This window comes from Alteromonas sp. KUL17 (assembly GCF_006538305.1).
GTDB lineage: Bacteria > Pseudomonadota > Gammaproteobacteria > Enterobacterales > Alteromonadaceae > Alteromonas > Alteromonas macleodii.
In genome coordinates, this window is record NZ_BJKJ01000006.1 from 1 (window position 1) to 57,671 (window position 57,671).

At 45.2% G+C, this 57,671-nt stretch carries 51 protein-coding genes and 2 pseudogenes (1 of these 53 running past the window's edge); 31 read left to right on the forward strand and 22 right to left on the reverse strand.

The window, feature by feature from the left end; genetic code table 11:
- Positions 1 to 313 precede the first annotated feature (313 nt).
- The 6 genes from accC to cutA form a co-directional block, all read right to left on the reverse strand.
- The gene (accC, locus tag KUL49_RS07195; RefSeq protein ID WP_039228980.1) at positions 314 to 1,657 is read right to left on the reverse strand and encodes an acetyl-CoA carboxylase biotin carboxylase subunit; all 1,344 of its coding nucleotides are present in this window, start codon (positions 1,655 to 1,657) and stop codon (positions 314 to 316) included.
- Positions 1,658 to 1,671: 14 nt separating this feature from the next.
- Positions 1,672 to 2,136, reverse strand: a complete 465-nt coding sequence (gene accB / locus KUL49_RS07200) for an acetyl-CoA carboxylase biotin carboxyl carrier protein (RefSeq protein ID WP_131136869.1) — start codon at positions 2,134 to 2,136, stop codon at positions 1,672 to 1,674.
- 14 nt (positions 2,137 to 2,150) lie between these two features.
- The gene (gene aroQ, locus KUL49_RS07205; RefSeq protein WP_014951275.1) at positions 2,151 to 2,591 is read right to left on the reverse strand and encodes a type II 3-dehydroquinate dehydratase; all 441 of its coding nucleotides are present in this window, start codon (positions 2,589 to 2,591) and stop codon (positions 2,151 to 2,153) included.
- Positions 2,592 to 2,894: 303 nt separating this feature from the next.
- On the reverse strand, positions 2,895 to 3,704 hold the full coding sequence (locus tag KUL49_RS07210; protein ID WP_131136870.1) for a M23 family metallopeptidase: 810 nt from the start codon (positions 3,702 to 3,704) through the stop codon (positions 2,895 to 2,897).
- Positions 3,705 to 3,819: 115 nt separating this feature from the next.
- Positions 3,820 to 5,706: a protein-disulfide reductase DsbD gene (locus tag KUL49_RS07215; RefSeq protein ID WP_131136871.1), complete on the reverse strand. Its 1,887-nt coding sequence runs from the start codon at positions 5,704 to 5,706 to the stop codon at positions 3,820 to 3,822.
- Between the two features lie 63 nt (positions 5,707 to 5,769).
- Entirely contained in the window at positions 5,770 to 6,084 is a 315-nt protein-coding gene (gene cutA, locus KUL49_RS07220; protein WP_131136872.1) for a divalent-cation tolerance protein CutA, read from the reverse strand.
- A gap of 214 nt (positions 6,085 to 6,298) precedes the next feature.
- Here cutA and KUL49_RS07225 point away from each other — a divergent pair, with 214 nt between their 5' ends.
- The 11 genes from KUL49_RS07225 (at position 6,299) to ppiC (ending at position 16,055) form a co-directional block, all read left to right on the forward strand.
- On the forward strand, positions 6,299 to 6,823 hold the full coding sequence (locus KUL49_RS07225; protein WP_014951271.1) for an FxsA family protein: 525 nt from the start codon (positions 6,299 to 6,301) through the stop codon (positions 6,821 to 6,823).
- A 276-nt stretch (positions 6,824 to 7,099) separates the two neighbouring features.
- On the forward strand, positions 7,100 to 7,390 hold the full coding sequence (locus KUL49_RS07230) for a co-chaperone GroES (protein WP_012520088.1): 291 nt from the start codon (positions 7,100 to 7,102) through the stop codon (positions 7,388 to 7,390).
- 40 nt (positions 7,391 to 7,430) lie between these two features.
- The gene (gene groL, locus KUL49_RS07235) at positions 7,431 to 9,068 is read left to right on the forward strand and encodes a chaperonin GroEL (protein ID WP_014980670.1); all 1,638 of its coding nucleotides are present in this window, start codon (positions 7,431 to 7,433) and stop codon (positions 9,066 to 9,068) included.
- Positions 9,069 to 9,321: 253 nt separating this feature from the next.
- Positions 9,322 to 9,687: a hypothetical protein gene (locus tag KUL49_RS07240; protein WP_131136873.1), complete on the forward strand. Its 366-nt coding sequence runs from the start codon at positions 9,322 to 9,324 to the stop codon at positions 9,685 to 9,687.
- 451 nt (positions 9,688 to 10,138) lie between these two features.
- Positions 10,139 to 10,546, forward strand: coding sequence for a hypothetical protein (locus tag KUL49_RS07245; protein ID WP_131136874.1), 408 nt, complete (start codon positions 10,139 to 10,141; stop codon positions 10,544 to 10,546).
- 147 nt (positions 10,547 to 10,693) lie between these two features.
- The gene (gene cyoA / locus KUL49_RS07250) at positions 10,694 to 11,635 is read left to right on the forward strand and encodes a ubiquinol oxidase subunit II (protein ID WP_131136875.1); all 942 of its coding nucleotides are present in this window, start codon (positions 10,694 to 10,696) and stop codon (positions 11,633 to 11,635) included.
- A gap of 2 nt (positions 11,636 to 11,637) precedes the next feature.
- The gene (cyoB, locus tag KUL49_RS07255; RefSeq protein WP_131136876.1) at positions 11,638 to 13,626 is read left to right on the forward strand and encodes a cytochrome o ubiquinol oxidase subunit I; all 1,989 of its coding nucleotides are present in this window, start codon (positions 11,638 to 11,640) and stop codon (positions 13,624 to 13,626) included.
- The gene (cyoC, locus tag KUL49_RS07260) at positions 13,623 to 14,240 is read left to right on the forward strand and encodes a cytochrome o ubiquinol oxidase subunit III (protein WP_131136877.1); all 618 of its coding nucleotides are present in this window, start codon (positions 13,623 to 13,625) and stop codon (positions 14,238 to 14,240) included. Before cyoB ends, cyoC begins: the two co-directional genes overlap by 4 nt.
- Positions 14,240 to 14,611, forward strand: a complete 372-nt coding sequence (gene cyoD, locus KUL49_RS07265; RefSeq protein WP_131136878.1) for a cytochrome o ubiquinol oxidase subunit IV — start codon at positions 14,240 to 14,242, stop codon at positions 14,609 to 14,611. Before cyoC ends, cyoD begins: the two co-directional genes overlap by 1 nt.
- Before the next feature lie 197 nt (positions 14,612 to 14,808).
- Positions 14,809 to 15,705, forward strand: coding sequence for a heme o synthase (gene cyoE / locus KUL49_RS07270; protein WP_131136879.1), 897 nt, complete (start codon positions 14,809 to 14,811; stop codon positions 15,703 to 15,705).
- A 68-nt stretch (positions 15,706 to 15,773) separates the two neighbouring features.
- Positions 15,774 to 16,055, forward strand: a complete 282-nt coding sequence (gene ppiC / locus KUL49_RS07275; protein WP_131136880.1) for a peptidylprolyl isomerase PpiC — start codon at positions 15,774 to 15,776, stop codon at positions 16,053 to 16,055.
- Between the two features lie 91 nt (positions 16,056 to 16,146).
- Here the strand turns inward: ppiC and KUL49_RS07280 are convergent, their stop codons facing one another.
- Entirely contained in the window at positions 16,147 to 16,893 is a 747-nt protein-coding gene (locus KUL49_RS07280) for a hypothetical protein (RefSeq protein WP_131136881.1), read from the reverse strand.
- Positions 16,894 to 16,990: 97 nt separating this feature from the next.
- The gene (locus KUL49_RS07285; protein ID WP_131136882.1) at positions 16,991 to 17,176 is read right to left on the reverse strand and encodes a DUF6435 family protein; all 186 of its coding nucleotides are present in this window, start codon (positions 17,174 to 17,176) and stop codon (positions 16,991 to 16,993) included.
- Positions 17,177 to 17,693: 517 nt separating this feature from the next.
- Between KUL49_RS07285 and KUL49_RS07290 the strand changes: the two are divergent.
- The 5 genes and pseudogenes from KUL49_RS07290 (at position 17,694) to speA (ending at position 23,214) form a co-directional block, all read left to right on the forward strand.
- Positions 17,694 to 18,852: pseudogene (locus tag KUL49_RS07290) on the forward strand (NAD(P) transhydrogenase subunit alpha).
- Between the two features lie 2 nt (positions 18,853 to 18,854).
- A complete protein-coding gene (locus KUL49_RS07295) occupies positions 18,855 to 19,136 on the forward strand; it encodes an NAD(P) transhydrogenase subunit alpha (protein ID WP_014951245.1) in 282 nt (93 codons plus the stop codon).
- Between the two features lie 11 nt (positions 19,137 to 19,147).
- Complete coding sequence (locus KUL49_RS07300) at positions 19,148 to 20,536, forward strand: NAD(P)(+) transhydrogenase (Re/Si-specific) subunit beta (protein ID WP_014951244.1); 1,389 nt, start codon at positions 19,148 to 19,150, stop codon at positions 20,534 to 20,536.
- A 185-nt stretch (positions 20,537 to 20,721) separates the two neighbouring features.
- Entirely contained in the window at positions 20,722 to 21,021 is a 300-nt protein-coding gene (locus KUL49_RS07305; RefSeq protein WP_242633766.1) for an arginine decarboxylase, read from the forward strand.
- Between the two features lie 282 nt (positions 21,022 to 21,303).
- Positions 21,304 to 23,214, forward strand: a complete 1,911-nt coding sequence (speA, locus tag KUL49_RS07310) for a biosynthetic arginine decarboxylase (RefSeq protein WP_014951242.1) — start codon at positions 21,304 to 21,306, stop codon at positions 23,212 to 23,214.
- Between the two features lie 43 nt (positions 23,215 to 23,257).
- On the opposite strand, the gene KUL49_RS07315 is transcribed toward speA, so the two are convergent.
- Positions 23,258 to 24,406 (reverse strand): serine hydrolase, encoded by a 1,149-nt coding sequence (locus KUL49_RS07315; RefSeq protein WP_039229068.1) that lies wholly within the window; start codon positions 24,404 to 24,406, stop codon positions 23,258 to 23,260.
- Between the two features lie 299 nt (positions 24,407 to 24,705).
- Between KUL49_RS07315 and KUL49_RS07320 the strand changes: the two genes are divergently transcribed.
- Genes KUL49_RS07320 through KUL49_RS07330 form a run of 3 tightly spaced genes read left to right on the forward strand, consistent with a single transcriptional unit; the run spans position 24,706 to position 27,629 of the window.
- Complete coding sequence (locus tag KUL49_RS07320; protein WP_131136883.1) at positions 24,706 to 26,148, forward strand: DNA-3-methyladenine glycosylase 2 family protein; 1,443 nt, start codon at positions 24,706 to 24,708, stop codon at positions 26,146 to 26,148.
- A 14-nt stretch (positions 26,149 to 26,162) separates the two neighbouring features.
- On the forward strand, positions 26,163 to 26,711 hold the full coding sequence (locus KUL49_RS07325; protein WP_131136884.1) for a methylated-DNA--[protein]-cysteine S-methyltransferase: 549 nt from the start codon (positions 26,163 to 26,165) through the stop codon (positions 26,709 to 26,711).
- 33 nt (positions 26,712 to 26,744) lie between these two features.
- On the forward strand, positions 26,745 to 27,629 hold the full coding sequence (locus tag KUL49_RS07330; RefSeq protein WP_131136885.1) for a DMT family transporter: 885 nt from the start codon (positions 26,745 to 26,747) through the stop codon (positions 27,627 to 27,629).
- Positions 27,630 to 27,646: 17 nt separating this feature from the next.
- Here the strand turns inward: KUL49_RS07330 and KUL49_RS07335 are convergent, their stop codons facing one another.
- The gene (locus tag KUL49_RS07335) at positions 27,647 to 29,068 is read right to left on the reverse strand and encodes a diguanylate cyclase domain-containing protein (protein WP_131136886.1); all 1,422 of its coding nucleotides are present in this window, start codon (positions 29,066 to 29,068) and stop codon (positions 27,647 to 27,649) included.
- Between the two features lie 237 nt (positions 29,069 to 29,305).
- Between KUL49_RS07335 and glmU the strand changes: the two genes are divergently transcribed.
- From glmU to glmS, 4 genes are all read left to right on the forward strand, one after another.
- A complete protein-coding gene (glmU, locus tag KUL49_RS07340; RefSeq protein ID WP_131136887.1) occupies positions 29,306 to 30,664 on the forward strand; it encodes a bifunctional UDP-N-acetylglucosamine diphosphorylase/glucosamine-1-phosphate N-acetyltransferase GlmU in 1,359 nt (452 codons plus the stop codon).
- Between the two features lie 289 nt (positions 30,665 to 30,953).
- Complete coding sequence (locus tag KUL49_RS07345; RefSeq protein WP_131136888.1) at positions 30,954 to 31,994, forward strand: Gfo/Idh/MocA family oxidoreductase; 1,041 nt, start codon at positions 30,954 to 30,956, stop codon at positions 31,992 to 31,994.
- 197 nt (positions 31,995 to 32,191) lie between these two features.
- Positions 32,192 to 33,004: a DeoR/GlpR family DNA-binding transcription regulator gene (locus KUL49_RS07350; protein ID WP_131136889.1), complete on the forward strand. Its 813-nt coding sequence runs from the start codon at positions 32,192 to 32,194 to the stop codon at positions 33,002 to 33,004.
- Positions 33,005 to 33,006: 2 nt separating this feature from the next.
- Positions 33,007 to 34,839: a glutamine--fructose-6-phosphate transaminase (isomerizing) gene (gene glmS / locus KUL49_RS07355; RefSeq protein ID WP_131136890.1), complete on the forward strand. Its 1,833-nt coding sequence runs from the start codon at positions 33,007 to 33,009 to the stop codon at positions 34,837 to 34,839.
- 343 nt (positions 34,840 to 35,182) lie between these two features.
- On the opposite strand, the gene KUL49_RS07360 is transcribed toward glmS, so the two are convergent.
- From KUL49_RS07360 to KUL49_RS20775, 8 genes are all read right to left on the reverse strand, one after another.
- On the reverse strand, positions 35,183 to 36,415 hold the full coding sequence (locus KUL49_RS07360; protein WP_131136891.1) for an ABC transporter permease: 1,233 nt from the start codon (positions 36,413 to 36,415) through the stop codon (positions 35,183 to 35,185).
- Positions 36,412 to 37,098 (reverse strand): ABC transporter ATP-binding protein, encoded by a 687-nt coding sequence (locus tag KUL49_RS07365; protein ID WP_131136892.1) that lies wholly within the window; start codon positions 37,096 to 37,098, stop codon positions 36,412 to 36,414. The genes KUL49_RS07360 and KUL49_RS07365 overlap by 4 nt, the downstream gene beginning before the upstream one ends.
- On the reverse strand, positions 37,082 to 38,320 hold the full coding sequence (locus KUL49_RS07370) for an efflux RND transporter periplasmic adaptor subunit (protein WP_131136893.1): 1,239 nt from the start codon (positions 38,318 to 38,320) through the stop codon (positions 37,082 to 37,084). The genes KUL49_RS07365 and KUL49_RS07370 overlap by 17 nt, the downstream gene beginning before the upstream one ends.
- Positions 38,321 to 38,332: 12 nt before the next feature.
- Positions 38,333 to 39,016, reverse strand: coding sequence for a YIP1 family protein (locus KUL49_RS07375; protein ID WP_131136894.1), 684 nt, complete (start codon positions 39,014 to 39,016; stop codon positions 38,333 to 38,335).
- 62 nt (positions 39,017 to 39,078) lie between these two features.
- Positions 39,079 to 40,512, reverse strand: coding sequence for a ThiF family adenylyltransferase (locus KUL49_RS07380; RefSeq protein ID WP_131136895.1), 1,434 nt, complete (start codon positions 40,510 to 40,512; stop codon positions 39,079 to 39,081).
- A complete protein-coding gene (locus KUL49_RS07385) occupies positions 40,509 to 41,576 on the reverse strand; it encodes a hypothetical protein (RefSeq protein ID WP_131136896.1) in 1,068 nt (355 codons plus the stop codon). The genes KUL49_RS07380 and KUL49_RS07385 overlap by 4 nt, the downstream gene beginning before the upstream one ends.
- A 237-nt stretch (positions 41,577 to 41,813) precedes the next feature.
- Positions 41,814 to 41,927 (reverse strand): daptide-type RiPP, encoded by a 114-nt coding sequence (locus KUL49_RS21450; protein WP_308805567.1) that lies wholly within the window; start codon positions 41,925 to 41,927, stop codon positions 41,814 to 41,816.
- 1,037 nt (positions 41,928 to 42,964) lie between these two features.
- Positions 42,965 to 43,195 carry a hypothetical protein gene (locus KUL49_RS20775; protein WP_165477891.1) on the reverse strand — a complete coding sequence of 77 codons (231 nt, stop codon included), beginning with the start codon at positions 43,193 to 43,195 and terminating at the stop codon, positions 42,965 to 42,967.
- Between the two features lie 137 nt (positions 43,196 to 43,332).
- Here KUL49_RS20775 and KUL49_RS07395 point away from each other — a divergent pair, with 137 nt between their 5' ends.
- The 4 genes from KUL49_RS07395 (at position 43,333) to KUL49_RS07410 (ending at position 47,821) form a co-directional block, all read left to right on the forward strand.
- Positions 43,333 to 43,548: a hypothetical protein gene (locus tag KUL49_RS07395; protein ID WP_242633767.1), complete on the forward strand. Its 216-nt coding sequence runs from the start codon at positions 43,333 to 43,335 to the stop codon at positions 43,546 to 43,548.
- Between the two features lie 124 nt (positions 43,549 to 43,672).
- Entirely contained in the window at positions 43,673 to 44,695 is a 1,023-nt protein-coding gene (locus tag KUL49_RS07400) for an ABC transporter substrate-binding protein (protein ID WP_131136897.1), read from the forward strand.
- Between the two features lie 19 nt (positions 44,696 to 44,714).
- Positions 44,715 to 46,640: an ATP-binding protein gene (locus KUL49_RS07405; protein WP_039229085.1), complete on the forward strand. Its 1,926-nt coding sequence runs from the start codon at positions 44,715 to 44,717 to the stop codon at positions 46,638 to 46,640.
- Between the two features lie 104 nt (positions 46,641 to 46,744).
- Complete coding sequence (locus KUL49_RS07410) at positions 46,745 to 47,821, forward strand: diguanylate cyclase (RefSeq protein ID WP_131136898.1); 1,077 nt, start codon at positions 46,745 to 46,747, stop codon at positions 47,819 to 47,821.
- 23 nt (positions 47,822 to 47,844) lie between these two features.
- Here KUL49_RS07410 and KUL49_RS07415 read toward each other — a convergent pair whose 3' ends face one another.
- Entirely contained in the window at positions 47,845 to 48,843 is a 999-nt protein-coding gene (locus tag KUL49_RS07415; RefSeq protein ID WP_039221630.1) for an NADP-dependent oxidoreductase, read from the reverse strand.
- A gap of 386 nt (positions 48,844 to 49,229) precedes the next feature.
- Between KUL49_RS07415 and KUL49_RS07420 the strand changes: the two genes are divergently transcribed.
- Positions 49,230 to 50,579, forward strand: a complete 1,350-nt coding sequence (locus tag KUL49_RS07420) for an OmpP1/FadL family transporter (RefSeq protein ID WP_131136899.1) — start codon at positions 49,230 to 49,232, stop codon at positions 50,577 to 50,579.
- Between the two features lie 127 nt (positions 50,580 to 50,706).
- On the opposite strand, the gene KUL49_RS07425 is transcribed toward KUL49_RS07420, so the two are convergent.
- Positions 50,707 to 51,591, reverse strand: a complete 885-nt coding sequence (locus KUL49_RS07425; RefSeq protein WP_131136900.1) for a LysR family transcriptional regulator — start codon at positions 51,589 to 51,591, stop codon at positions 50,707 to 50,709.
- 314 nt (positions 51,592 to 51,905) lie between these two features.
- Here KUL49_RS07425 and KUL49_RS07430 point away from each other — a divergent pair.
- Positions 51,906 to 52,916 (forward strand): annotated as a pseudogene (locus KUL49_RS07430) (purine phosphorylase).
- A gap of 194 nt (positions 52,917 to 53,110) precedes the next feature.
- Here the strand turns inward: KUL49_RS07430 and KUL49_RS07435 are convergent.
- Positions 53,111 to 53,554, reverse strand: coding sequence for a DUF2721 domain-containing protein (locus KUL49_RS07435; protein WP_014951195.1), 444 nt, complete (start codon positions 53,552 to 53,554; stop codon positions 53,111 to 53,113).
- A gap of 318 nt (positions 53,555 to 53,872) precedes the next feature.
- Here KUL49_RS07435 and KUL49_RS07440 point away from each other — a divergent pair, with 318 nt between their 5' ends.
- Both KUL49_RS07440 and KUL49_RS07445 read left to right on the forward strand, forming a co-directional pair.
- Entirely contained in the window at positions 53,873 to 55,942 is a 2,070-nt protein-coding gene (locus tag KUL49_RS07440; RefSeq protein WP_131136901.1) for a TonB-dependent receptor, read from the forward strand.
- Positions 55,943 to 56,127: 185 nt separating this feature from the next.
- Entirely contained in the window at positions 56,128 to 57,420 is a 1,293-nt protein-coding gene (locus KUL49_RS07445; RefSeq protein ID WP_131136902.1) for an NAD(P)/FAD-dependent oxidoreductase, read from the forward strand.
- 75 nt (positions 57,421 to 57,495) lie between these two features.
- On the opposite strand, the gene KUL49_RS07450 is transcribed toward KUL49_RS07445, so the two are convergent.
- Positions 57,496 to 57,671 carry the final stretch of a YceI family protein gene (locus tag KUL49_RS07450; protein ID WP_014951192.1) on the reverse strand. 391 nt of this gene lie beyond the right edge of the window, so the window shows 176 of its 567 coding nt (coding positions 392-567); the start codon falls outside the window, past its right edge; its stop codon occupies positions 57,496 to 57,498.

Here is a 57,671-nt window from a genome sequence, read left to right on the forward strand (position 1 = left end):
GCCGGCAGGGATGCCGGCAATAAGTGGAGTGGGACTCCAATGAGGGTAAAACACACAAAAGCATTAAAACTCAGGGAGATGTCTTAAAACTTGTATGCAGTATAGAACCAGTTTTTAAATAGGAAAATCGTTAAAAATTGATTGTAGTAATCGGAAAATTAGAATGTGCTGAATAGCGAATAGCGAATAGCGAATAGCGAATAGCGAATAGCGAATAGCGAATAGCGAATAGCGAATAGCGAATAGCGAATAGCGAATAGCGAAGAAAGAAAATTGGGCTACACAAAAAACAGCGTGTAGCCCAAAGGGGGGATTAGGCTAAACCTAGCTTCTTCTCTAGGTAGTGGATGTTGGTTCCACCCGCGAAGAAGTTTTCATCGGCCATAATGGCACGCTGAAGAGGGATATTCGTTTTAATTCCTTCAACTACAATCTCTTCAAGGGCGTGGCGCATACGAGCAATCGCTTCGTCGCGGCTTTCACCGTAAGTGATAAGCTTGCCTATCATTGAATCGTAGTAAGGAGGTACGTGGTAGCCCGCGTAAATATGCGACTCCCAACGAATACCTAAACCACCTGGCGCATGGAACATATCGATAGGACCAGGGCTAGGAATAAAGGTTTGTGGATCTTCTGCGTTAATTCGACATTCAATAGCGTGGCCACGAATTTGAATTTGCGACTGATCAATTGACAGTGGCTGACCGGCTGCAATGCGAAGCTGCTCTTTAATAAGGTCAACGCCTGTGATCATTTCAGATACAGGGTGCTCTACCTGAATACGGGTATTCATTTCAATGAAATAGAATTCACCGTTTTCATATAGGAACTCGAAAGTACCTGCTCCGCGGTAGCCAATTTCAATACAGGCTTTGCGGCAGCGATCGCCAATCTTGGTGCGCATTTGCTCAGAAATACCCGGTGCAGGCGCTTCTTCAACCACTTTTTGGTGGCGACGTTGCATTGAACAGTCACGCTCACCTAAGTGAATAGCGTTGCCTTGGCCATCAGCTAATACCTGAATTTCGACGTGACGTGGGTTTTCAAGGAATTTTTCCATGTAAACCGTTGAGTTGCCAAATGCAGCGCCAGCTTCCGCTTGCGTGGTTTCAATGGCTTTAATCAACTCAGCTTCGCTGCGCACCACGCGCATACCACGACCACCGCCGCCGCCCGCAGCTTTAACGATGATTGGGTAACCAATGCGCTTAGCAATGGCTTTGTTGCGCTCTACATCGTCAGTTAGCGGGCCGTCGGAACCGGGTACACACGGTACGCCTGCTTTTTTCATGGCGTTGATAGCAGAAACTTTGTCACCCATAAGGTTGATAGTTTCAGCTTTAGGGCCAATGAAAATAAAGCCGCTTTTTTCTACCGCTTCAGCAAAGTCTGCGTTTTCCGCTAGGAAACCGTAACCTGGGTGAATAGCAATAGAGTTAGTGACTTCTGCAGCAGCGATAATGCGAGGAATGTTCAGGTAGCTTTCGGTTGCCGATGCTTTACCAATACAAATTGATTCGTCAGCCAGCAACACGTGCTTCAAGTTTTTATCCGCAGTAGAGTGCACCGCTACGGTTTTGATGCCTAGTTCTTTACAGGCTCTCAAAATACGCAGGGCAATCTCACCACGGTTAGCAATAAGTACTTTATCTAGCATAGTTAAGCACTCGCTTATTCAATGATGAACATTGGCTGGTCGAATTCTACAGGGTCTTGGTTTTCAACCAAGATTGCCTTAACCACACCGGCTTTATCTGCTTCAATTTGGTTCATCATCTTCATTGCTTCAACGATACAAAGCGTGTCGCCAACTTTCACTTGCTGACCCACTTCTGCAAATGCTTTTGCCGTTGGTGAAGATGCACGGTAGAACGTACCTACCATTGGAGACTTAACAATGTGACCTTCTGGCTGAGCTGGCTCTGCTGGTGCTTCAGAAGCAGTGGTAGCTGCCGCCGCTGGAGCAGGGGCCATTTGCGGTGCAGCAGGAGCTGCAAAGCTGTAGTTCATTGGCGCTTGAACACCCGTTGGGCCACGGTGGATGCGTACAGACTCTTCGCCTTCAGTGATTTCTAGCTCGGCAATGCCAGATTCTTCCACTAGTTCGATGAGTTTTTTAATCTTTCTAATATCCATGTTCTGTCTCTGCTTTATTTATGCGATTTCGGTAAGTTGATTGCTGCAGTTAGCGCGAGCGAGTAGCCCATGGCACCAAGGCCAACAATGACGCCAGCTGCAACATCAGAAAAATAGGAATGATGACGAAACGGTTCACGGGCGTGAACGTTCGACAAATGCACTTCAATAAACGGGATATTGACACTTAATAATGCATCGCGAAGGGCGACGCTGGTGTGCGTGAAGGCAGCAGGATTAATAATAATGGCATCAACAGTACCCATAGCAGCGTGCACGCGATCAATCAGTTCAAACTCAGCGTTTGACTGAAAATGCGTTAAGGTCACGTTGCTTGACGCAGCCTGCGCCTGCAAATCATCTACGATGTCTTGCAAGGTTTGTGTGCCGTATTTGTCGGGTTCTCTTTGGCCTAACATATTCAGGTTAGGGCCGTTCAATAACAAAATATTCATCTAGTTTGCTGCTATCTTCGGGAAAAAGTCACGGTTATTGTCATTTCAACAAACTTTTGTGACAGTTGCACGAAAAAAAGCCAATTAATTTGCTCGTTTATTGTGTTAAATGCTGATTATAGTGATAGATAAAGATTTCGCAGCAAAATACTGGTCTAATCAGGTGTTTTCGGCGCAAAGTTTATTGGGAAGTTTGCTTGTTGGCTGCCTGTGAAACCGCAGCATGCTGCACTCTCAGAAGGCGTTAGTGGGGGATGAGATGGCAGTTTTAACGAAAAGTATCAGTATGTATTGCTATAAATGCTAAGGCGAGGCCTTAGTTAGGGCGCTGTCGAGGGAAAACGGCACACTCACGTACTTACCATGGAATTTGGCTACATAAATGCCAAAGTGAAGGTGGGGTAAGGAAGAAAACCCCGTATTGCCGGTATAACCGATAAGCTGCCCGCGCTTTACAGTTTGCCCTCTTGTTACTACAACACCTTTATATTTCAGGTGGTAGTATTCGCCGGTGGTTCCGTCGCTATGAAGAATAACAACGTAGTTAGCGTATTTTGCAAACTTCGGCGTTGGCCCGCCTTTCGTGCCGTCATCTTTCGTGTCGATCACTACGCCTTCCCGGGCGGCTAAAATAGGTGTACCTACAGGCGCGGCAAAATCGAGAGCATACCTTGACGCCCCAGAATGACTAAAATTGCCGTTAAAGCCTTGAACAATACGGTATTTGCTAGCTGGTTGTAGCGGTGGCAGGTACGTATAGGCGTTGTCGTGTATCGCGTCTACGCGCCCCACCGTCCATTTAACGCGCATAGATGCCCAGAATGCGTCGGCATTTTTTACTACGCCAAGGGGCACTTGGTCATTGGTATCTAAAAATGCGTTAACGTGGGCTTTTGATCTAAGCTCCCCATTGCCTGTGGGAATGTCTTGCATCACATTGGAATACAGAGTTAGCGCTACGGGCAATTCTACTTTTCTCTGTACTGAGACTAAATAAAGAGAAGAAGACGAAGGCGTAAGCTCAAAACAAAAGCGTTTGTTATCAAAGCACCCCGTGGTTTTCGCTGTTACTGATAGGGAAAAAGTGAGCGAAATAAATAAGAAGGCCAGCATTGAATCCAACCTTCTTCTCTGAACCCCGCCCCTACCCAAGATTAAGAGAGCAGCGCTTCGCACCGCTCGCCATACTCGCCATATGAGAAGAGGAAAGGCCTGGAATCGACGCGCCTTAGTCCAAGCGACCACTTTGACCGTCATTAGTGTTAGACCCATTGTTAAGCCACTCATTTACGTGACCGGCAAAGGCGTCTGCTTTCATAAACCCGGTGACACGGGCTTTGGTTAGCTCGTCGCCGTTTTCGTCAAAGAACAAAATGGTAGGCAGGCCTAGCACAGTAAAGGTGTCAAAAATCTCCTGACGTTCTGGTGTGTTATCGGTAAGGTCCATTTGCATCCATACCGTATTACTAAGTGCAGATACCACTTTCTCGTCAGGGAAGGTGTACTTTTCAAACTCCTTACAGGCTACGCACCAGTCGGCGTACAAATCGACCATCACGGTTTTACCTTGTGCGTTAGCCGCCGCTATTTTATTACGTAAGTCTGCTAAGTCTCGCGCAACAACAAAGTCTGGGTGCCCTGCGTGAACACCATCAGAGTGCTCGCCCCAAAGCCCTGTGTTTAGCCCTGCTTGATAAGTAAGGCCAGCACTTCCCATAATGCCTATTGCCACCACAACAGCACGTACAAGCTTCATCAGTGAGTTTTTGCTGGCGCGATTGAGTACCCAGTAGTAACCGAATAAACCGAAGCCAAGCAATCCCCATAGGAAGCCAGTGGCTGGGCTATTATATAAACGCTCAATAAACACAATGGCCACGGCAAGCATCATAAAGCCGAAAGTCACCTTAACCACATTCATCCAGTTACCTGCTTTAGGTAGGAGTTTTCCACCTGTCATGCCGAACAGAATAAGTGGAACGCCCATACCATTACTTAACAAGTAAAGAGAAATAAAGCCCAGTGTCATATCGCCAGTTTGAGCGATGAATAGCAATATGCCGGTTAGCGGCGCAGTAGTGCAGGGTGAAGCGATAAGACCAGACAATACACCCATAATAAACACCCCTGCAAAGCTGCCGGGTGTTTGATTGTTACTCATGTGAGTGAGCTTTTCTTGATACTTTGCCGGTAGCTGAATTTCAAAGCCACCAAACAGAGCAACGGCCAGCGCCACAAATAGCACAATGAATACGCCGAGTACTACAGGGTGTTGAAGCGCAGCTTGAAACTGCGCGCCGGCTACCGCAACCACTAATCCAAGCAGTGAGTATGTGATCGCCATACCTTGAACGTAAACAAAGGTTAGCCAGAATGAATGCGATGCGGTTTTAGGTTTGCCCTGACCAATCACAATGCCCGACACAATGGGATACATCGGGAATACGCAAGGTGTAAAGGCTAAGCCTACGCCTAGTGCAAAAAATAGAGCTAAAGTGAGAGCAAGGTTATCTTTATCAATTAGCCTTTGCGCTAAATCGAACTGCTCGCTTTGCGAAGAGGTCGCTGCGTCATTTGATTCTGAGGTCGTATCTGTATCAGCAACTGCACTGCTTCCCACTTCGTTTAAATACACGACTTTCACTGTCGGCGGGTAGCAAAGCCCTGCGTCAGCGCAGCCTTGATAGCGAATTTTAACTACGCCGTCACTGAGTGCTGACTCAATGGGTAAGGTAATAGATACGCCGTTATAAAACACTTCAGACTCGCCAAAAAACTCATCCTGAATCATTATCCCATTTGGGTACTCAGGCTCGCCAATTTCGGCTTGTTTCGCCACAAACTTAAACTGCTTTAGATACAGATAATAGCCTTCCGCAATATCGAAGCTTACCGTAAGCGCGTCGCCTTTTTGGTTAAAATCGAACGCAAACGCTTGGTCTACATCTAAAAATTGGGGTTCATCCACGAACGGATCGTCAAAGGCATTGGGCACCTGAGCCAAGGCGAACGTGCTTAATAACGTCATTAAACAAAATGCTGAAAGTACATAAGCGCTAAAGCGACGAAACAGTGAAGCTGATGCAGTGCCTGATGGAAAAGGAGGTAAAGTCATAAAGTTACAGTTCATTTTTATCTATTTTGCGTTGTCGTTATTTTTATTAGAATTACGTTTTAACTAGCGCTGTAGCGTGGTTTGTAACCACTGACCGTAAGCGCTGCTAGCCTCAGCATTAAGTTCTAACCATTCAGGGACATCATACGGATGTAGTTCGCTTACTCTATCGAAGGCCTGTAAAACGTGTTGTGTGTTCGTTTTAATAAGCAGTTGGCATTCTACGTCGGTTTCCACCTTCCCCTGCCACTCATAAACGGACTCTATACCCTTGATTATGTTGACGCAGGCGGCAAGCTTTTCTTCTATAAGCGTGCTGGCAATTAACTGCGCTGTCTTTTCATCGGGTGTGGTGCACAATACAAGCTTAATAGTCATGAACTTTTCCTACTTTATTTCGCGCCTGTTACTTTGCTAATGGGTCGATATGTAATTGACCTGAAAAGTCGCACTATTCTTTCATAGCTACAGTATATCACGGTCGTTATCGGTCGCTTTAAGTGGCTATTTAAGCGAAAGGGTGGGCACCTTTTCTTGTTATTACGTACAAAGACCCTATAACAGGTTATGAATACATGAAAGAGGAAGCATTTTGCGGGTTTTATTTATACTGTTTGCCCTATTACCTATTTTAGAGATTGCGTTGCTGATAAATGTGGGCAGCGTGATCGGTGGTTGGAATACCGTTGGCTTGGTACTTCTTTCTGCCTTTATTGGTGCTTACTTTGTTAAACGCGAAGGCGTGAGTACACTGCAAACTGCACAAGAAAAAATGCAGCGAAATGAAGTGCCAGGAAAAGAACTAGTTGAAGGCTTGATGCTGGTGGTTGCAGGTATTTTACTTGTGACGCCAGGCTTTATTACCGATATTTTCGGCTTCTTATTGGCAATGCCAGGCTCTCGTCACTTCTTTGCTGCTCAGGTCAGTAAGCACATGAAAATGCGTGTTGTCGCTCCGGGTATGGGGCCGGGAACTGCAGGCTTCGGACAGGGTCAGTCTCCGTTTGGGCAAAGTCCTTTCGACCAGCGTTCACGCTCACATAATAGCGATGGTGATGTGTTTGAAGGTGAGTACACCGATCACACCACTAACGACCCAGATAAGCGCTTAAAATAGCGAGCCCCAACGCCCTCTCCATCAGGTTATGAGCGCCGTTTACCGCGATAAACGGCGTTTACTTGCCCAATAAAAAGAAGTATTTAGTGAAAAAACCAATTTTTTTACATTTTTTTGCTTAAAAACCCTTGAAGTTATCTGGGTACTACCCCATCTATCCGTGCAGAAACGATTTTAACTGCTCAGCAATGAGCAACCCAGGCACACAACATTCGGACAGTCTGAATGTTGGTAATCACATAAACTTGAATAGTGGAATTTTCAGGAGACTTGAAAATGGCAATTCGTCCTTTACACGACCGCGTAATCCTTAAGCGCGCAGAGCAAGAAAGCAAATCTGCAGGCGGTATCGTTCTGACTGGTTCTGCAGCAGAAAAATCTACACGCGGCGAAGTAATCGCAGTAGGTAACGGTCGCATTCTTGAGAACGGCGAAGTTAAAGCGCTAGACGTTAAAGTAGGCGACACCGTTATTTTCAACGACGGTTACGGCGTTAAAACGGAAAAGCTGGATGGTGAAGAAGTACTAATCCTAAGCGAAAGCGACATTCTAGCGATTGTTGAGTAATTACAACTAACGTTAAAACGAATTTTAGAGGAATTTAATCATGGCAGCTAAAGAAGTACGTTTTGGTGATGACGCTCGCAGCAAAATGCTAAAAGGCGTAAACACACTAGCTAACGCAGTTAAAGTAACACTAGGTCCAAAAGGCCGTAACGTTGTTCTAGACAAGTCTTTCGGTGCACCTACTATCACTAAAGATGGTGTGTCTGTAGCGAAAGAAATCGAGCTTGAAGACAAGTTCGAGAACATGGGCGCGCAGATGGTAAAAGAAGTAGCGTCTAAAGCGAACGACGAAGCGGGTGACGGTACAACTACTGCTACTGTACTTGCGCAAGCAATCGTAACTGAAGGTCTTAAGAGCGTTGCAGCGGGTATGAACCCAATGGATCTTAAGCGCGGTATCGACAAAGCGGTTGCGGCAGCAGTTGAAGAGCTTAAAGCTCTGTCTACTGACTGTGCAGACAGCAAGTCTATCGCTCAAGTAGGCACTATCTCTGCAAACTCTGATGCAGAAGTTGGCGACATCATTGCTCAGGCAATGGAAAAAGTAGGTAAAGAAGGTGTTATCACTGTAGAAGAAGGTCAGGCACTTCAAAACGAACTAGACGTTGTTGAAGGTATGCAGTTCGATCGCGGTTACCTATCTCCATACTTCATCAACAACCAAGAAAACGGTACGGTTGAACTAGACAACCCGTTCATCCTATTGGTTGACAAGAAGATTTCTAACATCCGCGAACTACTTCCTACCCTTGAAGGCGTAGCGAAAGCTGGTAAGCCGCTAATGATCATCGCTGAAGATGTTGAAGGCGAAGCGCTTGCTACACTAGTAGTTAATAACATGCGCGGTATTGTTAAAGTTGCAGCGGTTAAAGCACCAGGTTTCGGTGACCGTCGTAAAGCAATGCTTCAAGACATCGCTATCCTAACTGGCGGTACAGTAATCTCTGAAGAAATTGGTCTAGACCTTGAAAAAGTTCAGCTTGAAGACCTAGGTACAGCTAAGCGCGTAGTTATCAACAAAGACAACACAACAGTTGTTGACGGTAACGGCGACCAAGAAGCGATTGAAGGCCGTTGTGCTCAAATCAAAGGTCAAATTGAAGACTCTACGTCAGACTACGACAAAGAGAAGCTTCAAGAGCGTCTAGCTAAGCTTTCTGGCGGTGTTGCAGTAATTAAAGTTGGTGCAGCAACTGAAGTTGAAATGAAAGAGAAGAAAGACCGCGTAGAAGATGCACTACATGCAACTCGCGCAGCGGTTGAAGAAGGTGTAGTACCTGGTGGTGGTGTAGCACTAGTTCGCGCAGCAGCCAAACTTGCTGACCTTACTGGCGACAACGACGACCAAACAGTAGGTATTAAGCTTGCACTACGTGCAATGGAAGCGCCTCTACGTCAAATCTCTATTAACTCAGGTGCAGAAGCATCAGTAGTAGTTAACGAAGTGAAGAACGGCGAAGGTAACTACGGTTACAACGCAGGTAACGATACTTACGGCGACATGCTAGAGATGGGTATTCTTGACCCAACTAAAGTAACGCGCTCTGCACTACAGTTCGCATCTTCAATTGCTTCACTAATGATCACAACTGAAGCAATGGTAGCTGAACTACCTAAAGAAGACGCACCAGCAATGCCTGATATGGGCGGCATGGGCGGAATGGGCGGCATGATGTAATCAATCGCTGTCTCTTATAGTCCTTTAAAATCAATGACTTATGTTTGATGTATACAGTTAAGTGTTCGAAAATGTAGACAGTGATGTAGGACTAAAAGAAGCTTCAAGAAAGGCGTTGGGTTAACACTCAGCGCCTTTTTTGTTAAATGGTCTTTTTTTGCTCTAAGTAATTGAAAAAATGGTTATTAATAGCTTCACGGAGTCGTATTGCTTATGGAATAATGCGCGCCCTTTTATTACGAGGTTTTAAATTATGAAAAAGGCATTCTTTTCTTTAGTTATTTTAAGCGCATTATTTTCTTCAGGCTGCGCACAACGAGTTGCTGACTTTACTCTCGCTTCAACAAAAAATATTGATATAAACAAAGGGGATTTTGTGAAAGGCCCTCGAGTGAAAGGTGAAGACAGTAAGCCGGTAATTATTTTCCCTCTAGGTATTCCAAATGTAAAAGAAGCTGCCGATAAAGCGATTGAGAGCGACAAATGCGCAGTTGGCTTAACTGATGTTACCGCAGACTCTGTCGTCTTTTCATTCTTAATTGGTTACATTGCATATGAGGTTGAGGGCGATTTAGTTATTGATAAAAATATATCTGGCTGTGAAAACTGGCAGGGGTAAGTACTATCATCGAATGGCCGGCAGTTCAGCATAAAGCTGGTCATTCTATTATCTTTTTCAATCTCCATGCTCCCTAACTAACTCTCGTGATTCATCGTATTAATCTGAAACTTAACGCATCATAAACTTTCCAGCGTTCTATGTTTTGCTTAGTTTTTATAAACGAAAAATTTACATTGCTATCTTTCAAGAAGAAGCAAATTTCACGTTCAATGATCATGAAATGCCTAAAAACAAAAGGTACAGCGTAAGTAAAGCAGACTGCATAATTTGAAAGAGTAATCCTCACATGTTAAATAAATGGAAAATTTTTCATTTAAATTCAAAGGGAATAGCTTGAGAGTAATCAACGAGTGACTTGTGCTCGATAAAAATTGCCTTTAACCTGCCACGCCTGCTTCATCTTTGAAGTAGGTAACTAGTGCATTTTTTATAAGGCGTACTACCCACTATGGCACCACGTTCTTTCGCTTTTCTAAGCGAATTGAATTCATTAATTAGACCTGCAGTAAACTACACCAATGGTGTAGGCGCTATGCTGTGGTTGGCTAATATGGTGCTGTTGCTGAATGTTGCGCTAGTTATTAGTGGCACCATGGCCGACGCTACAGAGTTTGTTAGTGCATTTAATGAAAGCTTGGTTTTCGAGCCTTTCGTTATTGCACTTGCTAATCACACGCTTTCACAATTTATCGTTCCCACTATCGCGTTGGTATTAGTCGGTTTATTGGTTAAAGCCACGGCTATAGCAAAGGCGCAAATAACAAAACAGCGCCAGCCTATCCCTTACCTTTGCCCTACACTTCCTCAGCCTTTTGTTCAAACGGTTGGCAGCCGAGCGCCCCCGCTTTTTAGTTAAACGTCTCCGATTTATTAGACACCATGAGTGCTGCGCTTTAAGCGTAATAACGACACTTTTGGTGCGTTTTTCGATGCTGTAAACCCGTAGTTCCTTTCCGAACTACTCAGTCATCGCCGTTTAACTTGTGGGTTATAGGAACTTGTTTTGTCTATTCGTAACCTTTTTACTTTGATTGTTGCTGGTGCTGGGCTTACGTTAGCCGGTTGCAGCGGTGGCGTGCTCGACCCTAAAGGGCAAGTGGGCATGGATGAAAAGAATCTTATTATTCTTTGTACCATTCTGATGCTGATTGTTGTTGTTCCCGTTATTGTGCTTACGCTTTACTTTGCGTGGAAATATCGTGCTAGCCGCGACTTTGAAATTTACACCCCTAAATGGGCACACTCAACGAAGATAGAAGCCATTGTATGGTCTATTCCAATCTTAATTGTCATTTCATTAAGCGTAATAACATGGCGCTCGACACATGCGCTCGACCCCTATTCGCCGCTAGAAGGCAAAGGAGAACACCTTACTGTTGAGGTGGTATCGCTCAACTGGAAATGGCTGTTTATTTACCCTGAACAAGGTATTGCAACGGTCAATGAATTGGTGTTTCCCGCTAATAAACCTGTGGCGTTTAAAATCACTTCTGAAAGCACTATGAATTCGTTTTTCATTCCTCAGTTAGGAAGTCAGATTTATTCCATGGCTGGTATGGAAACTAAGCTTCACCTTATCGCAGACGAGCCAGGTACGTATAAAGGTATTTCGTCAAACTACAGTGGCGCGGGCTTTACGGGAATGAAATTCAACGCTATCGCCACACCTACCGAGGGCGACTTTAACGATTGGGTTGCAAGCGTAAAGCAAGCACAAACACCGTTAACTTCGGCTTCTTATGAGCAGCTAGCCAAACCAAGTGAAAACAATCCTGTGACTTACTACAGCAACGTTAGTGAAGGTCTTTTTCACGACATCGTGATGAAGTACATGAAAGATCATGGCTCTATGGATTTCTACAGCAAGCCAGAAAATGCCGCAACCGGCGAGCATCACACAATGCCTCAAATGCAACACCGTCATCATCAAGAGGATGCACAATAATCATGTCTTTTTTAGGTAAATTATCTATAGAGGCCGTGCCCTATCACGAGCCCATTATCATGGTGACACTTGCCGTGGTGGCACTGCTTGGTGTGGTTATAGCCATGCTAATCACCAAACATAAACAGTGGGGTACCCTGTGGTTTGACTGGATCACGTCTGTCGACCACAAACGTCTTGGCATTATGTACATTGTGCTAGCTATGATCATGCTGCTGCGCGGCTTTGCCGACGCCATTATGATGCGTACTCAGCTTGCAATGGCAACCAATGGTGCGCCCGGCTATCTACCGCCAGAGCACTACGACCAAATCTTCACAGCTCATGGCGTTATCATGATCATATTCATGGCGATGCCGTTCATGATTGGCTTGATGAACATCATTTTGCCTCTGCAAATTGGTGCTCGTGATGTGGCGTTTCCTTTTTTAAATAACTTAAGTTTTTGGCTAACCGCAGGTGGCGCAATTCTGGTGAATGTGTCTTTAGGGTTAGGTGAATTCGCAAAAACAGGGTGGGTTGCTTATCCGCCGCTAGCCGGGTTGGAGTTTAGTCCCGGGGTTGGCGTCGACTATTACATATGGGCCCTGCAGATATCCGGGCTCGGCACCCTGTTAACTGCCGTAAACTTCTTAGTTACCGTGTTTAAAATGCGTGCACCAGGCATGAAGTTAATGCAAATGCCTATTTTCACCTGGACCTGTACGTGGGCGAATATACTGATTGCCGCGTCGTTCCCTATTCTTACCGCTGTGTTGGCTATGCTAACCCTAGACCGCTATATGGACTTCCACTTTTTCACGAATGAAGCCGGCGGTAACTCTATGATGTATATCAACCTATTCTGGGCGTGGGGACACCCTGAAGTTTATATTCTGGTGCTGCCTGCATTTGGTATTTTCTCAGAGGTTATATCGACGTTTACCGCTAAACGTTTGTTTGGCTACAAGTCGATGGTTTACGCATCGGGCGCCATTGCCATTCTGGGCTTTATTGTGTGGCTGCATCACTTCTTTACCATGGGGTCGAGCGCCAATGTTAATGCTTTCTTCGGCATTATGACCATGGTTATTGCTATCCCCACGGGTGTGAAACTATTTAACTGGCTGTTCACCATGTATCGAGGCCGTCTTGTACTAAGTGTGCCTGTGCTATGGACGTTAGGTTTTATGGTGACTTTCACTATCGGCGGTATGACAGGGGTGTTACTTGCCATTCCTGGTGCTGACTACGTACTGCACAATAGCCTATTCCTTATTGCCCATTTTCATAACACCATTATTGGTGGCGCTGTGTTCGGCTACCTGGCGGGCTTTGCCTTTTGGTTCCCGAAAGCCATGGGCTTTAAGCTTGACGAAAAAACCGGAAAAGCAGCCTTTTGGTGCTGGCAAATTGGTTTCCTTTTGGCGTTCATGCCCCTTTATGTGCTTGGCTTCTTGGGTATGACACGCCGCTTAAATCACACAAACAATCCTGACTGGAATATCTGGTTATACATTGCTGCTTTTGGTGCGTTTGTTATAGCAATTGGCATTTTCTTCCAGCTACTACAGCTGTTTGTAAGCTTCAAAAACAAAGAGAAGCTTAACGATACAACGGGCGATCCGTGGAATGGTCACACGCTAGAGTGGTCAACTGCGTCACCGCCTCAGTTCTATAACTTTGCTAACATACCGCATGTGAAAGACATCGATGCATGGACGGATATGAAAGAACGGGGCGAGTCGTATCAACGCCCAGAGAAATACACACCTATACATATGCCCAAAAACACCTCAGCAGGTGTGTTTATGAGTATGAGTTTTACCGTTATGGGTTTCGCCCTTATTTGGCATATCTGGTGGCTAGCTATTGCTGGTTTAGTGGCAGGAATAGGGGTGTTTATAAAACGTTGTTATACCTCGGATGTTGATTACTACGTGCAGGTAGATGAGGTTGAACGAGTTGAAGCTACGCACTTAAGTGCTAATACAGTGGGAGGTCGCTCATGAGTACTATTGCATCATCAAATACAGTGCCAATGCCAAATGAGCATGCACACGAAGAACACCATGAGAACAACACGGTGTTTGGTTTCTGGTTGTATTTAATGACCGACTGTTTGTTGTTTGCATCTTTTTTTGCTACCTACGCGGTGCTCTTCATGAACACGGCAGGGGGTGTGTCTGGCAAAGATATCTTCGAGCTCAACTTTGTGGCTGTGGAAACCGCCGCGTTGCTTCTAAGCAGTATCACCTTTGGCTTCGCCATGATATGTGCTCACCGACAAAACAAGTCAGGTGCACTTACTTGGCTGGCAGTGACATGGGCACTGGGAGCGTGTTTTATCGGTATGGAAATATACGAGTTCCATCACCTTATTGTGCATGGTAATGGGCCGCAGCAAAGTGCGTTTTTAACGGCGTTTTTCTCGTTAGTAGGGCTGCACGGACTGCACGTTACAGCAGGTCTTATTTGGATGACCATCATGTTTATTGAAGTAACCCGCCGAGGTTTAGGTGAGCAAACGGTTACCCGATTAAGCTGCTTAAGTCTGTTTTGGCACTTCCTCGATATCGTGTGGATATGTGTATTTACCGTAGTGTACTTAATGGGGGCAATGTAATGGCGTTACACGATGCAAAATTAGCTTCAAATACGGACGGTCATGCTTCATCGACCCACAATAGTGATGACGTACATGGCGATGTGAAGTCTTATATTATTGGTTTCATTTTATCTGTGGTACTTACCGCTATTCCGTTTACTTTGGTGATGAATGGTGATTTTTCTAAAGTCACCACCATTTGGAGCGTAGTTACCCTGGGCTTAGTTCAAATTTGGGTGCATCTTAAATATTTCCTGCACCTTAACTTTGTAACCGAGGAAGGCAGAGCCAATACGTTCTCCTTTCTATTCAGTGCGCTCATTATTTTCATGGTGGTTGGGTTATCCGTTTGGATCATCTACGAATCAAACGCCATGATGATGTATTAGCAAATCTCTGTATATGCGTGGTCTAGCCTGACGATCATGTCAGGCTTTTCAATGTGATTAATTCATCGCGGTAAGTACGTTAAGCCCTCATGTTTCGCCCTTCTATTGGTGCAACCTATTTTGGGGGCAACATTGGGGCTTCTCAGTACACCTTGATACGCGTCTAAATGGGCGCGTTCTAAATTTGGATTTTACCCATGACCTCTACTTATAAACGTTACCTCTCAGTCACCAAGCCCGGCATTATTATGGGCAATGCTATTTCGGTAACGGGCGGTTTCTTGCTCGCGTCCCGTGGCGATATAGATTATTGGCTATTGCTCGCAACGCTCATCGGTTTATCGCTGGTGGTGGCTTCAGGTTGTGTCATCAATAACTGCATTGACCGAGATATCGACAGCAAAATGCAGCGCACGGCTAAACGGGTGACAGTAACAGGCGAGTTGCCATTACGTACTGCGATGTTGCACGGTGCTGTGCTAGGCATTGCAGGGTTTGGCTTGTTAGCACTTTACACCAACCTTACCGCGGTATTTTTTGCCGCTTTTGGCTACGTCATTTATGTGGGTGTTTACAGCCTGTATATGAAGCGGAACTCGGTATATGGCACGTTTGTGGGCAGTCTTTCAGGTGCTGTTCCACCTGTAGTTGGTTATTGCGCGGCGAGCGGTCAGTTTGATACGGCCGCAGCTATTTTGCTGGGAATGTTCAGTATTTGGCAAATGCCCCATTCTTACGCCATCGCTATCTTTAGGTATAACGACTACAAGGCGGCGGATATTCCCGTATTGCCTGTATCGCAAGGTATTGCGAAAGCAAAACGTCATATTGTTTTTCATATTGCATTATTTGCTTTAGTAGTAATGCTGCTTCCACTTAGCGGTTATACAGGTATTGGGTTTTTAACAGTAGCTTTCGCAACAAGCCTTTGGTGGCTGTTGATGGCGCTGCGCGGATACAGACCCGACATCAACGTAGAGGGCTGGGCAAAACGAGTATTTGGTTTTTCCATTGTAAATATAACGCTGTTATCTGTTGCTATGTCAGTGGACTATCATAGGTCAGTGAGCAGTTTATTTGCTATTACACTGTAAAATTGCGAATAGCACTTTAGTGCTGAGGTATAATTGGCACTAATTATTTCGTAAGGCAGAGAATTTTCATGGCAATGGCATCCGCACTTCACATTTTGGTAAAAACAGAGAAAGAAGCGCTTTCTATTTTAGAGCAGCTTAAAAAGGGCAAGGACTTTGCTACCTTGGCGAAGCGTTATTCTAAATGTCCGTCGGGTAAGCGGGGCGGCGACCTAGGTGAATTTCGTAGAGGCCAAATGGTGAAAGCCTTCGACGATGTGGTGTTTAAAAAAGAGGTGCTTAAAGTACACGGGCCAGTGAAAACACGCTTCGGCTTCCACCTTATTAAAACGCTCTATCGTAGTAATTAAAACCGTATTGTCTAAAACGAAAGCCGCTAACGCCGAACCAAGCCCGGCGCTTTCAACAAACTTTCAAAGTAGGGTTTGGCTAATTACCTTACTAGTTTCCCGGTTCCCATTTTTCACCGCATACTGAATTTTGGGTATATATCGCGTAAGGGCTGTTGGTGTCGTGAAGTGAATTGCGCAGTGCGGCACCGTGATCTACCGTAATAAATGGCGTATCAGGTGCCTTGCCTTGTTCATCAAGCATAAAATAGTCGCTTGTGTAGCTAGTTAGCTTCATACGGTTTTCATATCCCATATCGCTTAAGCGTACCCGGGTGATAGCTTTAAATTTAGCGTTGGGATTTGAAAGCCCCACAATCTTTTTGAAAAAGTAGCCTTTATCAGATTGGAGCTGCGAAAAGCCGTTTAAGGCGTTAATTAAGGTTTTCAAATCTACGGCTTCGCGCTGCAGCATGAAGTCGTGCTGGATGGCGTTACCATCTTTTCTAAGGCTGTCTTTCGAGGGCGTTTTGCCGGCGGTATAAGCCTGCTCTGATTCCAATGATGACAGGTACTCTTGTCCTGCTTCTGCATAGTTAACCAGTGCGCTTGTGTTCATGTTTACGTAGTAGTCGCTTATCCCAGCTGGTACAACTTCAAACAGCATGACATCAGGGGTAACTGCGCCGCGTTCCTCAGGCGTTTGAGGGCCCTTCGCTTCGCATTTATCAGAAATGAAATAGTAATATTGGCCAGCCTCAATGGCGAAAGCTGCATTAGACAGCACCGCGCAGGTGGCCAAGAACATTAGCCTGGAAGTGGACTGTTTAAATGCTGTTATAGCACTGCCTAGTTGCATATCAAAACGCCTTATTGTTTGATGCATTTATATTTGAGGCATCATTGTAAGGGCTTAAATAACAAAGGGCGAGAAAACGAGTTAAAAATGACGTTGGCTATTTTTTTGCGTTGCCTGTGCTTTCTAACCTTTCAATCTCTTTCCAAAGTGTCTCAGACTCAGCCGTTAGCAGCGAATACGTTTTAATATCGCCATTTCGTTGTGCATGCATGGCTTTTTCTAATAAAGCATCGTATTGCTTGCGCATTTTTTTCGTTGGGTTGTTTTTGAAAAGTCCAAACATGTCGAATGTCTCTTTGCTGTGGTCAGCGCTATAACGCTGCGAGGTTATGTTTCGATCACTAACCTTGATTAACAAACTTTCATAAACCCGGTTCGAGCTTTCACTTTTTTACCGCGCCACTGTTCGCTTAGAAGATTTTACAAAGTGCTCTTACAGCATTCTTAAAGCAACGTTCAAAGTTTACTTTTGTGCAAAAAATGAACGCTTTTTCATTTATTCATGTGGTGAATGAATATTCATTGGACACATTTGTTGGTTGTATGCCATTTTTATATAAATATTAGTTATGACTCGTAAGTAAATGATACTAGTGATGTATGCCCATATAGCGTAGCTTTGCCGCAGTTTCGCTTGAAAAATAAGCGGAATAAGGGGTGCTATTCGAAGTAAAATAAATACAGAAATTGCCTGTTCTGTTTTTGATTTCGCTAGAGAATGCTAGGCATAAGTGAATAAAATGGCTTAGTACTGTTTAAAGGGTGTCATTCTCGGATAGCCGGAATGTGAGGAGAAGCGTGTGAAAATCATAATATTAAATGAGTCAAAAGCGCCAGATCCGCTAAATAATGTGGAGAAGCGATGTGCGGCTACACCTAGTAGTGCACAGCGTCTGGTGAAAAAAGGGGCGACCTTACTGCTAGAAGCGGGGGCGGGCGTACACTCAGGGTATTCAGATAAAGAATACAAAGATGTAGGCGTAACTGTCATCGATGATGTGAATGATGCATTATCAACAGCAGATATGCTGGTGGCGGTGAACAAACCCACCGATGCACAGCTAGCGTTGATGAAAAAAGGGGCCATTGTGGTAGGCCATCTCGACCCTTTCTTTCAGCAATCGCTTGTTGAGTCTATTGCAGAAAAGGGGCTAACCGCTATTTCTGTAGAGATGATCCCTCGTTCTTCTCGTGCACAAAAAAATGGACGCATTGAGCTCGCAAGCGAGTCTTGCGGGTTACGTAATGGTGATGCAGGCGGCGAATCAGTTGCCATCAATATTACCTATGATGATGACACCGTCAGGAACAATAAAACCAGCAAAGGTATTTATTATTGGAGCCGGCGTAGCGGGTCTCCAAGCCATAGCAACCGCGAAACGCTTAGGCGCAAACGTACTTGCTTATGACACCCGCCCTGTGGTGGCTGAGCAAGTAGAATCGCTAGGTGGCAAATTCCTTAAGATCGACATTGGGGAAACAGGCCAAACGAAGGACGGTTATGCAAAAGAACTGACCGATGAACAAAAAGCGAAGCAGCAAGAAGCGCAACGCGACGCGATTGCCGACTCTGACATTGTTATTACGACAGCGCAGTTATTTGGTCGCAAACCACCAGTGCTTATCTCAAAAGATACATTAGCACTCATGAAGCCGGGCAGTGTGGTTGTAGATATGGCCGCAACATCAGGTGGTAATGTTGAAGGTTCGGTTGCTGGCGAAACCGTTGAAGTTAACGGTGTAAAGGTAATTGGTAATGGTTACTGGAGCCAGTATGTGGCTAAAGCCGCCACCGACATGTACGCCAATAACATCTACAACCTTGTGGATGAGTTCTTTGACGATGAAACCAAAACCTTTGGGCTGAATTTAGAAGACGACATTCTGGCCGGCTGTGTTATTACCCACGACGGTAGCATCACGAACGACATGCTTAACAACGCATACAAAGGAGCCTAATCATGGAAATCATTTACCTACTTTTCATCGTGCTACTGGCTGCTTTTTTGGGTTTTGAGTTAATTCGAAAAGTCCCAGCAACCTTACATACACCCTTAATGTCAGGGTCTAACGCGATATCGGGTATTACGTTAGTGGGAGCATTGGTAGCCTCGGGTAGCGACAACAACTTGCTAACGACCATTCTTGGTACCGCAGCGGTGGCGCTGGCCAGCATAAACGTGGTGGGTGGTTATCTCGTTACTGATCGCATGCTTGGCATGTTCAAGAAAAAAGATAAATAAGGAGTACGCAAGTGAGTGATATCGTAACCGTAATAAACCTTGCGTACGTAGTAGCTGCGGCACTATTTATACTAGGACTTAAGTTACTTAGCCATCCAGATACCGCGAAAAAAGGTAACTTTATTTCTGCCATTGGTATGCTGGTTGCTGTCGTCGTCACCCTGCTTGACCAGCAGATCATTAGCTATCATTACATCCTGCTAGGTTTTGTTATTGGTGGCGCCTTTGGTGCGTGGAAAGCCAAGACTGTTGAAATGACGGCAATGCCAGAAATGGTGTCGTTATTTAATGGCTTTGGTGGCGCAGCGTCATTGCTTCTGGGTTGGGCAACATTAGCCGGAATGAGCCTAATTACTCTTAAAACTGAAAGTGCGTTTACTTTTATTACCCTGTTTTTCACAATTTTAGTTGGGGGCATTACGTTCTCTGGCTCGGTGGTAGCTTGGGGTAAGTTGTCAGGAAAAATGAGCTCTAAAGCCGTTATTTTCACAGGGCTTCGCGAGCTAAGCATCTTGCATCTAATTGGCATGGTGGTGATTGGTTATTTCTTTACTACCGACCCAAGCAACCCACTTTGGATATATTGTGCTATTGCGTTGTCACTAAGCTTCGGCTTGTGGGCTACCATTTCAATTGGTGGTGCAGATATGCCGGTGGTTATTGCGCTTTTAAATAGCTACTCAGGTGTAGCAGCGTCGGCGGCAGGTCTTGCTACAGGTAACACAATATTGATTGTTACCGGTTTACTAGTAGGCGCGTCAGGCTTAATTCTTACCAATATTATGTGTAAGGCCATGAACCGTTCATTGATGAATGTGTTGTTGTCTGGCTTTGCCAAGCCAGTCGAGGCCGGCGAAAAAATAGAAGGCGAGATTAAAGTACTGTCGGCGCAAGATGCATTTTATGTATTAGAAGCAGCGCAAGCAGTACTGGTGGTGCCTGGTTATGGTATGGCGGTTGCGCAAGCGCAGCATGCAGTACGTGAACTTCAGTCGTTGCTAGAGGAAAATGGCTGTACGGTTGATTACGCCATTCACGCTGTAGCGGGGCGTATGCCGGGCCACATGAACGTGTTATTGGCAGAAGCTGACGTGCCTTATGACCAACTATACGAGATGGATGACGTTAACCCTCGTATGGAAAACTATGACGTGGTTATTGTTATCGGTGCAAACGATGTAGTTAACCCAGCAGCCAAAGAGATGAAAGGCAGCCCTATTTACGGAATGCCAGTTATCGAAGCACATCGTGCGAAAACGGTCTTTGTACTTAAGCGTTCTGCAAATGCCGGTTTTGCCGGTGTAGACAACCCGCTGTTTTTCAAAGACAACACGCGCATGGTTCTGGGTGACGCTAAAGACACAATTAACAGCATTATTCGCGAGTTCGGAGACGACTAATACAGCGTATCTCTTTGATACATCTTCTATAAAGGCCTGTTTAAACACAGGCCTTTTTATTGGGTATTAAACTTAATTACAAAGTACTCAACTATAGTTGTAGTTGATGCTTATCAGCTCTAGTATGTGAATGCTATAGATGTTGAGTTAGCTATTCATATAGTCGCATAGAGATGTACGAGTAAATGCCTACGACCCCTTTTCATATTGAGCCGTTTAGAAATTGTATTTTGGTCACGCTTCGCGGTAAGTGGGATATGTCCACGAACATTCAGTACCTTGCTAAGCTTTCTGATTGCTTGAAAACCCGTAAGGGCAGACCCTTTCACTTATTTGTAGACATGCGTAGTTGGCAAATCCCCAATTCTGATACCTTCAATCAAATAAAAGCGCCCATTAAGTTAGATAGGCGAAGTCAGCTCAGCGAGACATGGCTAGAAGATGAAGCAACAGATGCTGATCACATTGCAGAGAAGTTTTTTTAGCGCGCCATCAATTAAACTGGGATTTGAACTTGAACGTACTCAAAGCATCTCAGAGTTTATAACCCTTTGTGAAGAAAAAGCAGATAACGTTGTTATAGATTATGTTCGAACTTGGATAGGCTAAAAAAGCCCGCGTTCGATAAACAAAATTCGTCGCGACAATAGATATTTTATATCGCAACAACTATCGCGTTCAGTCTTACGTTGACTATAATACGCTGCTTATTTTCGCACTTTCTATGCTAGGTATTGGCCTAGCCCACTTACAAATAGGTGAATAAATTGTCAGATTGGAGCATCGAAGAAGCGGAGCGCGTCTATGGCGTGTCTCAATGGGGTGGCGGCTATTTTCAAATTGGTGAAAACGGCAACGTCCATATTACCCCTGTTCCTGAAGATCCTAGCATTCGAATCGACTTTAATTCGGTAATTGAAGATATCCGCAAAGAAGGCGTACAGTTTCCTGTTGTTGTACGCTTCCACGATATTCTGCGCTCGCAAGTTGCAGGCTTGAACAAAGCATTTAGAAGCTCCATCGAAGAAGCCGAATACCAAGGCCAGTACCAAGGTGTGTATCCGGTAAAAGTAAACCAAATGCGCGAAGTCGTTGAGGAAATTGTCGATGCGGGCAAGCCATTTAACTATGGCTTAGAAGCGGGGTCAAAAGCCGAGCTTCTGACTGTGCTTGCCATGAATACCAACGAAGAGTCTCTGACTATCCTAAATGGTTATAAAGACGACGAAGTTATGCGTCTTGCGCTGTTAGGAAGAAAGCTGGGTCGCCGCGTTGTGGTAGTTGTTGAAAAATACACCGAGCTTCTTCTTCTGGTAAAAATAGCCAAAGAGCTGGATATCGATCCTATCATTGGTGTGCGCTCAAAAATGACGGTGAAAGGTCGTGGTAAGTGGGAAAGCTCTGGTGGTGAACGTGCGAAATTCGGTTTAACCATTACTGAGATCATTAACGCAGCCCGCTACCTTGAAGAGCAAGGCATGGCGCACTGCTTAAAGCTGCTGCATTTCCATATTGGTAGCCAATTAACAGACATTCGTGCGGTTAAAGAAGCGGTAACCGAAGGCGCGCGTATTTACGCAGACCTTCATAAAATGGGCTTCGAGCTAGATTATGTTGATGTAGGTGGTGGCCTTGGTATCGATTACGACGGCAGTAATTCAACTAATGAATCGTCGCGTAACTACAGCATGCAAGAGTATGTTGCTGACGTTGTCTATGGCATGAAGGAAATGTGCGACCTTGAAGGCGTACCGCATCCGCATCTGGTTAGTGAAAGTGGACGTGCAATCACTGCGCATCACAGCTGTGTTATCACGGAAATTGTGGGCGAAATTAAGTCGAATGCGTCGCAAATGGATACATCAGCAAAAGCGGGTGAACACTTCTTCCTTAAGAATATGCGCGAACTTGCAGACACGTTTGATGAACAAACGAACATGCATGAAATTTACAACGACGCGTCTCAGTATAAAGAGCAGGCACTAGATGCGTTCAAACTACGCGTGTTGTCACTTGAAGAGCTGGGCAAAATCGAAACGCTGTACTGGCAAATTATGGGTCGCTTACAGCAGTGGTATCGCAACGAAGAATATGTTCCAGAAGAGCTTCAAGAGCTAGATTACAGTTTGTCGTCTCAGTACCTTTGTAATTTCTCTGTATTCCAGTCGGCTGCTGATACATGGGCCATCGACCAGCTGCTGCCGGTAGTACCTCTTATTCGTATGAATGAAGAGCCAACGGTTAATTGCTCGCTAGTGGATATTACCTGTGATAGCGACGGTAAAATTGATCAGTTCACTATTGGCCGTGAAATTACTGACGTACTGCCAATGCACCCGCTTAAGAAAGATGAGCCGTACTACATTGGTTTGTTCTTAACGGGCGCTTATCAAGACGTTATGGGCGACATGCACAACTTGTTTGGTCGCTTAAATGAAGTGCATATTTACAGCTATGACGACGATCCTGAAGACTTTTACATTGAAGAAGTGGTGAAGGGGTCATCGGTAGAAGATGTACTTAACGTTATGCAGTATAACCCGCGCGCAATGGCATCAGACGTAAAACGCATGATAGACAAGCAAGTGTGGGACGGAAAATTGAACCCTCGTGAAGGGGTTCGCTGGACTGATTTTTACGAAAACTGTTTGGCAGGTTATACCTATTTAAAACAGTAGCGTTTAATATCTGAATGAAAGTACCGAAAAGCCGATGCCGATATTACTTATCTGCGTCGGCTTTTTTCAAGTAACGCTTCCAAAACTCGGCTGTTGTTGAATTAATCATATTCGACTCTGCATTCATCAGCATCACATAGCCAACTTTGTGCTCAGGCAAAAACGCCACGTCAGCGCGATAGCCTTTTACCCAACCCCCATGATAGTTAAGCTGTAATCCATTTAAGTCGTAAATACGCCAACCCAAACCATAGTGAGCATCGTCAATCATGCCGCGCCAACCTCTGCGGTAGGTTTCACGCTTCGTTTTCACGCGCTCTGTAGTGACATAGTCCACCATTTCATCGGATATGACCGTGGGGAACTCGCCTAGCAGCGCTTGCAGATAAATCGTCATATCTGAAATGCTAGCGTTAACGCCAGCAGCTGGAGAGAACCGGTAGTAGTTGCTTTCTACCTTTCCTTCGCGCCATTTATTTCTGGCGATAGCAATATGAGGTTGAGCCCATGATTCTGATGCAAGCAATCCGCCTTTTCCAACACTGGCTGTTTTCATGCCTAGTGGTGCAAACAGATTGGCCTGAAGCTGTCGTGAGTAAGAGGTATTATTGTTGCTGAAGTAGTATTCCAGCGCACCAAAGAGTGCATTTTGATAGGTATAGCATTCACCCGGCGCACACAGTGGTTCAAGCTCGCCCAGGGATTTAAGCACGCGCTCCAGCGAGTAGTCAGCTTCAATAAGGTTGTCGTAAGCGTTGGGCATAAAGCCACTAGATTGGCCAACGATATGTTGCAGTTGCAGCGCATTCATTCCTTTGCCTTTAAAAGGAATGTCGGGTAATAAGGTGGTTATCGGCGTTTCCCAGCTAAGCTGGTTTTTTTCTACAAGTTTAGCTGACAACAACGCAGTAAAGGTTTTTGAAACAGAAGCTAGCCTGAATACTGTGTTCTCTGTAACTTTCTCTCCGCCGCGTTTGCGGGTACTTCCATATACGTAAACCCTTGGCGCTTTGCCCTGTTCATAAAACACAAACGCATAACCAGGCACGTTGTATTTTGAGGCTTCCTTTTGAACGTAACTAGCATAGTCATCAAGCCAATCCGCAAAAGCGCTTTGTGTAATGACCATTAGCATCGCTATCAGCCAAATTTTAGACAGGCGCAGCTTGAAGGTGCGCAAAGAGTTCAGCATACAGTCAGCTCGTTAAGCCTGTGGTTTTCTGATACATCCATCAGGCGCTCATTATTATTATCGCATTATTATGCGTTTAGCTGCTCCAATGATCAAATATCGCTAATTATGCTCACTATCTCTTCAATGATTTGATTTATTCTAGCGGTAAGCGAACCGTTGTAAGAATATGCAAGAAAGGAAGAAAAGTTCGACTAGCAAGGTTAGTAATTATTGAGTTCTGATTTTGTCGCACCAACAGGGCAAATGCACGATACACTAGATAAAGGTGATAAACGACAGGTGGGAAGTGCATTCTAATGCCAGACAGTCTTTTTGTCTCAGACATGAGGGTTTCAGAAAACTCGACAACTGCTGAGTCAGTGCTTTCAAAAGCAAGACTTAGCAGAGATCCGCGCTTTGACGGACGATTTTTTGTGGCGGTAAAAACAACCGGTATTTTCTGTAGGCCAATCTGTCCAGCGCGACTTCCTAAAGAAGAGAATGTGACTTACTTTCAACACGCCACACAGGCAATGGCACATGGTTATCGTCCATGTTTTCGCTGCAGACCAGACAGTGCACCTCGTTCAGCGGCGTGGAAAGGCGTGGGCGCAACGATTAACCGAGCGTTGTCGCTGCTATCTGTTATTCCCATTGAGCGGGTTGCGGATATTGCTATGCGGTTGGGTATTAGTGAGCGTTATCTAAATAAATTGGTCGTCAATGCTGTGGGCATACCGCCTAAGCAGTTTCAAAATATGCAGCGCACTTTGTTTGCAAAGCAGCTTATTCAACAAACTCATTTATCTATGACAGATATCGCAATTACGGCAGGCTATCAATCACTGAGGCAACTGCAGCGGGCTATCGAGCAATATTGCGCTACGTCTCCTACCCAGCTTAGAAAAAAAGAGCCGGTTCAACAAAAGGCTATCTCTTTATTTCTTTCTTATCGGCCGCCGTACAATTGGCCCTATGTACGAGATTTCTTGGCAACCCGTGCTATTGAGGGCATGGAACGAGTAACGAACGAGAGCTATGAACGATACTTTTCATGCAATGAAAGTGTAGGCTTTTTTAAAGCTATTCACGACGAGGCGCGCCACGGATTCAAACTTCTCATCGACATGCCTGATTTAGGTCGTCTTCATACGATAATTGAAAACATAAAGCAGGTACTAGATCTTCACGCTGACCCGCTTTTAATTGAACAAAGCCTATTGCAGTCTGGGTTACCGCCGAGCAAGTTAACGTATGGGCTACGCCTTCCCAGTGCATGGAGCGTATTTGAAAGTGGTTGTCGGGCTATTGTAGGCCAGCAAGTTAGTGTAAAAGCGGCTATTGGCCAGGTGACTTTACTGGTACATCAGCTGGGCGAAACGGTCTCTGATGCACTCCCGTCAAACGGTCTTGAATCTACAACGAGTGAACGCTACAGCTTTCCCTCGCCTGAAAGTGTGGCCGAAAACAGTCTTGAATTCTTACGTATGCCACAGGCGAGGAAGGAAGCCGTGCGTCATTTTGCTCGTTTATTCATAAACGGTAACATGCCAAGCCATGAAGACATACTCGCCATTAAAGGCGTGGGCCCGTGGACGCTCGACTATCTAAAAATGCGGGGGGAGAGAAACCCTGATATTTACCTTGGCGGTGATTTAATCGTTCGTAAAATGGCGCAGCAGTACCCCATAGCGCCTGAAAAAGCGGCACCTTGGCGCAGTTATTTAACCCTTCAATTGTGGCAGTTAAGCAATCAGTAAAGAGAGTCGTTAGTATGAAATATACAGATTTCGTGAACAGCATACAGGGGCTCGTTAAAGTTGAAGCCACTGATAAAGGCATAACGGCTATCGAGTTCGTGAGTGCCGCTGAATCAGATAATACGGCCAACGCGAAGCAGGGGGTTATAGGCAGAGAAACTGCAGCGCAAGAAAGCATGCTAAGCAACGGCTTTCATTCGCAAAAAAACGCCATCACCGAGGCAGCGTGCAGTCAATTACAGGCATACTTTGACGGTACGTTACGCGAGTTTGACCTACCGCTTTGCCCTAAAGGTACGGCGTTTCAGAATCAGGTGTGGGATGCCTTGCAGCAAGTTAAATACGGCGAAACCGCTAGCTATTTAGACATCGCAAAAGCCATTGGCAACCCAAAAGCTGTCCGCGCCGTGGGTATGGCAAATGGTCGTAACCCTATTGCTATTGTTGTGCCTTGCCATCGTATAATCGGAAGTAATAAAACCCTAACGGGCTATGCAGGTGGTTTACCGCGTAAGCAGTATTTACTTAATTTAGAAGGAGCCCAAGGGGTGCTGGGGCTATAAAAGAATGGGTGATAAGAAAATGGTGATAAAAGAATGGCAATAAGAGACATTATCTCGCTGCTGGTGTTAGCCGGTATCTGGGGCGGTTCATTTATTTTCATGCGTGTTGCCGCACCAGAATTTGGCATTTATGTATTAGTAGCCATTCGTACCGTGCTTGCTACAGCGGTATTGCTACCATTGCTGTTAATACGAGGGTCGCTAAAAGACATAAAGCGCCACTGGTTGGCCATTGCGCTGGTGGGCATGGCTAACACGGCGGTTCCTTTCGTCCTGTTTAATTACAGCAGCCTGCATTTAGAGGCAGGGGTGAATGCCATTTTAAATGCCTCGGCTCCCATGTTTGGCGCCATTGTCGCTTGGCTGTGGTTAGGTGACAAACTAACAAAGTCAGCAGTAGCGGGGCTTTTTGTAGGCTTTGTAGGCGTAACCGTTATTAGTCAGCAAAAGCTCGGCGAGGGCGATATTAGTTTTCTTCCTATTTTGACTGCATTATTGGCCACCACTGGCTACGGCATAGCGGCGTGTATGATGAAGAAATGGTTGCAGGGGGTTAAACCTCTGGTTGTCGCTACAGGTAGTCAGGCTATGGCCAGCGTGATGCTAGCACCATTCGCGCTTGCGACCTTGCCAGAAACAATGCCAAGCGTTAATGCATGGGTAAATGCGGTAGCGCTGGCTGTCGGTGGCACGGGCATAGCGTATATCTTGTATTTCAAACTCATAGCTGACATCGGCCCAGCCAAAGCCATTACTGTAGCTTATCTAGTACCACTATTTGGCATTATTTGGGGTGTACTGTTCTTGCAAGAGCACTTATCAATTCAAACCATTGTGGGTGGTTTAATGATTTTGTTCGGTGTGGCGTTAACCACAGGCGTTCTCAAAAGAAAACGCCTTAAGGTTAAACCTGCTTAAATTGAATCAAACTTGGGCTAGTCTATCAGCTGCATTCTTACTAAATTGCTGCCGTCGCGCTTGGCTTGATAAAGCGCGTCTTCCGCGTGCGCGGTTACTTCGTGCATAGCGCGCGGTGACGCGGTGTAAGATATACCAATAGACGCTGTAATAAGCAGTTCTGGTAACTCTTGTAGCGGCGGCAAGGTAGCGATGCCGTGACGAAGATTTTGTGCCATATCAAAAGCCACATGCGGGCCGGTATGTGGCAATAGAATAATGAATTCTGCACTGCTCCAGCGTCCCAATACATCCTGCTCGCGCAGGTGCTCAGCCAAGTAGGCCACAACTTTATCTAATAAGTCGTCGCCTGCGTTTCTGCCGTGAGCGTCGACAATGTCAGAAAACTCATCAATGCTAATCAGCATTACGCTTAGTGACTTATGTTCAGCCAGTAGCGTTTTGTAGATAAGCTGTAAATTCTCTTTTTCTGGAAGACGGTTAGTATGGCGAACAACCAGATCTGGCTGCATGTCTTTTCTGAAGTAATACAACAGATTGTAGATAAGTAAAAACAGCGAGAATACAACAACCAGTAGTGTTACAACGCTGAATACAAATGCTTGTGAAATTTCAGCCTGGCGTTCTTCAAGTGGACTGAGTAAAAACACCGTCCAACCAAATTGATTAAGTTTTACTTCGGCAATAAGGTAATCATTCTGGTCGATAGTCACTAATTTATTGTTGAGTGCCTGCTCGTTCTGGATAGTAAGGGGAAGGCTGGCATACCAAGGCAATTCTGACAAATTGGTAAAATCAGAGTAAGACGCAATAAGATTAGGATCAGAAGACAGCATAATGTCACCCTCACCATCTACAAACAAAAAGTCGTAGCCGTACTCTTGCTTATAGGTATCGAAGACCTCGATAAAACTGCGCAGACTCTTTCCAACACCAAAGAAGCCCAAGAAGCGGCCATTTTCATCGTGGATCTTTATATCAATATAGAAATGGGTGTCTTCCCATTTACCGATATCTGCCACGGCATCGGTAGGGTAGTCCTTGTACTTGAAGTACCAGCTTACTTCCCCTTCAATCAGGTTAATTATGCTGCCATCAGAATTATATTGTTTTCTGTCTGCCTCGCTGGCAATAAAGAAAGACAACCCAAACTCGTTTTCAAGACGATCCAATGTTTTGAAAACAGCCTCTTGGTCGATCGTTTCTCCATCCATCAAGTCTACTAACTCGGTGGAATGCCCCAAAGCTTCTGAAATATGGAGTGGTTTTAAAAGTTGCTCCACAATAAGTGAGATTGCGGGCGAAAGTGACTGTTGTTGCGCGCGACTCTGCTCGGCAACAATCTTGGAAATACTAAAATGTACCAGTGTAACGATAGCGATAACCACTACCGCGAATAACACTAAAATGCTTCTATGCAGTGTTCTAAATGTGTTCACAGACTGCGCATGCTCCCTTGCCTGACTGAACTTTACCTATAATGGTAAGTATACCTGTTGCAATATTGAACTACTAGGTGACTATCATTAACTTTAGACTAAATAACAATGAAGGAAAACACCTAGTTTTCGCACTCTGCAAATCGCTTTTTATCACGAATGAACCGCTGACATACGCTATTCCCTTGGTTACACTATGCTCCGATTTTCATTCTCTTTGCGAAATAAAGGAATTATATGGCTTTCTCAGTGGTTGTTTTAGCGGCGGGTAAAGGTACTCGTATGAAATCGTCGTTGCCCAAGGTGTTACACAAAGTAGGTGGTGTGCCTATGGTGCAGCGAATTATCAACACAGTAAAATCACTGGGTGCTGACAATATTCATTTAGTCTACGGTCATGGCGGCGACCAGCTTAAGGCAACGGTTGTTGAAGACAATCTAAACTGGTGCTTACAGGCCGAACAGTTAGGTACAGGCCACGCTGTTCAGCAAGCGGCACCCCATATTAAAGACAATGAAGACGTGCTTGTTCTGGTTGGCGACGCGCCACTTATTCGCGAAGAAACACTAAGTGCGTTAAAAGCCGCAAAGGAAAGCTGTGATTTAGCACTGCTCACTGTAAATCTAGACGACCCCACAGGTATGGGCCGTATTATTCGTGAGAATGACAACATTACCGCGATAGTCGAGCACAAAGACGCCACTGATGCCCAGCGTGAAATTAAAGAAATTAACACCGGTATGATGATGATGTCTGGCGTTGATCTTAAGCGCTGGTTGGGCGAGTTGAGCAATGATAACGCGCAAGGTGAGTATTACCTTACCGACGTTATTGCCATGGCAGCGGCCGAAGGCAAACGAATTCAGTCAGCACAGCCACAGTCTGCGGTAGAAGTGGAAGGCGTTAATAATCGTTTGCAGTTAGCTAACCTGGAGCGCGCGCTTCAGCGTCGCCAAGCCGAGGAGCTAATGACCAATGGCGTGACCTTGCTGGATCCTGCTCGTTTTGACTTACGCGGCCAGCTTGAAACCGGTAACGACGTAATTATCGACGTTAACGTTATTGTTGAAGGTAAGGTGACACTTGGTAGCAACGTCAACATTGGTGCAAACTGTATTCTGCGCAACTGTGCTATTGCCGATAACGCTGTAATTGAAGCTAATTCTATTGTTGAAGAAGCCAGTGTAGGTGAAGCCTGCACGGTCGGGCCTTTCGCTCGACTACGCCCTGGTGCAGTAATGCAGAAAAATGCCAAAGTGGGTAACTTCGTGGAAATGAAGAAGGCTATTTTAGGCGAGGGCGCCAAAGCGAATCACTTAACCTACCTAGGCGATGCAGAAGTGGGTGCCAAAGCGAACATTGGCGCAGGCACAATTACCTGTAACTACGACGGTGTGAACAAGTCCAAAACCGTCATCGGCGAAAACGCCTTTATCGGCTCAAACTCGTCGCTTGTCGCGCCTGTAAACATTGGCAAAGGGGCTACTGTAGGTGCTGGTTCCGTGATCACGTCAACCGTAGACGAAGACGCGCTAGCCGTTGCCCGCGGTAAGCAGCGCAATATTCCAAATTGGCCGCGCCCGACAAAAAAATAAAGACGTATCCTTATTAAAGTTCGCTAACGGGTTACATGGTGAGATAGGGCTGGCAAACACAAATAGTGATTAGCTAGCCCAGTTTCTTCTTCAGTCCCATCAAACTATCGCCCAGTCAGAAAGATGACAAAATCAGAGGGCTTAAATTAACGTCTACTGTGTCGCTGTAAACGCAACTCATTCAGCTATCTGTCTTCTAAATAATGAACTATCTAAGGTTTCCCCTATCTATCATTACTGATAGTGTGTGTTTACTTACCTCTTAATTCTCGTTACACAAGGATATGCGATGATATCTACACTTCTGGTTGGCTTTGGATTTTCCGCCACAACCTTTCATTTGCCATTTCTAAATTATCTACCGCAGTTCTCTGTCGATGTGGTTATCTCTTCAAAACCTGATGTGGTTAACGCAGTTTTACCCCATGCTGAAGTGTATGGCTCGTTGGAAGAAGCGCTTAAAATTCATGATGTAGACTTGGTGGTTATTACAACCCCAAATCACCTTCATGGGCCACAGGCGAAACTGGCATTAGAGCACAGCTGTCACGTATTGGTAGAAAAGCCATTTACATTAGATAGTGAAGAAGCAGAAGCTTTAGTAGAGCTTGCACATTGTCAAAATAAACAGCTTTGTGTTTATCACAACAGACGTTTTGATGGCGATTTTCTTACGATTAAGCAGCTAATTAACGATGGAAAATTTGGCGACATTAAACGTTTGGAAAGCCGCTTCGACCGATTTCGCCCGGTACCACGAGACAGATGGCGTGAAAATGCAGGGCCTGGAAGCGGTATCTTCTGGGATTTGGGTCCCCACTTAATCGACCAAGCGCTACAGCTTTTCGGCGAGCCGGAAGAAGTGTCGGCAAGCATACAGGCCTTGCGTGAAAATGGGCAGTCAGATGACACGTTCGATGTAACACTTCACTATGTTGATAAAGTTGTAAAGCTAGGTAGTTCAGCTTTTCAGGCAGGAGCAACATTGCGCTACGACTTGCAAGGCACAAAAGGCAGCTTTCGAAAGTTCTATTTAGATCCGCAGGAAGATCAATTGCGTGCAGAGCTATCCTTTGATGATGAACACTGGGCGATTACAAAAGACAACGAGCATGGCGTGCTAGCTGTGGTCAATGAAAGCGGCCAGCTAGTTGAAGAGACGGTGACAACATTGAAGGGTGAATATCTCACGTTTTTCAATCGGCTTGCTCACGCTATTGAAGACGGTAAATTCTCGCCTGCTGACGCGAGTACGGTCGTACCTGTTATCAAAGTCATTGAGCTAGCCATAGAAGCGAGTGCTCAAAAGAAATCGCTGGCGTTTAATTAAACAATTATCTTGATCGTCGTTTCAATTTAACTTACGATGCTTTCACTTTAAAACTAATAACTTTCGTTTTGAAAGTTATGATTGAATGTTGAAGGTGTGTTTGCGGACTGTTTTGCAGACTTTTCATGGCTTGTTCTCAATTGGAACAACGCGTACAGGAAGGTTTAGCGAGAAGGCGGCAAGAGCATGAGATTATATTGAAAAGTAGTAAATCAGTTGAACAGCGCCGCCAGCAGATAGTGGCGTGGGTGAAAGAGCATGGTCAATCACAAGTTGAAGATTTGGCCGTGCGTTTTGCTACGTCTGAAGTCACCATTAGAAAAGATCTCGCAGCCCTCTCGCAGCAAGGTTTGCTGATTCGACAGTTTGGTGGCGCAGTGCCTGTACCATCATCTACCAATTCAAATGCTGGGCCATCTCAGTTTATGACCAGTGACCCTTTCGCGAATTCAACTACTAGCCCAGCAATTAACGCTATAGGCCAACTTGCAGCGAGCTTGGTCAAACCGGGCAATAAGCTCGTTATAGACTGCGGGTCTACCACCGCATCCATCTTACCCCATTTATCACATGCCGATGATTTAGTGGTAATGACCAACACATTATCAACCGCCAATTACCTTACCCAAAGTGAAAAAGAGCCGACGGTGTTAATGGTAGGGGGCACATGGGATGCCCAATCTCAGTCGTTTCAAGGCGCTATGGCTGAACAATTGGTTAGTGCCTATAGTTTTGACATTGCGTTTATAGGTGCCGCGGGCATTGATGTGAATAGAGGCACCACCACTTTTAACGAGCTTATTGGTGTAACCCGCGCCATGGCTGTGGCGGCCAGTAAGGTAGTGATAGTAGCCAGCTCAAAGAAATTAACGCATAAAATGCCTAACCTAGAGCTAAGCTGGAAAAACATTTCTGTTTTGATCACTGATGAAGGCATTAGTGAACAAGACAAACTTAATATTGAAAATCAGGGCGTGACAGTACTTATTGCAGCGCCGAGTGGAGAATAATTATGTGTGGAATAGTTGGCGCTGTAGCTGAGCGTAACGTGGTTGAAATCCTATTAGAAGGTTTAAAAAGACTGGAGTATCGCGGCTATGATTCAGCTGGAGTGGCGCTATTGCAAGGCGACGGCACGCTTACGCGTATTCGCCGTACAGGCAAAGTACAAGAGCTTGCTGATGCAGTGGCAGAAGGTGAAGCTTTGGGTACAACTGGAATTGCTCATACCCGCTGGGCAACGCACGGTGGTGTGACTGAAGCGAATGCGCACCCACACTTTTCAACTGAACGTGTAGCTGTTGTTCACAACGGTATTATTGAAAACTACGTTAACTTAAAAGCACAGTTAAAAGAGCAGGGCTATACCTTTACCAGCGACACCGACACAGAAACTATTGCTCACACCGTACACGAAGAGCTTAAGTCAGGTAAGACTTTACTAGACGCTGTGCAAAGTGCCGTTAAAACCTTCCACGGTGCGTATGGCACCGTCATCATGGATAAAGAAGATCCTAGTCGCGTAGTGGTTGCACGTTCGGGCAGCCCGCTTGTAATTGGTTTGGGGCTTGGCGAAAACTTCATTGCGTCAGATCAAATGGCATTATTGCCAGTGACACGCCGCTTTATCTTCTTAGAAGAAGGCGATGTGGCAGAGATTACTCGTCGCGACGTTAAAATCTTCGATAAAGACGGCAATGCCGTTGAACGCGAAGTGATTGAGTCGAATATCGAGCACGACGCGGGTGACAAAGCGGGTTACCGCCACTACATGCTTAAGGAAATTCACGAGCAGCCAACCGTTGTGCGTAATGCGCTTAAAGATCGTATTGACGAAAACGGACTTACTGCTGACATATTTGGTAAAGGTGCTGACGAGATATTCAAAAAAGTACAGCATGTACAAATTATTGCCTGTGGTACCAGCTACCATGCGGGTATGACGGCGCGCTACTGGCTGGAACAATATGCAAATGTGTCGTGCAACGTAGAAATTGCATCAGAATTCCGTTACCGCAAGTCAGTAGTGCACCCGAACAGCCTGCTTATTACTATCTCTCAATCAGGTGAGACAGCCGATACGTTAGCTGCCCTTCGCTTAGCAAAAGAGCTGGGCTATATGTCTAGTTTGACAATCTGTAACGTTCAGGGTTCGTCATTAGTACGCGAGTCAGACCTTGCATTTATGACCTGCGCTGGCGCGGAAATTGGCGTTGCGTCTACCAAAGCTTTCACTACTCAGCTCACTGCGTTCTTAATGCTTACCCTAGCACTGGGCAAAGAAAACGGCATGACAGACGCTGACAGCAAAGCTATTGTCTCTGCGCTTCATAGTCTACCTGCAAAGCTTGAAGAAACCTTAGCGATAACTGGTGGTATTGAAGATTTAGCTGAAGAATTTGCAGATAAGAACCACAGTTTGTTCCTAGGTCGTGGCGATCAATACCCTATTGCCATGGAAGGAGCGCTTAAGCTTAAAGAGATTTCTTATATTCATGCGGAAGCGTATGCGTCTGGTGAATTGAAACACGGCCCACTTGCGCTTATTGATGACGAAATGCCCGTTATTGTGGTTGCACCGAACAATGAACTCCTCGAGAAGCTAAAGTCGAACGTTGAAGAAGTACGTGCCCGTGGCGGCATCATGTATGTGTTTGCCGATAAAGATGCGGCGTTTGAAGGTGATGAAACCATGCGCGTTATCGACGTACCGCACTGCGACGAACCAATCGCACCTATCATTTATACCTTGCCACTACAGCTATTGAGCTACTACGTAGCGCTAATTAAGGGCACCGATGTTGACCAGCCGCGTAACTTGGCGAAGTCGGTTACGGTGGAATAAGCCTCACTTCATCGATAAACCCTACTGTCAGAGCCTATTAAAATTGGTTTGAGCATTATTATATTTGGTTCAAGTGATATTATATTTGGTTTGATTAAAATAAATCGACGTAAGTTTGGTTTATAAAAAATCTTGGTTTATGCTCATCAAGTAAGAAATTGGTGAGCATAAACAATGAAAAAGCTTGAATGGCTGACAAAAGAAGAGATTAAGCGACACGTGCTCGAAGAGCGCTACGAATTGACAATTGGCGATGACTACCAAGACAAAATGGTGTGGTCTTAAAAGGCGCGTGCGCACATGGCAATCGACCTTTGTCATGTGTGCCGTTGTTAACTCTCGGCTACTCGTAACGCAATGCCGTGATTGGATCCAGGTCGGATGCTTTGGCGGCAGGCACCACCCCAAACAATAAGCCAATAAAACTGGAGAAAAACAAGGCAAGAGCCACCGCCCAGTTCGGAATGATGGGGGCAGGAAGTCCAGGAATAAATAGTACGGCGAGATATCCCAATAACCATCCGACAAACAGTCCAATTAAGCCGCCCAGAAACGATACGATGACGGCCTCTATCAGGAACTGCAGCAGAATAACGTGACGCTGAAATCCCAGTGCTTTGCAGATGCCAATCTCACGTGTGCGCTCAGTTACAGACATCAGCATTGTATTCATGATGCCAATGCCGCTGACAATCAATGAAATACCGACAATACCACCAAGCACGACGGTGATGGTGTCGGTGACACTGGAAATGGAGCGTGTGAGTTGTTGCGCCGTTTGTACCATGAAATCATCGTCTTCATCTTCTCGCAACCCACGGGATTCACGCAGTAACTCCTCAATGCCCAATTGCACACTGCGTGTATTGGCGATGTTCTCCAGATTTATCAGGACAGTGATGTCTTGCAGGCCCTCGTCTGCCAACATTCTTTGACCGATGGTAAAAGGCACGACAATGTAATCGTCCTGACTCAGTCCAAGAATGTCCCCCCGTTCTTCCATCACTCCAACTACTTTGAGCGTGGTACCACCGACGTCAATGAATTCGCCAATCGGATTGGCGGGCAACTTGAGATTTTTACGCACTCGCTCACCGATGATAGCTACTTTTCGCGCGGAAGCGTTGTCGCTATTGGTAATAAACCTGCCCTTGTCAGGGTAGACTTCTATGGCATCTTTGTATGACGAGGTGACGGCAATCACACGGGTTTGGCTTTCCTGTCCACCACTTGAAATCATGGCACCAAATTGTCCAAACGGTGAAAATGATGGAATTATCTGGCCAGAGAATCCAAAGTTGCGTTTGATACTGAGGTAGTCTTCCATAGTAAGACGGTTCAACTCTCCCAGTAACCGCTGCTCAAATGGGGTATCAGACTGCACGGTAAGGACATTTGCCCCAAGACCCTCAAAATTGCGCATGATGGAGTAGGACATACCTTGAATAATCGAGACCACGGTGATGATAGACGCTACGCTGACGACAATCCCCAGAGCCGTAATCAAACTTCTTGAAGCCCGCGTATTGATGCTATTCACCGCCTGCAAAAAGCATTGATAAATGACATGGATCATACCGTAATACAGTCCTTCGCTACTTTGCCGTCCACCAGAGTGACTCTTCGATGACACTGTTGGGCGATATTATCGTCATGGGTCACCAGCACCACGGTTTGGCCATCATCATGAAGATCTCTAAACAGTGTCATAATATCTTCAGTTGTTGTGCTGTCGAGGTTACCGGTAGGCTCATCAGCAAGAATGAGCGACGGTTGAGTAATTAAGGCTCTGGCAATAGCTACGCGTTGCCGTTGACCGCCAGAGAGTTCACTGGGCAAGTGTGCTTCGCGATTGGCCAACCCCACTTTTGCCAGTTGTGCACGCGCCATCGCAACTTTTTGCTTCTGCGGAATGCGCCGATAAACCAACGGATGCATGACATTTTTAAGTGCGCTAAGATTTGGAATTAAATTAAAGTTCTGAAAAACGAAACCAATTTGCTGATTGCGAATATTTGACAAACTGCTCTCAGACATTTCAGAAATGCGGCGCCCTCCAAGGTGATAGTCTCCTGATGTTGGACGGTCCAGACAGCCGAGAATATTCATCATAGTGGATTTTCCAGAGCCGGAAGAGCCGAGGATGGCCACAAACTCGTTATCTGCAATAGACAGTGCGACATCATGAAGCGCAAAAATTTCTTGTTCGCCAATTTCATATCGTTTGGTGATGTTAGACAGTTCAATGAGTGGAGGCATAGTATTCTTCAAGCGATTCCTTCTCCTCTATCGGCACCTTATTGCGGATAGAATTCAGCGCTCTGGATGGGCCAATGATAACCCGTTCGTTTTCTTTCAGACCCCTCTTTATTTCAAGATATTGGTCATCGGCAACGCCGGTAACCACAACGCGCTTTTCGGCTTTACCTTCGCTTGCCACGAAGACGTAACGTTCAGCCTGACTGGCTTGTTGTGTCAGGCTTACTCCATCGTCATCGGTAACATCATCGCTCAAGACGGCCTGCACCGGGACACTGAGTGAGGGAGCTGGGTCTGTCGTATATATTTTGGCGCGGCATGACATGCCAGAGCGCAAAGCGAACCCATCACTGTCATTGATTTTTACTTTGACCGAGTAAGAGCGACCAGTCGTATCGTTAGCTGCAAAGTTGCCCGAAGCATTTCGCGGACTGATAGCGATATCTGTAATGGCACCTTTAAGCCCTTCATACGGCAATGTTGGGCAATTGACATAAGCTTCGCCGTGAACAGAGAGGCTAGAAATGTCATTCTCATCGACATTCAAGTCGACTACAATGGACTCTTCCTTAGCTACCGTCATCAAGCTCGAACCTGGAATGCCTGTTGCACTTGGCACCGCGGTTTCCCCGGGTTTAATCGAAACAGCGACAACAGTGCCTGACATGGGAGCCTTGATAATCGTTTGCCGCAGACGTTTTTCTGCCTGATGAAGCGCTGCTTGCGAGCGTTTAAGGTTGAGTTGGCTTGTGAGCAAGTCAGATTGTGCGGCTTTCAACTCATAGTAGGCGTCGTCAAAGTTTGCCTGGGTGACCAACCCCTCGCTGATAAGTTTGTCGACCCTATCAAAGAGCACCTGGGCATTATTCACATTGATGTTCTGGCGTTCCACATTGGCGGTATCAATCTCAACTTGCGCGCGCTGCAGCGTGATCGTTTCGCGTATGTCCTGATCATCGAGGAACAACAGTACTTGACCTTCCTCTACCCGATCGCCCTCTGCAACCGGTATGTGTTTTACTCGGGCAATTATCTCAGGGGATAACTGAGCTTCGTCTTTGTAGATTAAGTTGCCCGATGACAGCACGGAGTCGCGTATCACTCGGGATACCACCGGCTCAACAGTCACCTCTATACTGGGAGGAGCGCTAAACCATTTGAGGGTAAAGGGAGAGGACAGAATAAATATGATACCCAGTCCCCAGCCAACTTGTTTATACATGCCTGCCTCGAATTACAATACTAAGAGCGTTGACCAAATGGCGTAAACAATGACTTCGGGCAAGATTGCTATGATTGCCGCTTGACGAGTATTCAGCGCCGTCGCGACCCTCAGCCCGACCATTACCAAAAACACTTCCCATACGTTGATCAAGCTGAAAGTAGACAACATTTGCCCCCAAGCAGAGTCACCAGGAAACTGGAAGTAAAGGCGATTTAACGACACGGGATTTACATCATTCGGCAACATGCCTAAATCAGCGTTGATATATATGTTGGTCGCGCCTGCGGGCAAAATAAGCAGCAGGGGTGCTGTTGACCACATAACGATGGCAAACAAACGCGTGAACTTCTCGCTATTGCCGCGAATCTTGAGCACAAACCAATAGACAAATGCGCGGAAAAGATTAACGGAGAGCGTCATGAAGAACACGCCGACCAGACTGATACTGACCAAGCGGGTCTTTGTAAGTGACTCTCGTACTGTTTGCTGTTGGTCTTCTGGCACGTTAGCCACCATTTGTTTTAGCAACCAACCCATGTCAATCGTGTTGTAGTAGAAAACATTCAACGCAGCTGTTATGCCAATGGCCGCGAGTAGTGGAAAGAACAGCGTCCACACTTTTTTGTTGAGTGCTTTTGCATACGCTCTGTCGGGTGCGTACAACAGGGAGGTATATATTCTGAGAATGTCCATGTTTTACCTATTTTTATAATCGTTAATAAAGTGTCAAAAAATCGGATTTGCCATTGACGCAGTCACAAATCCTCATTGAGAAACTTGATGAGCTTCGGCACAAATTCCATCACCGCGCAGAGCATCAGGAACATCATGGCAATGCTCAATGTGGCTTGTATGAAGGTGGCACTGACTATTTGCAGTGCGTCAAAACTTGCCCGCAAAGAGTCAGGGAATACCACGTCCTCACGATATAACGCGTCTATCGCTAGGCCCGCTAGACTGAAGCACATATAAATACAGGTCATAACAAAAAATTCACGTCGGGTTTGGAGCGGATTATCGTGATAGATTTTTTTGACAATAGGGATACTGGCGAACACGCCGAACAGCGCCAAAACGCCCACAAGAGGTTGCTCAAAAACTTGGCCCAGAATCACAGTGAGGGTCAACATAGCGACAAAAATGGTGCGAAACGTCAGGACGTTTGTTCTTTGCTCACCATTTTCAGATGTTGCTCTCTTAGGTTTTGCGCCACAGACTTTGCACTCTTCAGCGGGCTCAACCATCTCGCTGTCCCAGGTACCGTTGTCAGCGTTATAAATATACAGCCGGTTGGCGAAGCCATCTGCTTTACCAATCAGCATCTTGAACGCAATCATGGACAACATGGACGTGACCAACGTGGTGAGTGGGCCAAATGTGGGGCCTGTGCCGTGTAGCCTTCTGACATTTCCGGCATTGCCCTGACATGCAAAACACGTGGATTTCCCCGGCAGATAATTCGGTCCGACGACAGCAGTGGTATCCAGAAATCCCCCAGTGACATAAGGAATGGCGTGGCGAACGCATACGTTGTTTACCCAATCCATGGACTCATCAGGCGTATCAATAGCTTTGACTGCCACATCTACGTCGCTTACAAGTTCCACAATATCGGCTTCACTGGTAATTTTTTTGTTTACACTAATCACTTCAATCTCGGGGTTGAAAGCCCGAATTCGGTCACCTAGTACATCTACTTTGAGTTTGCCGAGATCATCGGGCGTGTACATCAGCTGACGGTTAAAATTGCTCTCTTCTACGTGGTCAAAGTCAACTAGTGTGATTTTGCCCACACCAATAGCTGCTAGGTTCCAACAGGTGTGGCTTCCGATCGCACCTGCACCAAGGATAAGTGCATGTGAGTTTTGAAGCTTTTGGTGCAATGCGTCGGGCGCATCAGAGATCATCGTCAAATATCCCAGTTGACGAGAATAGCGCCCCTCCATCTTCCTCGCCGTACCCGGAATTAAGACTTTCTTCTCGAGCAGTTCATCAAGGCGAGTGGGAGCGATGAGCTTTAGCACTTCATCTGCTTGCAACGCATCTTTGCCAAGGAAAAAGTCAACGATGGGCTGACTGTCAGAGCTAAACCTCACTTGATTCGATGGAAATGTGTTGATCAGTATTTCGTCATTGACCCGTGTTACGAGTGAGAATGGGTTGAAGTGGAATACATGGGAACTGTTCATCGTGCGCTCCTTATCCTATGTGCCATTAACGCGGGATACGAGCCGATGATCAGGGCCAGAAAAATACCATCGATCCAGATTGAATCCCATAACATCAATATTCCCTGATGTATTAAAATCAGCATTGATGTGATGAGAACAAACTGAAACAAGTGACTAAAATGGAAAAAGAACGAATACTCCAAACGCTTGGCATTTGGTGTAAGATGACTTACTAAGGAATTACGTGAAAAGCGTGGCTCGCCAAGCAGTTCCTGAAAAATATAGTAACCGTCATACTCTACGAAGGGCACAAGGTTGAGGAACATTAGTACGAAATTCAGGGCGACGAACAGCAATACAAACTGAAGCGCAAGCTCGCTAAGCGGAAGGAATGTCATCAGTAAGCCGAGCAACACCATAATGTTGTTGCCTTGTACGCCGGCAAGTAAGACTCTGACGCGCTTGGGGCGTTCAGTGAGCAGATTAATACCACTGACATCGGCATAAAAAGAGGGATGTAGGAAGAACAACATCATCCCAACTCTGGGAACTTTCACATTGTAAGATCTTGCCACCAGCGCATGAGAGCCCTCGTGAACTATACCTACAATAAGAATGGCAACAAAGTAAAATGCGACTAACAACCAGCTAAATTCAAGGTTTTCGCGAATGTTTTGAACCTGCGGAACAAGTAATGTAATTGCTAGGATGTTAAGTATAAAAATAGGAAAACTGGCCCAATCTAGGAACAGGCGATAGTACTCGGGAAACCTTCCGGTTTTCTCAAGCAGGGCAGTGGGGTCGATACGAAATAGTTTAATTTTGGTCGGTGAAAACGACTCTTTCTGTGTACTGCCTTCGAGCAAATCGAGGCGTTTTACATGGCCGATAAAGCGCTCAAAATATTCCAGTGGTATACGGCCTTGGAGTGCCTCCAATGGTGTTTTGCCATCCAATAATTTTAGCCAGTTCACTTCTTGGGCACCCAACTTGAAGTGTCGGGATGTAGAAGCGTCATAGACATGGTACATGTGCTCGTCTATTGGGTAGAAATGGATTGTGTCCTTGACTTTAAGGTTCACCGTATTTCCTCATTTGATAGTCTTGTTATTCAAGGAAATGGGGAGCCTAAGCCGAAAATTGGCAAAGGCTCCTTCTGATCCAGGACAGTTAGCTGATGAACATCAGACCAACAATCGCCAGACCAATACCGATGCCAGTGGCAATGCCCGCTGAGGTATCGGAAACAGGTGCGTCAATGATATCTATCTCTTGAATAGTCATAGTTTTTTCCATTAAGTAATGTGTTAAAAATTCGCTTATGAAACGATCAGCAAGCCAACAGCTACGCCAATCAGAACTCCACCTGCAACACCACCCCAAAATTCCGCGTCAGTGGGTGCATCTACGATTTCAATTTCTTCAAATGTCATAGTCTTTCCTTAGTCTTTCCTTATCAATATTTCGTTATTGTTGACGCTCAAAAAACGAACATCTGATTTAGACTAAAGCCTAAATAATCACCATGTCAATAGTGTGGTTTTAATATTTTTTTAAAATGAAATTATTACGTTTTTGGGGTTGATTTATAATTATTTGAGCGTATCGTTAGATTATTAAATGAGCGTTTTTAGTGTGATTTTTACTCTTTCACGTGGATCCGCCTGGCTGTAGATAGTGTGGTAAATAGTGTGACTGTACAGACTTTGCTAAGTTTTAACTTATTGTATTCACTTATTTAATTGTTTTTGTGTAAGCTTCAATCTTTTTTTTTCATTTCGCTGGCAACGGGTATTTTGAAGAGAGCGTTAGGTCCCTCTCTATAAAAACTTCAATATTTATTTTGATTTTCTCAAAGGTAAGAAAAATATTAACCTTTTAAAAATATTAACCTTTTGTTTTTTTAAAGTGGGGAAAAACATGAATTTACTGAAAAACTGTCAACCGAGAAGGAACCGCGCAGTTGCTTTAGTGTTGGTAGGCGCATCGTACGCGATTCAAGTGGTGCCTCCTGTGCTGAACGGATGGGCAGGCGTGTTTGGGACCTCTTCAAGCGCTGCACTCGCAGCATTGTCACTCATGTATGCTGCGATACTTGCTGCAGTTTTTTTTAAAGCATCTCCTCCACGTGTTTGAGTTTCTTTGATCAATCAGTGAGTCATGGTCGTCGTGCCCCTAATGAAAATGCAGAACTAGCCCAAGACTATACCGAGAGCAAGACTATACCGAAAGATTGGATAACCTTGTTTTTTCGCTAGCTGAAGAAGTAAAAGAAATTGCAGTTACTGCGTCATTTTCGGGGTGGAAAAGTTCGTTTTTACGGACTCTCGAATTCAACTCTGAAGTGCACCACTCGCTAAATTAAGCAGCCTTTAGTAATTCATTGAACACTGCAAGGGCTGCTTAAAGTCTAGGCACTTTCTCGGTATTGCATTCAGTACCTTTTCAATTTCAGAAATCTGCTTATCTGTTACTGTTCGTAAGTCGGTGCCTTTTCGTATGTACTGACGTAGCGAACCGTCGAAGTTTTCATTTGATCCTCGTTTCCATGATGAATAAGGGGGGGGGCGAAATAAATATTCGCTTTTAACTTCTCGGCCACCATTTCAATGGTCGTATAATTCACTGCCATTATTCGCTGTGATTGTGCGAACGTGACTTCGGTATTTCCACAACATACCAACCATAGCAATTGCGACATCAGCCGCGCTTTTCGCTGGCACTTTTCGTATCAGCTATAACCTACTTTTTCGCTCAACAGTACTGACAATCGCGCCTGTTCCTCGCTTACCTATAACGTTATCTGCTTCCCAATCGCCCAAACCGTTTGCTAAGCCTATGCGTAACTTTGACGAATATTGTACGGCGACTGACGAAGCAATGTTATCGAATGTATTGAGGTATGCGTTGGTAGGGTCGAAAGAAACGGTGCAAAACAAGCTAGCTCAGTTTGTTGAAGCGACGGGGGTTGATGAAATTATCGTGTCGATGCCGATTTACGATATAGAAGCGCGCTTGTTTAGCGTTAACGCATTTGCGGAAATCGCATCTTAGTTTTTAGACAGCTATTCCCAGTATTGAATATTTGGTTATAACTTCCACTATGAATGACCTTCGAATAACTTTATGATACGTCTATATGTGCGTATTTTCAGTTAGTTGTGTTAGGTTCACAGTCATGACAAAGGTCTGGTTTTCCCTTCTTTTAGCTTTATCTTCTTTGATGTGGGGCGCTAGTGCTGCATTTGCGAAAGAAACCCTGGACCTAATTGTTCTTGAAACACTGCCTGTTCCAATTGTCGCTGATTCGCGGGCCGAGTTCGAAAAGGAACTTGCGCGGATTATGCCCGATCACGAGATTAACGTAACATCGTATAACGCCGAAGGCTCTGAAGTTCGTGCTAAGGAGATACTTACCGAGCTTGCACAAAACCCAGCGCCTGACCTTATTGTATCGGTGGCGACCCTTGCCACCAGAGCGCTGAATGCGTCTGAAGATTTTGTTGATGTACCTAAGCTGTTTATGGCGGTCTCAGCACCGGTTGAAGAAGGAATAGTTTCTGCTATTGGTGCGGTTAGTGAACGCAACATGACGGGCGAGTCACACGTGCTAGACGCAAAGGTAAAGCTAGATATGTTAGAGGGCGTGCTCAGAGCGTCTAAGCCCTCATCGCTTTTTACCATCGGTCTAGTCCATTCTACATACCCATCGTCAAGTAACTTGGTTAATCAACTTCTGGCACTGAATGATGACTACGAGAACATAAATCTTGTTGCTGTTAGTACACCGTATTTAGAAGGCGATGATGGACTGCTTGAAATGACTGACAGCATCATCAACAGCTTGCAGCAAAAAACAAACGAGCTGGATGGTTACTGGCTTTCATCTGGGCCGCTCGCTGAATCGAATGGCTTAGTAACAAAGGTAAAAGAAGCTACGGGACTGCTTCCTTTATTCGCAGAAAGCATTTCCTCTGTGAAAGAAGGTGCGCTTCTGGGCGTAGTATCTGAGCCAGTGAGTATTGGCAAATCAGCTGCAAGAAAAGCCAAGCTAATTCTTGAGAAAAAATCGGCGAGGGACATTCCCGTTGATAAAATGGATACGTACACTGTAGCGGTAAATGTGTCTACGGCAATCAAACTGCAGTTGCCCATTCCTTCAAATTACTTGAAGCTGTCAAAAAAACATGTGTATCAATAAGGCCTAATTAGAAGTAAGTATGCGGATTAAATCGAAACTGCTGGTTATCTACATTCCAATTTTATTAATTGGTATGACACTTACTGGGTATTGGGCTTATTTGACGGCGTACGATTCAGTACGCGAAAGAGAATATCAGCTCCTCACTCAGACGCTTACATTAAACGTTTTAGAGATCATTGACGAAAGACGTGAACTGCTTATTGAGTCGGGCCTAGAAAATGTGCCTGTGTTTCGCGAGGCCTATCAAAAGGAAGTGTTTGAAGAGCTAAAGTCGTTGCAGCAAGCCACCGACCGCCACTTTGCGATCAGTGACAAGAGTGCCGATACTGTGGTGTTTAGTACGATGGAGCACACTGTGGTTCCTAATGTCGAAGATGCGACAATCGCAACCATTGCCAGTCGTAAGGTCGCCTTTGGTGAGTCGAATATTAACGATGCTGACGTGTTATTTGCGTGTGCGGAATTTGCGCCATGGAATTGGAAAGTTACCGTATTGCAGCCTGCTGACGCACTGCAATCTTCCCTATCTACTATTGCGTGGCTAACGTCATTAGTGACGCTATTTGCTGTCGTTATTGTCAGTTTGCTTATGGGAAGAGTCACACAGGTGTTTGTTGTTTCTCCTATCGAAAAAATAAAATCAGCAGCAAGTCGCATTGCGGTTGACCATAAGAAGGTCAGTATAGACTTACAGCAAAACGACGAGTTAGGTAGTTTAGCGCGAGACGTTGAGGCAATGTCTGGTGAAATAGAGCAATACGTTGCTCAAGCTCAGCAAGCAAACCGCGCAAAAACGGATTTTCTTGCAGTAATGAGTCACGAAATTCGCACCCCACTGAACGGTATTCAGGGATTAGCAACGCTACTTCTTGATACGCAACTGTCGGATAAACAGCATCAGTATGCCAGCGATTTGAAATCATCGGCGTCTATTCTAGCGACCGTTATCAACGATGTTCTGGATCTCTCAAAAATTGAATCAGGTATGTCAGAGGTTGACGTTACAGAGTTCGATCTTGACGCAATGCTGAATGACCTTATTACGCTACTGGGTACCAATGCTAGCGCCAATAGTACGCGTTTGGTTTACAAAAGTAAGAACATGGAATCGGTGGCAGTAACCAGTGATATTACGAAGTTACGCCAGATAATCATTAACTTGGTGAGTAACGCAATTAAGTTTACTCATAAGGGCACGGTGACTATTTCCGCCAAACTCAAACAGCCTTCACAGGATACCGTGAGCGAGAACCATTTGGTAATTGCGGTTAAAGATACCGGTATTGGCATTGAGCCAGACAGACTCGAGCATATTTTTGATAAGTTTACGCAGTCCGATTCATCAATTACGCGTAAATACGGTGGCACTGGGCTAGGTCTTGCTATTGCAAAGCAGCTTGCACAAATATTAGGTGGTGATATTAAGGTGGTGAGCAAAGTAGGTGAAGGTTCATGTTTCACCGTTACCGCCAAGGTGCAGAGTCGTCGCGTAGTGGAGTCGTCGGCCGATTCGGATTCCGCGCGACAAGCAGAGCGCGCTAGCTTACCAGAAGGTATTAAAGTTCTGTTGGCTGAAGATAATGCCATTAATGCTGTGGTAGCACAGGCACTCTTAGAACAGCTGAAATGTGATGTTGAGCACGTTGATAATGGACTGAAAGCCGCTGCACGAGTAGAAGAGGGCGGTATTGATGTTGTTTTCATGGATGTGCACATGCCAGTGATGGACGGCATTGAAGCGACAAAACGCATTCGAAAGCTTGATGGAGAGCTTAGCAAAATCCCGGTTATAGGGCTTACCGCCGAAGCATTCAAAGAGCGTCACGTGTCATTTAAAGAAGCGGGGATGGACGACATCGTTACCAAACCTGTCACCGTTGAGGCACTGCAAGAAAGTTTGTCAAAACTGGCGCTTAATCAAGAAGTCACTGATAATAGTTAAAGTGATATAGCTTCAGTAATTTGAAGTTGTAAGAGCCCGTGGGTGATTTCGCCATGGGCTAATATATAGATGCTTCAACAGTAACTTATTGCTTAAGGTGGCGTGTGCAAATCAATAAACCCCGCGAGCTACTTCGGCTGAGAATTGCGCTGATCATTGGTGCTGTACTTGTGCTTGCCTTTATGGCTGTTGACTTGATGCTACTACCAAGCAGCATGTACGAGCTGTACATATTCGATCGCTTACTTCTTCAATTCCCTATTATACTCGTCGTTGTTGTACTCTCCTTCTGGCGCAGATTCATTCAGCATCGAGCTTATATTTTCGCAGGGTTACTTATTGCGCTTTCTTATAGCAACTACTGGTTAATATGGGTTTGCTGGGAAGAGCATAGCTTCATTTTCCCCTACGAGGGCACCATTTTATATGCTTTCTTCTGTGTATTTGCGCTGGGCATTGCCTTTAAATTAGCGCTAGCAGCCAACGTCATCAACATTCTGGGCTTCATGGGGTTAATGTGGGTTGCGCCGCTTTATGGTGACAGAGTTCCAATTTCAATTGCATTTGTATCTGGGTCTTTGTTTATTTGTGTCTATGCCCGTTATCGGTTAGATCGCAGCGTACGCATGTTAAAAGAAACCAATGACAGGCTACTTAAACTTAGCAAGTTCGACCCCTTATCTGATTTATTGAATCGGCGTGCGTTACGAGAGCAGAGTGAAAAACTGTTGGCGTTGAGTAAGCGTCATAAAGTGTCGATGGCCGTGATGATGCTCGACTTAGACGACTTTAAAAAATATAACGACTGTTTTGGTCATCAGCAGGGTGATGAAGCCATAAAAATACAAGCCCGCATTATGAAGCAGATCTTTAAGCGAGAGACAGACATATTAGGTCGGTACGGTGGGGAAGAGTTTATTGTTGTATTGAGCGACATTCAGAAAGAACAAGTTGAGAAGCACTGTGATGCACTTTTGAATAAGTGGACAGAAGCCGCATTAGAACATGCACAAGATGCAAAGCATCCTTTAATGAGTTGTTCCATTGGTGTGGTGTTTGCCAAGTCGGCCGAGAATATGTCAATCGATTGCCTTATTGACGAAGCAGATAAAGCACTTTACGAAGCAAAAGAAAAAGGTAAAACCCAGTTTGTATTAAATCAGGCGCAGTGCTTAGAATAACACTGCGCTTTTTTACGATTGGCTTACAGCTTCACAATCATCTTGCCGGTGTTCTTGCCTTCAAACAACATATTTAGGCCCTTCTCGGCGTTCTCTAGGCCTTCCACAGTGTGTGCACGGTACTTGATTTTACCTTGTTGAACATAAGGCGAAAGCTTTTGCAGTAGTTGTGGAATTTCACCCCAGTGATCAGGCATAGCAAAACCGCGAATGTTAATTCGCTTTTTAATCAGGGGGATCCAGTTCGGGCCCGGTGACGGCTTTTCAGACTGGTAATCGGCAATCATTCCACATACCACAATTCGGCCATGGGCATTCATTCTGTTAAAAATGTGCTGCTGAATAGGACCGCCCGTATTTTCAAAGAAGACGTCTATTTTATTTGGTGTTAGTTCGGCTAACTTTTCTTCTAAATTGTCGGTTTTGTAGTTTATAGCGCCATCAAACCCAAGCTCGTTAACAATCCAATCGGCTTTGTCTTCGCTTCCTACTACGCCAATTACACGCAGCCCGTCTGCTTTAGCAAGTTGACCTACAATTGAGCCTACAGAACCTGCTGCACCCGTAACAATAAGTGTCTCACCTTCTTTGGGCTCGCCAAAATTATATAAACCTGTTGTGGCCGTTAGGCCTGGTAGTGCAAAAACACAAAGAGCCATTTCCTCAGTAATGCCAGGCTGAAGCTTGTTAAAACCAGAACCGTCACTGAGCACATATTCACTCCAGCCAGTCATTCCCATAACTTTGTCGCCAACCGAAAAATTAGGGTTGTTAGACTCAACCACTTCGCCCACACCGCTTGAGCGCATTACATCGCCAAGCTCCACAGGTGGAATATAGCTCTCTCTGTCTTCACTCATCCAACCTAACATCGCAGGGTCTAAAGACATGTGAGTTTGCTTTATCAAAATTTGACCGTCTTTAGGCGTGGGAATTTCGAGCTCTTTGCTTTCAAATAAATGTGGCCCAATTTTTCTGTCATGGGGGCGATTAACGAGTGTAATTGCTTTGTATGTTGACATGGTGTCCTCCTGTTCAAGCACAAATGGTCGACGTCTTATCGAATGTAAAAGCGCATCGCTAAACACGGTTACATCTGCGCTGTTTAAAATAGGGTGGGGGTTATAGACATAAACACAACCTATAACACAGCCTGTTTATAGATTTGAGTGAAACCTTTTTGCATTTCCAATAGGTGTTAGTGATAGTTAATTAAAATAGTGTTAACAATATTGAGATCTTTCGTTAACTCTGTTTTATCAAAGTTGCTTATAAATGCGTCGAAGTTGTAGCTATAATTGTAAAAAATGCGATAAAAGTGCGTAAATGGCGTTTACTTGCATTGAACAAAAGTACTCAGATCCGTAGAATGCCCGATGCAATTTTCCCCTTTTACAATGAGTATCTTATGAAGCAACAGTTTTCTTTACGTGCCTCAGTTTGCTTAGCGCTTGCTACCTTAGCCTCTTCTTCAGCGCTGGCAGCTGGTTTCCAAGTTAATGAACACAGTGCAAACGGTCTAGGCCGTGCCATGGCTGGTCAAGCGGCTAAGCCAGAGAATGCCTCCATTTTAGCAACTAACCCTGCAGCGATTGGTGTATTTAAAGAAGCTGAGTTCAGTGCATCAGTAAGCTTTATCGATCCGAACGTAGATATCGATGGTGATGTAAGTTATTCATTAGTCACAGGTGCTACAAGTGAGCAAAATTCTAGTGAAGACAACATCGCTGATACAGCGATTGTGCCAAGCTTTTTCTACGTATCGCCCATTAATGACAAGTTGTCTGCTGGTGTAGGTGTATTTACTACCTACGGTCTTCGTTCAGATTACTCAGATGATTTCGGTGCGCTGCATTTTGCTGACACAGCTGAAGTAAAAACGGTAACCCTAAACCCTGCTGTATCTTATAAAGTAAATAAGCAGCTTATGGTAGGTTTTGGTTTAAACATCACTTACGCAGAAGCAGAAATTGGCACCGGAGTTTCTTCTTCGCTGAAAGAGTTTGTAGATAATGAAGTGCGCCCGTTTTTACTATCTGTAAATAGTAACTTTCCACCAATTGAAAGTGGAGATTCGCTTCTAAAAATGGAAGGGGACGACGTAGGTTTCGGTTGGAACGTGGGCATTTTCTGGCAGCCTTACGAATTTACTAATGTAGCGCTATCTCATAGAGCTGAAACAAAATTGAATTTAAGTGGAGAAATTACATCGGATGTTCCATTACTATTCCCATTCGATGCTAACCAACCTGGAAGCTTAGACTTAAACTTAGCTGCAACTACTGAATTTGCTGTTGACCAAAAAATTGATGACCAATGGTCGTTACAAGCAAGTGTAACATTTACGGATTGGAGCACGTTCCAAAAGCTTGAAGCAAACCTTTCTAGTGGTGATGATTACCTGCTAAAAGAAGAAAATTTCGACGATTCGTGGCGCGCAGCGCTTGGTGTAACTTACATCCTAAACGATGAAATTACCCTTCGAGCAGGCTATGCTTATGATGACGGTGTGGTATCGGTAGAAAATCGCTCACTAAGTATCCCAGATACAGACCGTCATTGGTTCTCTGGTGGTATGACTTACACGGTAAGCGAAGATACATCAATTGACGTGGCTTACGTATTCATTGATGGCCGTGAAGCTAATATTGATAAAGATAGGCCGATTAACGAGTCAATCGCCTTCACGTCTAACTTCTCTGGTACACAGTCAGCTACTGCGCACATTCTAAGTGTTCAAGTAAACACTCGCTTCTAATTTCAAAGAAGCCAAGTCAAATAAGAAAGGCAGCGTATTTACGCTGCCTTTTTGGTAATGACCTATGCACACTGGTATAACGTCGCATTTTTTATGTGCGATGGGGTTCTTGTGCGCTGTTTAACGACTAAATTTGTGCAAATAAATCTTGAAGACATGTAATTGCTGCGCCGATTTTTGCAGGCATTAGCTCCCTTTTCGGTGTGACCGCATAAACCGTATAATCTGGTAACTCCCAGTCAGTGAAGAGCTGCTTCATTTCACCAGACTTTAATAGATGTCTCACTTCTGGTTCGGGAAGAACCGCATAGCCAACACTATCTTGGGTAAGTTTAATCAACGTCTGCATTGAGTTGACATCAATGCGATGTGAATCCAATTCATACTCGCCTTCGCTTTCGTGCTTCATGACGTATTCTTCAATATGTCTGTGAGCAATGTATGTATGCGCGTTAAGCGCTTCAGGCGAAGTCCGAGTTTCGTTTGCAAGTGGATGGTCTGCAGAGACACATAAAATGCGTTTCCAGGTCGCGAGTACCAAACTGCTGAAATTTGTATCTGAGACTGGGGCGAAACAAAGAACAAGATCTGCACTAGAAGCGATAATATCTTTAGGCTCGTCAGTCACGGTTAAAGAAATTGTTATTTTAGGAAATTCTTCACAAAGCTTTTTCAGCGGTTCGCTTAACAGTCCCCCGCCAAACCCCTCAGGTGCGATGATATTTATTTTACCAGTGGGATCATCCTGTAGACTTTCAATTTTTTGCTGGGCAAGTTCTGCGGTTTGCAGCATTTGCTTACTGGTTTCGTAATAGATGCGCCCTGCTTCCGTTAGGCTCAAGCTTCGGGTATTTCGGTTAAAAAGGCTAAGGCCGATATCGTGTTCTAGCTTTCTTAACTGCTGACTAATAGCAGAGACAGTCATGTGCAGCTCTCTCGCAGCTACACTCATGCTACCGCTATCTGTTACTGCAACAAAAACCTGAAGAGAGCGAAGTAATTTAGTATTCATGGCGCTTAGTTAATCCTTTTTATTGGCCGCAGTATTTTGACTGTTCATTTGTAGCAAATTAACGACGGAAATAGTCGAATTCTACCGTATTTTAACGTTGATGAACGCTTTTGAAGCAGGTCTTTACGCAATGCTTACATTGGAAAGTTATGCATTCTCTTCGCATTTGTAGCTAAAAGTAATTTTAGGGCTCACCTTGTTTTAAAGAAGTTTTCTTTATGTTTTTAAATGGTAAATTATTGAAATCCAGCGTTTCTTTGCCCGATTAAAGTGCTAGTTTAATTATTCACTAACTATGCAGCTGAGAATCGCGAATGAAACAGTTTACTTTGATGATTATTGTTCTGCTCTCCACCTCGTGGATGGGCGGTTGTACTTCTACTAAAACGTCCGATGGCGCTTCATACGGGCCCGCCGCGTTCTCACAGCCTGCGTTTACTGCTGTTACCGTAGCCTACGCACCCGAAATGCAGGGTATCCTTAACCGTATTGAGCAAGATCCCAATGCGTCCATTCACACAACCACAACCATCAAAGGCGTTACGTATCGCATAGGTACCTATCACGACGAGCCAATATTAATATTCGCTACTGGAATGAGCATTGCAAACGCTGCTATGACTATGCAGATGGCGTTGGATTACTTTCCGGTTAAGCAAGTGGTTTACATGGGGATTGCGGGAGCGGTTAACCCAAAATGGCAACCGGGTGACGTCATTGTTCCGGCGCGTTGGTACTACCATGATGAGAGTGTGTATACCAATGAAGATCCGAATGCTCCGGGGGAATACATACTGCCTGAATATTATGCAAAGTTCATTGAAGAGCAAGATGAACGCCGCGCTAAAGATCCTCACACACCAAAATATAAGCCCTTTCATTTCATTCATCCTGACGAAGTGCTTATTGTGAAAGAGGGGATGGATAAACCACAAGACACCGCCTATTTCAGCGCGACACCGCGCCTTTTAACTGCGGCGAAACAAGCTATGAGCACTATGCCAACGCAGCGCGTGCTTGGCGAGCGGGATGCCGAGCTCTTTGTAGGCGGAAATGGTATTACCGGGTCTGTCTTTATGGATAACCGCGAGTATCGAAAGTGGACAAGAGACGTGTTCAATGCCGAAGTAACTGAGATGGAGTCAGCCGCAATAGGTCAAGTATGTACCGTTAACGACGTTGACTGAATTATTGTTCGAGCTATTAGTGATTTGGCTGGCGGTCAAGAAGGCGTTAACGTAGAGAACAAGTACGACGATGAAGTGTCGCGAATTGGCGCTAACGTTCTGTTTTCTGTATTAGATACACTCGCTGAGGACGAGTAGTAGATAGTATGGCAAACATTGAGGCAACGTTGCTTCTTTGCATATGAATGTTAGTTTCAAAACTAAGCCAATCGCGACAGCCTAAAAATAAGTAGGCGGATAGAGAAGGTAAACATTACGCGCTATCCGCCTTTTTGGTGTGTCGCTGATGGGATCAATTGAACGCCAGCGAGTAAGCCGTTGTCGATACGTGGCTAACGAATGGTTCTGACCATATTTATGGTATTTGTCGCAAGTTTTACTTCAACCAGAAAAACAATGAGCGCACTGATTAGAAACATCATAGCCAGTATGAACAATACGATGACTGGTGTTTTTAAATCGACAACCCATAGCGACCCAGAAAACAGCGCCATAATGACGGTACACACCATTAGTCCAGCGGCGACACACAGCCCAATCGCCCAGTTAATCACTTTTACCCTGCGCCATAGCACCTTAATTTCTTTCTTTGAGCGATCGACAATATGCGGGTCTGAAAGGGTATGAATCTGTCTTTCTGCCACCCTCACCCTGTCTGATATTCGGCCCAGCCGAGACGACATAACATTGAGGAAGCCCGCAATACCGGTAAGTAAAAATACGGGGGCAACAGCGAATTCGATAAGCTGTGAAAGACTAGGAATAAGTGTGTCCAATGGTTCCTCCAGCGAACAAAGTTTGGTGTTCTTACTTCAGGCAAAGAGTGGTTAACCCATTGCTGCAATCTACTAACGTACTGCCAGTCTATATGCGTTAGATACACGTAAATTAGAAATAGTGTATAAAACTAAGACTTGTGTTGTGACAGTAAAGTCTGCGAACTGCAAAGTCTACGCCAACGCTTAAATCAGAGATATGACGTAATTGTCAAAATGCCGCAACAGTTTAGCGAGTTTTAACCCATTCTTGCCTAAATTAACGATACACTAGCATCAGTTGCTAAAAAAAACATTTTGTCATCATAAGGATAGATAATGCGCTTTGCCCCAAGCTTTCCTCTGTCGTTGCTAGCTGTGTCTCTGCTATCGCATGCAGCCATCGCTCAACAAACCAATGAAATAGAAAGAATTGAGACCACGTCTTCTCGTATACAGGGAAATATGAATGCTTCCGGTTATGCAGTGTCGTCTATTTCAGAAGAAACGCTTTCGCTGCTTTCATTTCAACATATCCAAGAGTCGCTGAATTACATTGCGGGTGCCGGCGTACAGCGGGGCAATGGGCAAGAGTATTTACCTGCCCTTCGTTCGCCAGTGTTAACCGGCGCTGGCGCGTGCGGCGGAATTTTAGCAGCAGAAGATGGTATTGCGTTGCGCGCAGCAGGTTTTTGCAATATTAATGAGCTGTTTGAAGCACACGGTGAAATTGCACAGCGTATTGACGTGATAAAAGGCCCTGCGTCAGCGCTTTATGGCTCTAATGCGATACATGGTGTGATTAATGTGATTACCCCTGACACAACCCAAGGCGACGGAGAGCTTAGCGTTGATTACGGGTCTTATGGGTTTCATCGCGTAAAGCTTAAAGAAGGGAAAGACTTTGGTCACAGTGGCGTGGGTATCGCCGCCAGTGTTACCAGAGATACAGGATATCGAAATGAAGAGGGCGTTGACCAAGAGAAAGTCTCGCTTCGCCACAGGCTAGAGTGGGACAGCACGGTTATCACGAGCGGCCTTACCTATACCCATCTGGACCAAGAAACTGCCGGCTACATCGAAGGGTTTGAAAGCTACAAAAATACACAAATAGCCAAAAGCAACCCAAACCCCGAAGCGTTTCGAAAAGCAGAAAGTTTTAGGCTATGGAGCAAGTTCGATACGAGCTTTAGCGGTGGTCATGCACTGTCGATTACACCTTACTTACGCAACCAGGACATGCGTTTTAGAATGCATTTTCTTCCAGGCAAACCCCTTGAAACGAATGCCCAAAAAGGCGTTGGTGTGCTGTCTCAGTTCAATTACGTCATTAATGACAGCCTAAGTGCAGATATAGGATTAGACGTAGAATACACAGAAGGTGAATTAACCCAGTCACAAGACAGCGCCACAGAAGGGTCAGCCTTTTTGGTTGAAACCATACCTGTAGGAAAGCACTATGATTATGATGTAGATGCCACGCTATTTGCGCCTTTCTTTACCTTCAATTGGCAAGCTGAGCGTTGGGCTATTTCTGTCGGCGGGCGCTTTGAGTCTATGCAATACGACTACACCAACAATATGAATGTTGGTCGTGTTCGCGAGGATGGCACGCAGTGCGGTTTTGGCGGCTGCAGATATTCCAGACCAGCAGACAGCGAAAATGATTTTGATAACTTTAGTCCGAAGCTTTCACTTCGTTATCAACTTAACCCTCAAACCCAGTTATTTGGCGGCATCGCAAGAGGCTATCGCGCGCCTCAGGCAACAGAGCTGTATCGTTTGCAGCGTGCACAAACTGTTACTGATCTTGACTCGGTAACGGCCGATAATATCGAGATGGGCGTTACAGGTACACTATTTGACGGCAGCTATACGCTTAGCCTTTACAGCCTACAAAAAGATAATGTGATTTACCGCGACAGCGACTTTTTCAACGTAAGCAACGGCGAAACGTGGCATAGAGGCGTAGAGCTTACTTTTGACCAACCGTTAAGCGATATACTGCGCTTAGATTTTGCTGGTACATACGCAAGGCATACCTACGAGCACAGTCAGCTCTCAGGTGAACAAGACATTAAAGGTAATGATATTGATACTGCACCAAAGCTTCAGTTTAACGCTCGTTTAAGCTTTGAGATGTCGAGCAAAGTACAAACGCAGCTAGAGTGGCAGCATGTTTCGAGCTATTTCACCGACGCTGAAAATCTCAACGAGTACGAGGGGCATGACTTGGTACATGCGCGTGTACGCTACAGCGTGAACGAAGACGTTACATTGTATGCGCGGGTTAACAATGTATTTGATACGGACTACGCTGAACGCGCCGATTTTACTAGCTTCACAGGCCCTCGCTACTTTCCTGGGCGGCCTCGAAACTTCATGATAACGGCATCGTTCACGTTATAGCTTCAAATAAGCGGCCGTAATGGATAACTATTAATCTTGAAAATACAGACTATTGCCGTGATTTGCTTGTACCCCAGCGGCATCAGGCGTAGTCTGTAGGCATCAGCATGGGTCTCAGTCACGCCATGTATAGCGCTTGAAAAGGTCAGGCGACATACGTGGAATGATTGTTAATAGGTATACCCATGCAAAAAATAGTAATTGTTGGTGGCGGTGCTGGTGGTCTTGAATTAGCCAGTCGCTTAAGCCGCACCCTCGGGAGAAAGAAACAAGCCGAAATTACCCTCGTCGACCGCAGTCGAACCCATATCTGGAAGCCGCTATTACACGAAGTGGCCGCCGGTGTAATTGATAAGCATTCAGACGGTGTGGACTACGCCATCCACGCTGCAGCTCACCTCTACCGCTTTCAATTAGGTGAAATGTGCTCGCTTAACGCGCAAGCGCAAACCATAACCTTGTCGCCTTTAATCGATGAAGAAGGGACTCAGGTTTTGCCTGAACGCGAGATTCATTATGACCAGTTAGTGCTGGCGGTTGGCAGCGTGAGTAACGATTTTGGCACACCTGGCGTTGCTGAGCATTGCTACTTTCTTGACTCGTTAAAGCAAGCTGAACGTTTTCACAGAGCGCTTCTTAATCAACTAATCCGCATCAATCAGCAAGAAGATAAAAACGCCAGAATTGATGTCGCTATTGTCGGGGCAGGAGCAACAGGTACTGAGCTAGCCGCTCAACTTCACCATGTGGCGAATTTGTCCAAGGCGTACGGAATGCCAGACATGTCAGCTTCTCGTCTTAAGATTACGATCGTAGAAGCGGGAGAGCGTATATTGCCTGCGCTACCTGAGCGTATAGCAAACTCTGCAAGAAAAGCGCTGCATAAGTTGGGCGTAGACATTAAAGAGCAAACCATGGTGGCAGAAGCCGACGCGAAAGGGCTTATCACGAAAGACGGAGGTCGAATTGACGCTGATTTAATGGTGTGGGCTGCGGGGGTGAAAGCACCGGACTTCATAACAAAGCTTGCGCTTTTTGAAACGAACAGAGCTAATCAAATTCTTGTTGATAAGCAGCTTCGCAGTTCATCTCATAAGAATATTTGGGTGTTAGGCGATTGCTGTGGTTTCCAGCAGGAAAATGGGAAGTGGGTGCCGCCTCGAGCGCAGTCTGCCCACCAAATGGCGGATATTGTTGCGCATAATATAACGTCGTTATTTACTCAAAAAGACACGAAAGATTTTACTTACAAGGACTATGGATCTTTGGTTCACTTAAGTAAATACAGCACTGTTGGAAGCTTAATGGGGTCACTGTCAAACAGCAGTATGTTTATAGAAGGGCGTCTAGCTAAGTTGGTTTACGTTTCTTTGTATAATATGCACCAGTTTGCAGTACACGGAAAAATTAAAGGTGCTCTAAAGCTCCTTGTGAAGAAGTTAAGTCAGGCCATCAGCCCTAAGCTGAAGCTTCACTAACCACATATAAAAAAGCCCCATGTTTGGGGCTTTCTTAAATCATAAATTTAGTTCGCTGGGACTAAATGTAAATAGCTATTGTTTCACGCCTTCAACGTGAAGCTCTAATTCTACCGTTTGCGACGCTGGGCCTAAATCATAGTCGATGCCATAATCTTTAAGTGCAATCGTCGTTGTGCCCATAAAGCCTGCACGATAGCCGCCCCATGGGTCTTTGCCTTCGCCAATCTTTTTGGCTTCAATTGTAATAG

What these genes read in the sequence shown, in the direction of transcription:
- cyoB (WP_131136876.1), top strand. Translation starts at nt 11,638, where the DNA reads ATGTCTTTTTTAGGTAAATTATCTATAGAGGCCGTGCCCTATCACGAG.
- KUL49_RS07380 (WP_131136895.1), bottom strand. Translation starts at nt 40,512, where the DNA reads ATGAACAGTTCCCATGTATTCCACTTCAACCCATTCTCACTCGTAACA.
- KUL49_RS07425 (WP_131136900.1), bottom strand. Translation starts at nt 51,591, where the DNA reads ATGAATACTAAATTACTTCGCTCTCTTCAGGTTTTTGTTGCAGTAACA.
- KUL49_RS07210 (WP_131136870.1), bottom strand. Translation starts at nt 3,704, where the DNA reads ATGCTGGCCTTCTTATTTATTTCGCTCACTTTTTCCCTATCAGTAACA.
- KUL49_RS07325 (WP_131136884.1), top strand. Translation starts at nt 26,163, where the DNA reads ATGAAATATACAGATTTCGTGAACAGCATACAGGGGCTCGTTAAAGTT.
- KUL49_RS07320 (WP_131136883.1), top strand. Translation starts at nt 24,706, where the DNA reads ATGCCAGACAGTCTTTTTGTCTCAGACATGAGGGTTTCAGAAAACTCG.
- cyoD (WP_131136878.1), top strand. Translation starts at nt 14,240, where the DNA reads ATGGCGTTACACGATGCAAAATTAGCTTCAAATACGGACGGTCATGCT.
- KUL49_RS07245 (WP_131136874.1), top strand. Translation starts at nt 10,139, where the DNA reads ATGGCACCACGTTCTTTCGCTTTTCTAAGCGAATTGAATTCATTAATT.
- cyoE (WP_131136879.1), top strand. Translation starts at nt 14,809, where the DNA reads ATGACCTCTACTTATAAACGTTACCTCTCAGTCACCAAGCCCGGCATT.
- KUL49_RS21450 (WP_308805567.1), bottom strand. Translation starts at nt 41,927, where the DNA reads ATGACATTTGAAGAAATTGAAATCGTAGATGCACCCACTGACGCGGAA.
- KUL49_RS07305 (WP_242633766.1), top strand. Translation starts at nt 20,722, where the DNA reads ATGCCTACGACCCCTTTTCATATTGAGCCGTTTAGAAATTGTATTTTG.
- KUL49_RS07370 (WP_131136893.1), bottom strand. Translation starts at nt 38,320, where the DNA reads ATGTATAAACAAGTTGGCTGGGGACTGGGTATCATATTTATTCTGTCC.
- KUL49_RS07445 (WP_131136902.1), top strand. Translation starts at nt 56,128, where the DNA reads ATGCAAAAAATAGTAATTGTTGGTGGCGGTGCTGGTGGTCTTGAATTA.
- KUL49_RS07415 (WP_039221630.1), bottom strand. Translation starts at nt 48,843, where the DNA reads ATGTCAACATACAAAGCAATTACACTCGTTAATCGCCCCCATGACAGA.
- accC (WP_039228980.1), bottom strand. Translation starts at nt 1,657, where the DNA reads ATGCTAGATAAAGTACTTATTGCTAACCGTGGTGAGATTGCCCTGCGT.
- KUL49_RS07295 (WP_014951245.1), top strand. Translation starts at nt 18,855, where the DNA reads ATGGAAATCATTTACCTACTTTTCATCGTGCTACTGGCTGCTTTTTTG.
- aroQ (WP_014951275.1), bottom strand. Translation starts at nt 2,591, where the DNA reads ATGAATATTTTGTTATTGAACGGCCCTAACCTGAATATGTTAGGCCAA.
- KUL49_RS07230 (WP_012520088.1), top strand. Translation starts at nt 7,100, where the DNA reads ATGGCAATTCGTCCTTTACACGACCGCGTAATCCTTAAGCGCGCAGAG.
- KUL49_RS07395 (WP_242633767.1), top strand. Translation starts at nt 43,333, where the DNA reads ATGCGTAACTTTGACGAATATTGTACGGCGACTGACGAAGCAATGTTA.
- KUL49_RS07280 (WP_131136881.1), bottom strand. Translation starts at nt 16,893, where the DNA reads ATGCAACTAGGCAGTGCTATAACAGCATTTAAACAGTCCACTTCCAGG.
- KUL49_RS07315 (WP_039229068.1), bottom strand. Translation starts at nt 24,406, where the DNA reads ATGCTGAACTCTTTGCGCACCTTCAAGCTGCGCCTGTCTAAAATTTGG.
- ppiC (WP_131136880.1), top strand. Translation starts at nt 15,774, where the DNA reads ATGGCAATGGCATCCGCACTTCACATTTTGGTAAAAACAGAGAAAGAA.
- cyoC (WP_131136877.1), top strand. Translation starts at nt 13,623, where the DNA reads ATGAGTACTATTGCATCATCAAATACAGTGCCAATGCCAAATGAGCAT.
- groL (WP_014980670.1), top strand. Translation starts at nt 7,431, where the DNA reads ATGGCAGCTAAAGAAGTACGTTTTGGTGATGACGCTCGCAGCAAAATG.
- KUL49_RS07330 (WP_131136885.1), top strand. Translation starts at nt 26,745, where the DNA reads ATGGCAATAAGAGACATTATCTCGCTGCTGGTGTTAGCCGGTATCTGG.
- cutA (WP_131136872.1), bottom strand. Translation starts at nt 6,084, where the DNA reads ATGACTATTAAGCTTGTATTGTGCACCACACCCGATGAAAAGACAGCG.
- KUL49_RS07400 (WP_131136897.1), top strand. Translation starts at nt 43,673, where the DNA reads ATGACAAAGGTCTGGTTTTCCCTTCTTTTAGCTTTATCTTCTTTGATG.
- KUL49_RS07405 (WP_039229085.1), top strand. Translation starts at nt 44,715, where the DNA reads ATGCGGATTAAATCGAAACTGCTGGTTATCTACATTCCAATTTTATTA.
- KUL49_RS07215 (WP_131136871.1), bottom strand. Translation starts at nt 5,706, where the DNA reads ATGACTTTACCTCCTTTTCCATCAGGCACTGCATCAGCTTCACTGTTT.
- KUL49_RS07240 (WP_131136873.1), top strand. Translation starts at nt 9,322, where the DNA reads ATGAAAAAGGCATTCTTTTCTTTAGTTATTTTAAGCGCATTATTTTCT.
- KUL49_RS07285 (WP_131136882.1), bottom strand. Translation starts at nt 17,176, where the DNA reads ATGTTTGGACTTTTCAAAAACAACCCAACGAAAAAAATGCGCAAGCAA.
- KUL49_RS07375 (WP_131136894.1), bottom strand. Translation starts at nt 39,016, where the DNA reads ATGGACATTCTCAGAATATATACCTCCCTGTTGTACGCACCCGACAGA.
- accB (WP_131136869.1), bottom strand. Translation starts at nt 2,136, where the DNA reads ATGGATATTAGAAAGATTAAAAAACTCATCGAACTAGTGGAAGAATCT.
- KUL49_RS07420 (WP_131136899.1), top strand. Translation starts at nt 49,230, where the DNA reads ATGAAGCAACAGTTTTCTTTACGTGCCTCAGTTTGCTTAGCGCTTGCT.
- glmS (WP_131136890.1), top strand. Translation starts at nt 33,007, where the DNA reads ATGTGTGGAATAGTTGGCGCTGTAGCTGAGCGTAACGTGGTTGAAATC.
- KUL49_RS07345 (WP_131136888.1), top strand. Translation starts at nt 30,954, where the DNA reads ATGATATCTACACTTCTGGTTGGCTTTGGATTTTCCGCCACAACCTTT.
- KUL49_RS07365 (WP_131136892.1), bottom strand. Translation starts at nt 37,098, where the DNA reads ATGCCTCCACTCATTGAACTGTCTAACATCACCAAACGATATGAAATT.
- KUL49_RS20775 (WP_165477891.1), bottom strand. Translation starts at nt 43,195, where the DNA reads ATGTCGCAATTGCTATGGTTGGTATGTTGTGGAAATACCGAAGTCACG.
- KUL49_RS07360 (WP_131136891.1), bottom strand. Translation starts at nt 36,415, where the DNA reads ATGATCCATGTCATTTATCAATGCTTTTTGCAGGCGGTGAATAGCATC.
- glmU (WP_131136887.1), top strand. Translation starts at nt 29,306, where the DNA reads ATGGCTTTCTCAGTGGTTGTTTTAGCGGCGGGTAAAGGTACTCGTATG.
- KUL49_RS07440 (WP_131136901.1), top strand. Translation starts at nt 53,873, where the DNA reads ATGCGCTTTGCCCCAAGCTTTCCTCTGTCGTTGCTAGCTGTGTCTCTG.